Raw genomic sequence first — 54,899 nt, 5'->3', positions numbered from 1 at the left:
CTCCACGCGTCCACCCGCCCCGGCGGCTAGCGTCGGAAGCCGGACCGCCAGGTCCGGGCGGGACGGGCGCGAGGAGGCCGTGGTGACGGAGCAGCGGGAGGCGTCGGAGGACGTCTTCATGACCAGGATCGGCCAGGCGGTCATGCTGCTGCACGGAGGCGACCGGGAGGAGGCCCGCAACCGCTTCACCGCGCTCTGGTCCGAGATCGGCGACGGGGGCGACGCCCTGCACCGGTGCACCCTGGCGCACTACATCGCCGATACGCAGGACGACCCGGCCGACGAGCTGGCCTGGGACCTGCGCGCGCTGACCGCCGCCCTGGCCGGTGAAGGAGCGGCCGGGGACCGGGACGCGCACGCGATGCGGGCCTTCTACCCGTCGCTGCACCTCAACCTCGCCGCGGACTACGTGAAGCTCCAGCGGCCCGCCGCCGCCCGGGACCACCTGGAGCGGGCCCGGGCGGCCTCGGCGGTGCTGGCCGACGACGGCACGGACGACGGATACGGGGGCGGCGTCCGGGCGGCGATCGGCCGGCTGGAACGGCGGCTGCGCGAGTGGTGACCGGTGCGGTCCGGCCGCCGCCCCGTCAGCGGCCGTAGGCGCGGTCGCAGATCCGGGACTGCGGACTGCCCGCCGGCCAGTGGCCGTAGCCCCTGCCGAGGTCGCACACCCCGGACCCGCCGCCGGGCGCGGGCAGGACGGGTGCGGGAGGGGGCGGGGCGATCCGGCGCGGCAGCGGCAGGTCCGGGGCGGGCGCGAGCCGCCGCGGCACCGGCAGGCGCGGTTCACCGACGGGTGTGGCCGGGCGCCCCGGCGACGGCTTGTGCGTGGCGGACGGCGCGGCCGCGCGGGAGGGCTTCGCCTTTGGTACGGCCTCCAGCGTGTCGTGGACCGGCGGCCCGGCGGTCTGCGGTGCCAGGTCGTGGGCCGGCCGGCTGACCCCGGGGCGCGGCGGGGCGGCCGGATGCGGCTGGACGGACACGCACCCGGACAGGGCCGCGACCGCGAGTCCGGCCAGGAGTTTCACGGCGGTTCTGGTTCGTTGCACGTGATCAACTCTGCGGGGCCGGTGATCCGTCCGTGCCTCCGTCGCCCCCGATCCGCCCGCACGAGTGACGCCGGTCAGCCCGGCGCCGCCGCAACGGCGCCGTCGGCGGGCCCGCCGACGCCCGGGGGCGGCCGACGGGATCGCCGACCGGCGGCCCCCCGGGCGCCACGTATGCTGCCGGGACGACGAAGGAAGCGCCCGGCAACGGCGCTGACCAGCGAGAGGACACCCTGTGAAGGTCGGCTGCATCGGGCTCGGGGACATCGCGCGGAAGGCGTACCTGCCGGTGCTCGGCACCCTGCCGGACATCGAACTGCACCTCCAGACCCGCACCCCGGCCACCCTGGCCACGGTCGCCGCCGCTCACCGCATTCCGGCGGACCGGTGCCACCAGGACCTGGACTCGCTGCTCGCCCAGGGGCTCGACGCCGCGTTCGTGCACGCCTCGACCGCCGCCCACCCCGAGATCGTGGGCCGGCTGCTCGACGCCGGCGTCCCCACGTACGTGGACAAGCCGCTCGCCTACACGCTGGAGGAGTCCACCCGCCTGGTGGAGCTCGCCGAGGCGCGCTCCACCGGACTCGCCGTCGGCTTCAACCGGCGGCTGGCCCCGGGCTACGTCGAGTGCGCCGAGCACCCGCGCGAGCTGATCCTCCTGCAGAAGAACCGCGTCGGGCTCCCCGAGGAACCCCGGGCCATGGTCTACGACGACTTCATCCACGTCGTGGACACCCTGCGCTTCCTGGCGCCCGGACCCGTCGAGCGCACCGTGGTCACCGGGCGGCTCGTGGACGGGCTGCTGCACCACGTGGTGCTCCAGCTCTCCGGCGACGGCTTCACGGCGATCGGCGCGATGAACCGGCTCAGCGGCTCGACCGAGGAGCGGCTCGAAGTCTCCGGCCAGGACTCCAAGCGCGAGGTCCTCAACCTCGCGGAGGTCATCGACCACAAGGGCCGGCCGAGCGTGAGCCGACGCGGCGACTGGGTCCCGGTGGCCCGTCAGCGCGGCATCGAACAGGCCGTGCTGGCCTTCCTGGACGCCGTACGCGAAGGCCGCCCGCTGAGCGCCCGGGACGCCCTGGAGACCCACGAACTGTGCGAACGCGTCCTGCGGGAGCTCGACGCGGTCTAAGAAGCCTGCGTCGCGGTCTTCACCGGCCGCGTACGCCTCCGGGCGCGCACCCCTCGTACGCCCTCCGCCGCGCAGAAGACCGCCAGCACCCCCAGCGCCCCGTACAACGCCCAGTCGCCCAGGCGCACGTACAGCGTCGTGCCCCGGGCCAGCGGTACCCCGTAGACGGCGGTCCCGCTGGTTTCCGTGCCGAGCCGGGGTCCGACCGGCTCGCCGTGCGGGCCGTACACCGCGCTCACGCCCGTGAGGGTGGCGTGCACCATCGGGCGGCCGCTCTCCGCCGCCCGCAGCGCGGCGAGCGAGGCGTGCTGGCCCGGCGCCCAGCCGTGCTGGAAGGACGACGTGGAGGACTGGGCGACCAGGAGCCCCGCCCCGTCCCGGACCAGACGCCGGCTCATGTCCGGGAACGCGGACTCGAAGCAGACCAGCGGGCCGAGGCGCAGTCCGCCCGCGCCGGGCACCCGCATCGTGACCGGGCCCGTGCCGCGCAGCCGGTCCTCGCCCGCCGCCCGGCCCATCGAGGTCGCCCAGCCGAGGGCCGACCGGGCCGGGATGTACTCGCCGAACGGTACGAGCCGCATCTTGTCGTACCGGTCCCCGGTGAGCCCCTGGGGCCCGACCAGCACGGCGCTCTTGAAGATCCCGGTGCGCCCCGCCGCGTCGGTCTGCCGGGCGTCCACGTTCACCAGGACGTCCGCGCCCACCGCCCGCGACAGCGCCGCGAGCCGGGCCGCGATGTCCGGCCGCCGGACCGGGTCCGCGCCGACGCTGCTCTCGCCCCACACCACCAGGTCGACGCCCTTGCCCGCGAGCGACCGCGTCAGCTCCTCGCCGAGGGCGAACCTCCGCTGCACGCTGCCCGGCCCCTCCACGATCCCGGGCTGCACGACGGCCACCCTGGCGGTACCCGTCCGTTCCGGCTGCGGCGCCCACACCCAGGCCGCCCCGGCCACCAGCGCCCCCGCCAGGAGCGACACGGCGGCCACCGTCCGGGCGGCGGAGTGCACCAGCAGCACGGTCACCGCCGTGTTCACCGCCACCACCAGCAGGCTCACCAGCCACACCCCGCCCACCGAGGCCAGCCGGAGCGCCGGTTCCACCTGCCACTGGCTCGCCCCGAGCAGCCCCCACGGGCCGCCCAGCGCCTCCCAGGACCGCACCAGCTCGATCATCAGCCAGCCGCACGGCACCAGGACCACCGCAGCGACCGCCGCCCGCCCGCTCAGCGGGCCGCGCAGCAGCCGGTGCGCCAGCAGCCCCCACGGAGCCCACAGCAGACCCAGCAGCGCCGCGAGGAGCACGATGAACACGTGCAGGCTCGGCATCAGCCAGTGGTGCACGGCGATCATGTAACCCGTGCCGCCCAGCCACGCGTCGCGGGCCGCCCGGCGGCCCGTGCCGGCGGACCGGACCAGCAACAGCAGCGGGACCAGGCACACATGGGCGAACCACCACAGCGAGGGCGCGGGGAAGGCCAGGGCCGGCAGCGCACCGGCCACCAGCGCCGCGGCCGCGCGCCCCGGCGTCCGGTCCAGCACCCGTGCGCCCCGCTCGTGCCACCCGGCCCACGACCCCATGCCACGCCTCCTCGCCCCACCCTCAGGCGGGTCCGTCCGCATTCCGGTCCCGATCTTCTTCCCCAGTGTGGACCGGTGGACGCGGCCAGGCTGTCAGCAGGGGACGACGGCCACCGGGCCCATCGCGTGCGTGAGGGTCGTGTGCGCCACCGGCGACAGCCCGAGCCCCAGCGACTCACCGCCCCGCCGCCGTCCGAGGACGGTCAGCGAAGCCGTCGCGGACGCGGTGACGAGTGTGCGTGTCGCGGAGCCGTTGACGGGCTCCTTCATGACCTCGACCTGGGGGTACGCGGCACGCCAGCCGGCCGTCAGCTCCGCCAGCGACCGTTCTGCCGCGTCCGCCGCCGCGTCCCGGTCGAAGACCGGCCCGCCGGACAGCATGGACGAGAACATCGTCCAGCCGTGCACGATGCGCAGCCGGGCGCCCGGGTGTGCCGCCGCCGTCTCGAAGGCGAAGTCCAGCACCCCTTCGCTGCTCTCGTCGGCGGCCACCCCGGCGACGATGTCCGGGAAGACCTCGCCGGCCCCCTCGGCCGCCGTCTCCTCGTCGTCCCGCCCGCCGTGCACGACCACCACGGGGCACTTCGCCATGGAGGCCGTCGCCAGGCTGTTGGAGCCCAGCATCAGGGACCGGAACCCGCCGAGCCCTCGCGAGCCGACCACCAGCAGCGAGGCGTCCCGGCTCAGCGAGACCAGCGCCGCCGACGGGAAGTCGAGCGGTGCGAGCGTCGTGGGGCGCAGCCCCGGAGCGACCTGCGCCACCCGGCGCACGGCCGAGGCCAGCAGCTCGCCCGCCTCCCGCTCCTGCACCTCCTGGCCGGTGCGCCGGGTCAGCTGCCGGACATGCACGATGAGCAGCGGCCAGTCCCGTACGACCGCCTCACGGGCCGCCCAGTCCAGCGCGTCGAAGCTGTGCGAGGAGCCGTCGACCGCCGCGATCACGGGAAGCTCGGTGCCGCTCATGGGTTCCTCTCCGCCGTCCGTACCTGCTTCGTACGCTACGGCGGCGCGGTCACCGGTGCCGAGGCGGAGACGGCCGTCCGGGCCCCGGCACGGCGTGACCCAGCACGTCGTTTGTCCCTCTGGGCCGGTCCGGCTGCGCCTATGCTCGCGGTATGGAGCAGAGCGAAGTGGTGAAGCGTGTGGTCGGCATCCTCACCGAGGCGGGGGAGATGCGCCGGCTGCTGGAGGAGAACCCGGACCGCGACGACGCCGACACGGACTCGACCGTGGTGACCGCCCTACTCAACGAGACCATGCCCCGCATCGCCATCCCCGAGGACGCCACCGTCGAGGACGTGGTGGTGGTCGTCGGACGCGAGGTCGGGGGAGCGGTGGAACAGCTCGTCGGGGCGTTCACCCTGGCGTTCGCCATGCTGGCCCAGGTCCACGACTCCGGGCAGACGGACGTCACCTCGGCGGACGTGCTCCAGGACCTCGCCCTGCGCGCCGAGCAGTTCGGCGCCGAGGGCCCCGGCGACACGCAGATCTGACGCATGCGCGGCCCCCGGCCCGCCCGGGGGCCGCGCACCAGGCGGTCAGCCCGCGGACTCGCCCGCGTGCGGGCTCAGCACACCGGCGCCGACGAGGACGAAGAGCAGCACGCCCAGGATGATCCGGTAGATCACGAACGGCATGAAGCTCTTCGTGGTGATGAACTTCATGAACCACGCGATGACCGCGTACCCCACCCCGAACGCGATGACCGTCGCGAAGATCGTCGGACCCCAGGAGACGTGCCCCTCGCCCGCGTCCTTCAGCTCGAAGACGCCCGAGGCGAGCACCGCCGGGACCGCGAGCAGGAACGAGTAGCGCGCCGCCGCCTCCCGGGTGTAGCCCATCAGCAGACCACCGCTGATCGTGGCCCCGGACCGCGAGACGCCGGGGACGAGGGCCATCGCCTGGCAGCAGCCGTAGATGAGGCCGTCCTTGACGCCCAGCTCGCGCAGGGTCTTGCGCTGCTTGCCGGCCCGGTGCCTGCCGCCCTTCTCGTCGCGGGCGGCCATCCGGTCGGCGAAGCCGAGCACGATGCCCATCACGATCAGGGTGGTGGCGATCAGCCGCAGATCGCGGAACGGGCCCTCGATCTGGTCCTGGAACGCCAGGCCGAGCACGCCGATCGGGATGGAGCCGACGATGACCAGCCAGCCCATCTTGGCGTCGTGGTCGCCGCGCATCGAACGGTCCGTCAGCGACCTGAACCACGCCGAGACGATCCGCGCGATGTCCTTGCGGAAGTAGATGAGGACCGCGGCCTCCGTGCCGATCTGGGTGATCGCGGTGAAGGCCGCGCCCGGGTCCTGCCAGTCGGCGAACGCCGCGGTGAGCCGCAGGTGCGCGCTGGAGGAGATCGGGAGGAACTCGGTCAGTCCCTGGACGAGGCCGAGGACGAACGATTCGAACCAGCTCATGGGGCTTGGGCCATCCCGGGGTATTCGTGCGCCGGCCGCCGGCGTCGGGCGCAGGCGGCGTGCGGTGTGCGGTCGTGCGAGAACGGGACCCGGCCGGGCCCTGTCTCGTCTGTCGGTCGCGGGCAGCGTATCGCCCCCGGGTGAACGCCCGGCGACACCCCCCGCGCGCCCCGCCCCGTCGCCTCAGCCGCCCAGGCGGTGACGGCGGCGCCAGGCGACCACGACCGCTCCGGCCCCGGTCAGCACGATGAAGCCCATCGCCGCCAGGAACGCGGGCGAGGTCGGCGACGACGCCTCGCTGCCCGCCACCACGTAGGCGGCCGTGTTCGGGATCGAGCCCAGGCCCGTCGCCACGAGGAACGGCGGATAGCCCATGCGTGAGACGGCCGCGCAGTAGTTGGCGGCCGCGAACGGCACCCCGGGGAAGAGTCGCAGCGCCAGCATCGAGCGGAAGCCGTGCCGGCTCAGCTGGCCGTCCGCCGCCCGCAGCCAGCGCCCCCGCACCAGCGTGCGCAGCGCGTCCTGGCCCAGGACCCGGCCGAGCATGAAGGAGACCCCCGCCCCCAGCACCGTGCCGCCGATCGCCGCCGCGAGGCCCGCCTGAGCCCCGAACAGGGCCCCCGCCGCGAGGTTCAGCAGCGGACGCGGCACGAACGCCACCGTGCAGACGCCGTACGCGAGTCCGAAGAGCACCACCGCCGTCGAACCACCGCTCAGCTGCCCGAGTCTGCCGGAGGTCAGCAGTTGCTGAGGCTCCAGCAGCACCATGGCCGTCGCGGCGGCCACCAGCACGGCGACGAGCAGCGAGAGCCGGGACCACGGCGACAGCAGCACCCGCGCGCAGCGCACGGCGAGGCCGGGGGAGGGCCGGGTGGCGGGGACGGTGTCGAGCATTCGGGGAGAGTAACCGACAAAGGTGTGTGATCGCCGTAATGCGCACCCGCGGGAGGCGCGGCCGCCCGCAGCCAATCCCCGTACGCCCCGCCGTAATTCGCTCGACGGGCGGACGGCCCTTCGGAGATGATCGGCGCATGTCCCGGTACGCCTTCCTCGCAGCGCCGTCCGCAGTCGCGGACGCGCCGAAGGCTGCCGTGCGCACCCTCGCAGCAGTTGTCGCCGCAGCGGTCACCGCTGCCGCAGCGCCCCTCGGCGGCGCCCGAAGCTGACCCTCCCCCGGCCGTCCGGCGGACCCCGCGAGGGGAGGGTCGGCCGGCCCCGGGGTCCTCACGTCACGCTTCGCATCCCAAGGAATGAACCCATGCCCAAGACGGCATACGTGCGCACCAAGCCGCACCTCAACATCGGCACCATGGGCCACGTCGACCACGGCAAGACGACCCTCACCGCCGCCATCACCAAGGTGCTCAGCGACCGCGGCACCGGCACCTTCGTCCCCTTCGACCGCATCGACCGCGCGCCCGAGGAGGCGCAGCGCGGCATCACCATCAACATCGCGCACGTCGAGTACGAGACCGGCACCCGGCACTACGCGCACATCGACATGCCGGGCCACGCCGACTACATCAAGAACATGGTCACCGGGGCCGCCCAGCTCGACGGGGCGATCCTCGTCGTCTCCGCGGTCGACGGGATCATGCCGCAGACCGCCGAGCACGTCCTGCTCGCCCGCCAGGTGGGCGTCGACCACATCGTGGTCGCGCTCAACAAGGCGGACGCGGGCGACCCCGAGCTGACCGACCTCGTGGAGCTGGAGGTCCGCGAGCTGCTGTCCGCGCACGGCTACGGCGGCGACACCGTGCCGGTCGTCCGGGTGTCGGGGCTGCGGGCGCTGGAGGGCGACCCGCGCTGGACCGGGGCCGTGGAGGCGTTGCTCGACGCCGTCGACACCTATGTGCCGATGCCCGTGCGCTACACCGACGCGCCGTTCCTGCTGCCGGTGGAGAACGTCCTGACCATCACCGGCCGGGGCACGGTCGTCACCGGCGCCGTGGAGCGCGGCACGGTCCGCGTCGGCGACCGGGTGTCGGTGCTCGGCCCGGACATCGAGACGGTCGTCACCGGCCTGGAGACCTTCGGCAAGCCGATGGAGTCCGCCGAGGCCGGCGACAACGTGGCGCTGCTGCTGCGCGGCGTCGAGCGCGACCGCGTGCGCCGCGGCCACGTCGTCGCGGCGCCCGGCAGCGTCACCCCTAGCCGGCGCTTCACCGCGCGGGTGTACGTCCTGTCGGGGCGCGAGGGCGGCCGCACGACCCCGGTCACCACCGGCTACCGGCCGCAGTTCTACATCCGCACGGCCGACGTGGTCGGCGACGTGGACCTCGGCGAGGCGGCCGTCGCGCGCCCCGGCGACACGGTCACCATGACCGTGGAGCTGGGCCGGGACGTCCCGCTGGAGCCGGGCCTGGGCTTCGCGATCCGCGAGGGCGGCCGCACGGTCGGCGCCGGCACCGTCACGGAGCTGCTCTGAGCCGCACGGGCCCCGGGCCCGTCTTCCCCGCTCCAGGGGGAGGCGGGCCCGTCCGCCGTCGGGCCGGGGGAGGCCGGCCCGCACAATGGGGGAGTGAACGAGTCGATACCCGTCATCCGGGACGTGGACCACGGCACCGCACGCCTCCTCCCGGACGTGGACCGGGAGCGGGCCTGGCTGCTCACGGTCGACGGCGCCCCGCAGTCCTACGTCGACCTCGACGCGCCCGAGCACCTGGAGTTCGAGTACGCCCGCCGGCTCGGCCACGTCGTGGACTGCGCCGCGGCCCCGGGCGAGCCGCTGGACGTCCTGCACCTGGGCGGCGGCGGCCTCACCCTGCCCCGCTACGTCGCGGCCACCCGGCCCGGCTCCCGGCAGGAGGTGGCGGACGCGGACCGGGGTCTGCTCGGCCTCGTCGCGGAGCATCTGCCGCTGCCCGCGGACAGCGGCATCACCGTGCACGCGGCGGACGCCCGCGCCCGGCTGGAGGGCACCGCTCCCGGGTCGGTCGACCTCATGATCGCGGACGTCTTCGGCGGGTCCCGGGTCCCCGCCCACCTCACCTCGGTCCCGTACGCCCGGGCGGCGGCGCGGGCGCTGCGGCCGGACGGGATCTACGCCGCGAACCTGGCCGACGGGCCGCCGTTCGGCTTCCTGCGCTCCCAGCTGGCCACCTTCGCGGCGGTCTTCGCCGAGCTGGCGCTGATCGCGGAGCCGGGTGTGCTGCGCGGCCGCCGCTTCGGCAACGTGATCCTGGTCGCCTCCCGCGCCCCCATCGACGTACCGGGTCTGGCCCGCCGGTGCGCGGCGGACGCGTTCGCGGCGCGGGTGGAGCACGGCGCGTCGCTGGCCGCGTTCGTCAACGGGGCCCGGCCGGTCGGGGACGAGGACGCGGTGGCGTCACCCGAGCCGCCCGACGGCGCCTTCGGCATCGGCTGAGGCGGGCGGCACGAGCGGGGCGGCGGCCACCTCGACCGTCCCGGTCCGCCGGGTCAGATTGCGTACGTCCGGAACCAGCAGCACCAGCCCCGTGACGAGCACGACCAGGCCCGCGCACCCCCACAGCGCCTGGGAGCGCCCGACCAGCGACTCGACCGGCCCGGCGAGCGCGGTGGCGACCGGCACCATGGCCACCGAGCCGAACCAGTCGTAGGCCGAGACGCGCGACAGCTTCTCCTCCGGGATCTCCTGGTGCATGGCGGTCATCCAGGAGACGCCGAACACCTCGATCGCCGTACCGCTGACGAACATCACCAGGCAGAGCCAGGTCGCCGACAGCGGCACCGCGAGCCCGGCCGACGGCAGGGCAAGCGGAAAGACGCAGAGCGTCCCGGCCAGCAGCAGCCGACGCGGCTTCCACCGCATCATCAGCAGCGCCCCGGCCAGGTTGCCGACGCCGAAAGCCGCGAGCGCGAAGCCCCAGGGCCGGGCGCCGCCGAGCGAGTCGCGGGCGACCAGCGGACCGTAGACCGCCTCGGCGGCCCCGACGGCGGCGACCACCACGGAGAACTGGGCGACGATGGACCAGAGCCACGGGCGGCCGGTGAACTCCTGCCAGCCGTCCCGCAGGTCCGCGAGCAGCCCGCCGCCGGGCTCGCGGGCCGGGATGTGGCTGACGTCGAGGAAGGCGCGCAGGGCTCCGGCGACCGCGAAGGCCGCCGCGTCGACGGCGAGCACCCAGCCGGGGTCCATGGCCGCGATCATGGCGCCACCGAGGGCGGCGCCGCCGATCGCGGCGCCCTGCGTGGACATCCGGAAGAGCGCGAAGGCACGGCTCGCCTGCTCGCCGCTGACGCTGGACATGAGCATGCCCTCGGCGGCCGGGCTGAAGAACGCCTGCCCGGTGCCGCAGAGCGCGGTGAGCAGCATCATCTGCCACAGCTTCGGATCGCCGGCCAGGACCAGCAGGGCGAAGAGGCCCTGCGAGACGCAGTTGAGGGTGTTGGCCGCGACCATCACCCGGTGGCGCGGCACGCGGTCGGCTATCGCCCCGCCGATGAGCAGGAACAGCACCAGCGGCACCGTCCTGGCGGCGGCGACGAGACCGACGTCACCGCCGTCGCCACCCGTCTGGAGAACCGCGAACGCCGCCGCGATCAGCGCGCCGTGGGTGCCCAGGGCGGTGATGATCGAGGCGGCGGTCAGCAGCCGGTAATTGCGGCCCGCCGGGACGGGTCGGGTGGTGCGGGGGGCGGGGGCGGCTGCGTCGGTCACCCAGGGACTATCGCGGCCGCCGCCCGGTTGTGCAAATGAGTTCCCGGACCGGCGTCAGGAATCGCCGTCGGGGTCGACCACCGGCACCAGCCGCACGGTGCTGAGGATCTTCTCGATCGTCGCGTTCGGCAGCTCGTCGTCCACGCCCGCGGCGGCGTACAGCACCCACGAGGCGAACTCGTTCTTCTTGTTCTTGAACGTGAAGGCGTACGTCTTGCCGTCGCTGCTGCACTTGGAGCGCTTGGTGACGTTCGGCGCGGTCGCGGTGACCAGGCTGCCGGTCAGCCCCGACTTGGTGGTGTACTGCTTGGCCTTGCTGATCTTGATGGTCTTCTTCGGCATGTGCTGCGCGAACGCGGCCCAGGCCCAGGTGCCCGCCTCGTTACGGGCGTTCACGTCCGGGTCCGTGGCGCCCTGCGCACCCCGGGTGCCGGTGCCGGCCAGGCTGTACTTGTCCTTGGTGCCGTCCTTGTCGGCGTCGTCGGTGCACCACTCCTGCTTGAGGTCCGCCGGCGCGCTGAATCCGATGAGCGGCAGGCCGTCGTTCTTCTTCTCGTCCTCGAAGTAGGACTGCGTGGTGGGCGGCGACACCTCCCAGTCGCCCGGCACGTCGAACTGGGTGCCCCACTTGGGGTTCGTCACGACCTTCCAGCCCGCGATCAGCGGCTTGGCGTCCTCGCCGCCGCGCGGGTTCTCCTCGGGCGAGGCGGAGCCGGACGGCTTGGCGGGCGCGGACGACTTCTTGCCTTCGGCGACGTTCTTGCCGTCCTTGTCGTCGTCCTTGTTCAGCACGATGACACCGGTGACCGCGGCGGCCACCACGACCGCGGTCGCCGCGACGATGGCGATGACCGTCGTCTTCTTCTTGTCATTGCCCGGCTGCGGGTCGCCGGGCGGACCGGGCACCGCGTACTGCGGAACCGTCGGCTGCTGGTACGGGTTGGGCTGTCCGTACCCCCCCTGCCCGCCCTGCTGCGGGTAGCCGTAACCGGGCTGCCCCGGCTGGCCCTGCTGCTGATATCCCGGCTGCTGATAGGGATTCGGCTGCTGGTACCCCGGCTGCTGGTACGGGTTCTGGTTCTGGTCCTGCGGGTTCTGCTCGCCCCCGGGCGGCTGCTGTCCTGGCCACATGGCGAGTAACGATAGAGGTGCCCCGCCCCGCGTGCTACGTCCGCCCCCGTGTGCGAACGGTGAAGGCGAGGCGGCGGCCCGGCCGGTGCGTGGCCGCAGAGGCATGGCCAAAGCTGTCTACCCATGAGTAACATCCCGCCCATGAGCGCTGAACAGATGACCGCGGGCGAGATGCTCGCCGCCACGGTTCCCATGGTCCGGACCCTCAACCTCGAATTCCTGGAGTCCACCGCCGACCGCGCGGTGGTCCGCATGCCGGACCAGGCCGATTACCACAACCACATCGGCGGACCGCACGCCGGAGCGATGTTCACGCTGGCCGAGTCGGCGAGCGGTGCGATCGTCATCGCAGCCTTCGGCGACCAGCTCTCCCGGGCCGTGCCGCTCGCGGTCGGCGCCGAGATCGGCTACAAGAAGCTGGCCATGGGCGAGGTCACCGCGACCGCCGTCCTCGGCCGCCCCGCCGCCGACGTCGTCGCCGAACTCGACGCGGGCGAGCGCCCCGAATTCCCGGTGACCGTGGAGATCCGGCGCGGCGACGGCGCCGTCACCGGTGAGATGACCGTGGTCTGGACGCTGCGCCCGAACTCCTGAGCCGCGGGCGGTGTCCGTGACGGAAGGGCCGCCCCGCACCGGCGGCCCTTCTCGCTGTCCGCCTCCGTGAAGCTGAGGGTAGGCTTCCCGCGGTGCGCCGATGAGTGTCCGGCGGGCGACAGGACATCACTACGGAGGAACCGGCGTTGCACATCCAGGAGTGGCTGGAGACCGTACCCGCGATCAGCGTCTACATCCTGGTGGGCGCCGTGATCGGGCTGGAGAGCCTGGGCATCCCGCTGCCCGGTGAGATCGTCCTGGTCAGCGCCGCCCTGCTGGCCGCGAGCCACGACGGCATCAACCCCTGGATCCTCGGCGCCTGCGCCACCGCCGGAGCCGTGATCGGGGACTCGATCGGTTACGCGATCGGCCGCAAGGGCGGGCGGCCGCTGCTGGCCTGGCTCGGCGGGAAGTTCCCCAAGCACTTCGGTGAGAGCCAGATCGGCCTGGCCGAGCGGTCCTTCCAGAAGTGGGGCATGTGGGCCGTCTTCTTCGGCCGCTTCGTCGCCCTGCTGCGCATCTTCGCCGGTCCGCTGGCCGGTGTGCTGCACATGCCGTACTGGAAGTTCCTCATCGCCAACGTGCTCGGCGGGATCGCCTGGGCGGGCGGCACCACGGCCGTCATCTACTCGGTGGGCGTCGTCGCCGAGGCGTGGCTCAAGCGGTTCTCCTACCTCGGCCTGGCCATCGCGGTCCTGATCGGCCTCGCCTCCATGCTGGTCCTCAAGAACCGCGCCAAGAAAGCCGCCGCCGCGCACTCCGCCGCGGCCGCCGAGCCGGAGCCGGGCACCGTGCCGGTCGCGGACTGAGCCGACGGGCCCGGTGGCCCCTCAGCCCCCGCAGGCTTCGCGGTGGGCCTTGGCCAGCTCCACGTAACCCACCGCGTTGAAGCGGACGCCTTCCAGCTCCTCCTCGGTCAGCTGCCGCTTCACCTTCGCCGGGACGCCCGCGACCAGTGACCCCGGCGGCACGCGCATCCCCTGCGGTACGAGGGCCTGCGCCGCGACCAGTGAGCCCGCGCCGATGTGCGCGCCGTTGAGGACGGTGGCCCCCATGCCGATGAGGACGTCGTCCTCGATGGTGCAGCCGTGCAGGACGGCGTTGTGGCCGACCGAGACCCGCTCGCCGACCGTCACCTCGAAGCCGGGGTCGACGTGGACGCTGCAGTTGTCCTGGATGTTGGAGTCCGCGCCGATCACGATGGGCCCGCAGTCCGCGCGCAGCACCGCCTGGTACCAGAGGCTGGAGCCCGCCGCCATGGTGATGTCGCCGATCGCCACCGACGTCGGGGCGGTGAACGCCTCCGCGTCGATGACCGGCTCCTTGCCGCCGATGCCCATGATCATCGCCTGCTCCGCCATCGCCCGTTCCTCCGTGCTCCGGTGCCGTCGGTCGCCGCCGGTGAAACCGTATGCGACGAGGCGGCGCCGCCCTCTGTTGGGGTGAAGATCACAGGCCCGTCCCGCAGCCCGTCCGGTGGGCGCGGCTTACGGTGAGCGCGTGCCGAAGAACCGGAGTCCGCTCGCCCGCCTCACCGCCTGGCGGCGGCGCGCCCTGTCCGGCGTCGTCCACCGCTGCTGGCGCTGGGCGCGCGAGGCGGGCGCGGTCACCGCCGAGCACCCCGGAGGGCTGCGCTTCGCCCGGATCGGCGAGGGCACCCGGCTGGCGTTCCCGCAGGGCACGGTCTTCGGGGAGCCGTGGATCGAACTGGGCGACCACTGCATCATCGGCGAACAGGTCACGCTGACCGCGGGACTCATGCCCGACCTGGACCTCGGCCCCGACCCGATCCTCACCCTGGGCGACGGTGTCGTGCTCGGCCGGGGCAGCCATGTCGTCGCCGACACCACGGTGACCATCGGCGCGGACACGTACTGCGGTCCCTACGTCTACATCACCTCGACCAACCACAGCTACGACGACCCGCACCAGCCGGTCGGCAAGCAGTGGCCCCGGATGCGGCCCGTGTCCATCGGCCCGGGCTGCTGGATCGGCACCGGCGCGGTGATCCTGCCCGGCGCCCGCCTCGGCCGCAACGTCGTCGTGGCGGCCGGGGCCGTGGTCCGGGGCGAGGTGCCCGACCGGGCGGTGGTGGCCGGAGCGCCCGCCCGTGTCGTACGGGGCTGGGACCCGGAGAAGGGCTGGCAGCCGCCCCTGCGGACACCGGCCCCGGTCCCGATCCCCGAGGGCGTCACCCCGGAACAACTCCTCGCCGTGGCCCGGCTCGAAGAGGGCTGAGCGCGGGGCTCACCCCGTCGCGAGCAGCACCGTGCCCACCAGGGCCAGCCCAGCGCCCGCCGCCTGCACGCCCCGCAGCCGCTCCTTCAGGAACCCGCGCGCGGCCAGGGCCGTCACCACCGGGTAGAGCGACGCCAGCACGGCGGCGACGGTGACCGGGCCGTGCTGGGCGGCCGTGGAGTACGTGCCGTTGGCCGCCACGTCCGCGAGGCCGACGAACGCCAGCGCGGGCAGCGCCGCCCGGACCGCCGCGGCGCCCCCGTCCTCGGGCAGCGCCCTGCCGCCGCGCCGCACGGAGACGTACAGCGCCCCGCCGCCCACCGCCACGTTGGTGACGCGCTGCACGAAGAGGGCGAGGAACAGCCCGGTCACCGTGGTCGACGCATGGGCGATCAGCGACATCACGCCCCCGAAGCCGAAGGCCGCCACCAGCGTCAGCAGCACCGCGCGCCGCTGCACCGGCGCACCGCGCAGCTGCGGGCCGCCCGCCAGCACGATGCCCACCACGGCCACCGCGACCCCGGCGCCCTGGAGGAGGTCCGGGCGCTCCCCGGCGATCAGCCCGATGCCCACCGGAACGGCGACGCCGAGCGAGCCGAGCGGGGAGACCACGCCCATCGGGCCGAGCGCCAGCGCCTGGTAGAAGCAGAGCATCGCCACCGGTCCGACGACCCCGGCCACGACCGCGTACCAGAGCCGGGGCCCCGCCTCGCTCCAGCCGCCCGAGGCGGTCACGATCACGCCGAGCACCGCCGCCGCGATGATCTGCGAGACCACGACCACGGTCAGCGCCGGCGTACGCCGGGTCAGCAGGCCGCCCCCGAAGTCGGCCAGCCCCCACAGGAGGCTGGTGGCCAGGGCGAACAACGCGGTCATGGGGGCCTCGCAGTACAGTGCGATGAACGAATGGGTACACCGCACCGTAGTACAGAATGCTGGACCGTGTCATACAGAATATTGGACGGAACGTGACTGACCTCGATCAGCTGACCCAGTCCCTCGCGCGCAACCTCAAGCGCTGGCGCGGTGAACGCGGCTTCACCCTGGACCAGTTGGCCGCACGCGCCGGGGTCAGCCGCGGCATGATCATCCAGATCGAGCAGGCCCGCACCAATCCGAGCGTCGGCACCACCGTCAAGCTGGCCGACGCGCTCGGCGTCAGCATCACCACCCTGCTCGACTACGAACAGGGCTCACCGGTCCGCCTGGTCCCCGCCGACCAGACCGTCCGCCTCTGGTCCACCGACGCGGGCAGCGGCACCACGCTCCTGGTCGGCACGGACGCCCGGGGCCCCCTCGAACTCTGTTCCTGGCGGCTGATGCCCGGCGAGGGCAGCCGCTCCGACCCGCACCCCGAGGGCACGGTCGAACTCCTCCACGTCACCGCCGGAACGCTCACGCTCGTCGTCGCCGAAACCCCCTACGAGATGGGCGCCGGCACCTCCGCCACCTTCGAGGCGCACCACCCGCACGCCTACCGCAACGACGGCACCGAACCGGTCGAACTCACCATGGTCGTCAGCGTTCCGCCCGTCGGATGAGACGCCGCACACCCCCGTCCACGGCGCTGCTAGCGTGACGCGCATGCGCGCACCCATCGGCTCCTTCGAGAACGCCAGTCCCGCCGTCGACCGTCAGGACCTGCTCACCGCACCGGTGGCCGAGGCGGTGCGCACGGGCTGGAGCGGCATCACCCCCGATCAGGTCCTGCACGTCGACACCGACCCGGAGATCGCCGACACCGCGGCCTTCGTCGCCCACCACGGGGCCGACCTGCTCGACCACTCGGCGAACTGCGTCGTCCTCTCCGGGAAGCGCGGCGCCGACGTCACCCTCGCCGCCTGCCTCGTCCTGTCGCACTCCCGCGTCGATGTGAACGGCGTCGCCCGCAAGCACCTCGGACTGCGCAAGGCGCGCTTCGCCTCGATGGACACCGCGGTCGGCGAGACCGGCATGGAGTACGGCGGCATCACGCCCATCGGGCTCCCCGCCGCCTGGCCTCTCCTCATCGACTCCGCCGTCGTGGACGAGGAGTGGGTCCTCATCGGCAGCGGCTCGCGCCGGGGCAAGCTGATCGTGACCGGCAAGGCGCTGGGCGCCCTGCCGGGCGCGGTGATCCTCGACGGACTGGGGATGCGGGCCCCCGAAGCGCCCTAACCGAGGCGCGGGATCTCGATGGCGGGGCAGCGGTCCATGACCATGTCCAGGCCGGCCGCCCGGGTGCGCGCGTACGCCTGATCGTCGACCACGCCGAGCTGGAACCAGACGGCCCGGGCGCCCCGGGCGACCGCCTCGTCGGCCACCGCGCCCGCCAGGTCGCTGTTGACGAAGACGTCGACCACGTCCACCGGGAACGGGATGTCCGCCAGCGAGGCGTACCCCTCCTCGCCGTGCACCCGCTCCGCCTTCGGGTGCACCGGGACCACGCGCTTGCCGAAGCGCTGGAGCACCTCGGCGACCCCGTAGGCCGCGCGCGAGCGGTTGTTGGACAGCCCCACCACCGCCCAGGTGTCGCCGGTGTCTTCCAGGATCCTGCGGATCGTCTCCGTGTCTGCGTACATGCACCGGACAACCGGCGGCCCGCCCCGGCCATTCCCGCAGGTGCGCATAGGGTGGCGGGATGCAGGAGGAGTACCGGACCGTCGCCCGCGCGGGCGTGCACGAGAGCGAGATCAACCGGTCCCGCTTCATCTGCGCGCTCGCCCCCGCGGCCACCGAGGAGGAGGCGCAGGAGTTCATCGCCCGCGTCCGCAAGGAGCATCCGACCGCCACGCACAACTGCTACGCGTACGTGATCGGCGCCGACGCCTCCGTGCAGAAGGCGAGCGACGACGGCGAGCCCGGCGGCACCGCCGGAGTCCCCATGCTCCAGATGCTCACCCGCCGCGAGGTCTGCTACGCCGTCGCCGTCGTCACCCGCTACTACGGCGGGGTGAAGCTGGGCGCCGGCGGGCTGATCAGGGCGTACGGGGGAGTGGTCGGCGAAGCCCTCGACGCCCTCGGCACCCGCACCCGCCGCCGCTTCCGGCTCGCCACCGTCACCGTCGGCCACCAGCGGGCGGGCAGGCTGGAGAACGAACTCCGCGCCACCGGACGGACTGTGCGCGACGTCCGGTACGCGGCCGACGTGACCATCGAGATCGCGCTGCCGGACGCCGATGTCGAGGCATTCCGCCGCTGGCTGGCCGACGCGACGGCGGGCGAGGCGCGCGTCGAGCTGGGCGGCGAGGCGTACGACGACGCCTGACGGGGGGCGCGCAGCGGGCCCGGCTTTCCCGGCCGCGGCCCCGGGGCCCCGGCGGGATGGGAGACTGTGGGGCGTGAGGGCACAGGGGCGGAGGAAGTACATGCGGACCGGAGCCGGGTCTTGAGGATTCTGCACACATCGGACTGGCACCTCGGCCGGTCCTTCCACCGGGTCCCCCTGCTCGACGCCCAGGCCGCCTACCTCGACCACCTGGTCGCCACCGTCGCCGAGCACGAGGTCGACGTCGTCGTGGTGGCCGGGGACGTGTACGACAGGGCGGTGCCCCCGCTCAGCGCCGTCCAGCTCTTCGACGACGCCCTGCACCGGCTCGCCGCCGCCGGGGTGCCCACGGTGATGATCTCCGGCAACCACGACTCCGCCCGCCGCCTCGGCGTCGGCGCCGGGCTCATCGACCGGGCCGGCATCCACCTGCGCACCGACCCCGCGCACTGCGCCACGCCCGTCGTCATCCCCGACGCGCACGGCGACGTGGCGTTCTACGGGCTGCCCTACCTGGAACCCGCCCTGGTGAAGGACGTCTTCAAGGCCGAGCGCGCCGGGCACGAGGCCGTGCTGACCGCCGCCATGGACCGCGTCCGCGCCGACCTCGCCGCCCGCCCCGGCTCCACCCGGTCCGTCGTCCTCGCCCACGCCTTCGTCGCCGGCGGGGAGCCCAGCGACAGCGAGCGAGACATCACCGTCGGCGGCGTCGCCGCGGTCCCGGCCGGGGTCTTCGACGGCGTCGACTACGTGGCCCTCGGCCACCTCCACGGCTGCCAGGCCGTCACCGACCGGGTCCGCTACTCCGGCTCGCCGCTCGCCTACTCGTTCTCCGAGGCCACCCACCGCAAGACCATGTGGCTGATCGACCTGGACGCCTCCGGCGCCGTCACCGGCGAACGGATCGACTGCCCGGTGCCCCGCCGCCTCGCCCGGCTGCGCGGCCGGCTGGACGACCTGCTGGACGACCCCGCGCTCGACCGCCACGAGGACGCCTGGGTGGAGGCCACCCTCACCGACCCGGTCCGCCCCGCCGATCCGATGGCCCGCCTCACCGAGCGGTTCCCGCACACCCTCGCCCTCGTCTTCGAACCGGAGCGGGCACCCGAGGACCCGGACCGCTCGTACGCCCGCCGGCTGCGCGGCCGCGACGACCAGACCATCGCGGAGGACTTCGTGGCCCATGTGCGCGGCGGCGCCGGGACCGACGAGCAGGAGCGGGCGGTGCTGCGGGGCGCCTTCGACCACGTCCGGGTGGACGACGGCGTGCGCGAGGTGAACCGGTGAGGCTCCACACCCTCCGCGTCACCGCGTTCGGCCCCTTCGGCGGCACCCAGGAGATCGACTTCGACGCGCTCTCCGCCGCCGGGCTCTTCCTGCTCCACGGGCCGACCGGCGCCGGCAAGACCTCCGTCCTGGACGCCGTCTGCTACGCCCTCTACGGGGCGGTTCCCGGCGCCCGGCAGAACCCGGGCACCTCGCTCCGCAGCGACCACGCCCCGGCGGACCTGCCGACCGAGGTCCTGCTCGACCTCACCGTCGGCGGGCGCCGCCTGGAGATCACCCGGCGCCCGGCCCAGCCCCGCCCCAAGAAGCGGGGCGGGGGCCACACCACGGAGAAGGCGCAGAGCCATCTGCGCGAGTACGACCCCGAGGACGGCTGGCGGGCGCTCAGCCGGTCGCACCAGGAGATCGGGGAGGAGATCACCCAGCTCGTCGGCATGAGCCGTGAGCAGTTCTGCCAGGTGGTCCTGCTGCCCCAGGGCGACTTCGCCCGCTTCCTGCGCGCCGACGCCGAGGCGCGCGGCCGGCTCCTCGGCCGGCTCTTCGACACCCGGCGCTTCGCGGCCGTCGAGGAGCGCCTCGCCGAGCTGCGCCGGACGGCCGAGGCCCAGGTCCAGGCCGGTGACGACCAGATCCTCGCGCTCGCCCAGCGCATCGCCCAGGCCGCCGGGCCCGCCGCCCACGAGTGCCCGCTGCCGGACCTCCGGCCCGGCGACCCCGGCCTCGCGGACGCGGTCCTCGGCTGGGCCGCGAACGCCCGCAGTGGCGCCGGGGAACGCCTCGACATCGCGGCGTCCGTCCTGGCCACGGCGGAGCGCCGGCACGCCGCCGCCCGCATCGCGCTGGACGCCGAACGGGAGCTCGCCGCGCTCCAGCAGCGGTATGCCGAGACCCGGCAGCGCGCCGACGCCGTGGAGGCCGGCCGCGCCGCCCACGAGGAGGCGCGGGACCGCCTCGCTCGTGCCCGCAAGGCGGACCTCGTCGCCCCGGCCCTCGACCTGCGCGAGGCGGCGGAGCGGGCCCACCGGCGGGCGCGCGAGGAGCGGGACCACGCCCTGGGCCGGCTGCCCGAGACCCTGGCCGACGCGGGGTCCGGACAACTGGCGGCCCTGGAACACCGGCTCCGCGAGGACCTGGGCGGCCTCGAATCGGCCCGGCGCGCCGAGCAGCGGGCGGCCCGGATCGCCGAGGAGCGCGCCGCCCTGGACCGGCAGGCCCGGGCCGACGAGGAGCTGGTGCGCGAGGCGGAGGACTGGCTCGCCGACTGGGAGACCACGCGGCAGGGCCTCCAGGCCCGCCTGGACGCGGCCCTCGAAGCCGCCACCCGCACCGAACTCCTGGCCCGGCGCCTGGACCCCGCCCGCCGCCGCCTGGAAGCGGCGCGCCGCCGCGACGCGCTGGCCGCCGAGGCGAAGACCGCCGGACAGCAGCTCGCGGCCGCCCGCGAACAGGCGCTGGCCGCCCATGAACACTGGCTCGACCAGCGCGAGCGCCGCCTGCGCGACATCGCGGCCGAACTCGCCGCCCAGCTGACCGACGGCGCGCCCTGTGCGGTCTGCGGCGCCACGGACCACCCGGCCCCCGCCCTCCCCGGCGACGGGCACGTGGACCGTGCCGCGGAGGAATCCGCCGAACGCGCGCACCGCGACGCGGAACGCGCCCGCGCCACGGCGGAACAGTCCCTCGCACTGGTGAGCGAGCGCCATGCGACGGCCCGGGCGGAGGCGGCAGAGGCCGCCGGTGACGGAGGGCCGGTGTCCGCCGGGCCTGCCGCCTCCACCGCCACCGACGCCGGAGCGGACGACTTCGGACGGGCCGGGCTCACCGCGGCCGACAGCGATCCCACCGTCGCCGAACTCGCCGGCCTCGTGGCCGGTCTCGCCGCCGAGCACGCCGAGGCCTACCGCCTCGCCGCCGGGGCGCACTCCGCCCGGGAAGCGCTCGCCGGGGCCGAGCGGGAGGAGCGGCGGCGGGCCGAGGAGCTGCGGCAGGCCGGGCAGCGGGGCGCCGCGCGGACCTCACGGCGCGAATCGCTGGACCGGGAGCAGGCGGACATCGACGCGGTCCTCGACCGGGCGCGCGGGGGGTACCCGAGCGTCGCCGAGCACGCCGCCGTGCTGCAGCGCCGGGTCGCCCTGCTCACCGGGGCCGGCGGGGCGGTGCGCGAGGAGGAGAGCGCGGCGGCACGGCTGAAGGAGGCCGACGACCGGGTCGCGGACGCCGCTTTCCGGGCCGGGTTCGACACACCGGAGGCCGCCGCCGCGACCCTGCTGGACGACGCGGCGCAGCGTACGCTCCAGCACCGCGTCGACGCCTGGCAGGCCGAGGCCGCGGCGGTCGCCGACCGGCTCGCCGAGACCGACGCCCGGGACGCCGCCAACCGCCCGCCCGCCGCCCCGGACGCGGCCCGGGAGCGCTTCGACCGGGCCGAGCGCGCGCTGCGCGAGGCCGCGGCGGCTCTGGACGCGGCGCGGGAACGGCGTACCGAACTCGCCAGGCTCTCCCGCCGCGTGGCCGAGGAGGTACGGGCCCTCGGGCCGGTGCGCGAGGAGTACGAACGCGTCGCGCGGCTCGCCGGGCTCACCGCCGGCACCTCGGCGGACAACGCGCGCAAGATGCGGCTGGAGTCATACGTGCTCGCGGCCCGGCTGGAACAGGTCGCGGCGGCGGCCACCGCCCGGTTGCAGCGGATGTCCTCGGGCCGCTACCAGCTCGTCCACTCCGACGCCCGCACCGGCGGCCGCAGGGCGGGGCTCGGCCTGCACGTCATCGACGCCTGGACCGGCCGTGAGCGCGACACCGCCACGCTCTCCGGCGGCGAGACGTTCTTCGCCTCGCTCGCCCTCGCGCTCGGCCTCGCCGACGTCGTGACCGACGAGGCCGGAGGCGTACGGCTCGACACCCTGTTCATCGACGAGGGGTTCGGCAGCCTCGACGACCAGACCCTGGACGAAGTGCTCGACGTGCTCGACTCGCTGCGCGAACGGGACCGCAGCGTCGGGATCGTCAGCCACGTCGCGGACCTGCGCCGCCGCATCCCCGCCCAGCTGGAGGTGGTGAAGGAGCGGCACGGGTCGGCCGTGCGGCTCCGGTCCGGCGCGGACGGGCTCAGCGACTGATGGGCCGCCCCGGCAGCGGCGAGGAGTAGACGACGCTGGTGGTGACGGAGCCGAGCGCGCCGATCTTCCCGGAGACGGTCTCCAGATGGCTCATCGAGCGGGCCGTCACCTTGAGTACGAAGCAGTCGTCGCCGGTGACGTGATGCGCCTCCAGGACCTCCGGCGTGGTCTCCAACAGGTCGTGGAACGGCTTGTAGTTGCCGTTCGGATACCTCAGCCGTACGAAGGCGAGGATCGGCAGCCCGAGCCGTTCCGGATCGACCACCGCCGCGTAACCGCTGATGATCCCGGCCTCCTCGAGACGGCGGACCCGCTCGGTCACCGCGCTCGGGGACATGGCCACCGCCCGCGCCAGCTCCGCGAAAGAGACCCGGCCCTCCCGTTGCAGCACATCGAGAATGCGCCAGTCGGTGGCGTCAGGGGAATAGTCGCTCATCCGGACAGGGAACCGTGGAATCCCCGGCGGATCAAGCCTACTGCCGGGGATCCCGCCTTCCGGATCTAAGGCGCCGACCATAGATTTTCAGGCATGACTCCCCAGCCCGGCGCCCTCGCCGCACACCCCGTCCTCAGCGTCCCGCCCGCCGAACCGGCCGACGCGGTCGCCTACTTCGGAGCCTCGCTCGCCTTCCACGCCGATGTCTCGGACGTCGCCGCGGCCCTGGCCGCCGGGGGAGACCCCGGCTTCGTCCTGCTCGACTCCCGGTCCACCGAGTCCTGGGACCAGGGACACATCCCCGGCGCCCTGCACCTGCGGACGGCGCTCATCGCCGAGCAGGCACCCCGGCTCCTCGACCCCGCCGTGCCGGTGGTCACGTACTGCTGGGGGCCCGGCTGCAACGGCGCCACCCGCGCCGCCCTCGCCCTGGCCCGGCTCGGCTACCGGGTCAAGGAGATGCTCGGCGGCTTCGAGTACTGGGCGCGCGAGGGATTCCCGTACGAGACCTGGGAGGGCGAAGGGAAGCGCGTGGCGGACCCGCTCACCGCACCGGTCGGCACGGACGACTGCGGCTGCTGACGAGGGCCGGCTCCGGGGGCGGCGCCCCGGGGCCGGCCGCACCGGTCAGAGCTTCGACAGCTCGTCCACCAGGTCGTCCAGGCCCAGCGGGCCCTGCGACAGGGCCGCCATGTGCCACGCCTTGAGGTCGAAGGCGTCCCCGTGCGCCGCGCGGGCGTTCTCCCGGCCCAGCAGCCAGGCGCGCTCGCCCAGCTTGTAGCCGATGGCCTGGCCCGGCATCGAGAGGTAGCGGGTCAGCTCGCTCTCCACGAAGTCGGCGGGCCGGCCACTGTGGTTCCCGAAGAACTCCTGCGCCAGCTCCGGCGTCCACCGCTCGCCCGGGTGGAACGGCGAGTCGGCCGGGATCTCCAGGCCCACGTGCATGCCGATGTCCACGATCACCCGGCAGGCGCGCATCATCTGCGCGTCCAGATAGCCGAGCCGGCGCTCCGCGTCGGGCAGGAAGCCCAGCTCGTCCATCAGCCGCTCCGCGTACAGCGCCCAGCCCTCGGCGTTGGCGCTGACCATGCCGATCGACGCCTGGTAGCGCGACAGGCTCTCCGCCACGTGCGCCCACTGGGCGAGCTGGAGGTGGTGGCCGGGAACACCCTCGTGGTACCAGGTGGACACCAGGTCGTACACCGGGAACCGGGTCTCGCCCATGGTCGGCAGCCAGGTCCGGCCGGGCCGCGAGAAGTCCTCGGAGGGACCCGTGTAGTACGGGGCGGCGGCGCCGCCGGGCGGGGCGATCCGCGACTCCACCCGGCGCACCCGTTCGGCGAGCTCGAAGTGCGTACCGTCCAGCGCCTCGATCGCCTCGTCCATCAGGCCCTGGAGCCACGCCTGGACCTCGTCCACGCCCTCGATGTGCTTGCCGTGCACATCGAGATGGGCCAGCGCCTCCCAGGGGCCCGCCCCCGGCAGCACCTTCTGCGCCTCGGTCTTCATCTCGGCGAGCAGCCGGTGGTATTCGGACCAGCCGTACGCGTACGCCTCGTCCAGATCCAGGTCGGTGCCGTTGAAGTAGCGCGACCAGCGGGCGTAGCGCTCACGGCCCACCGTGTCCGGCTCGCCCTCGATCGCCGGCGCGTACACCTCGCGCATCCAGCGGCGCAGCTCGTCCAGGGCGCCGGCGGCCTGCGCGGCGGCCGCGTCCAGCTCCGCGCGCAGGGCGTCCGGGCCGCTCGCGACGAAGTCCTGGAAGAAGCCCGTCGTGCCGTCCCCGACCCACTCGTCGAGCTGGCCGATGAAGGTGGCGGTGGCGCGCGGACCGCCGTACAGCTTGCGCTCCAGACCGAGTGCCAGGGACTCCTGGTAGCCGGCGAGCGCCGCCGGGACGGCCCGCAGCCGCTCCACGACCGCCGCCCAGTCCTCGTCCGTCTCGGTCGGCGTCACCGTGAAGACCTCACGGACCGCGTGCGCGGGCGAGTGCAGATTGGAAACGGCCCGCAGCGCCTCGTCCGCCTCGTGGACGGCGAGTTCGGCCGTCAGCCGCTCCCGCAGCAGCCGGCCGCAACGGCGCTCGGCGTCATCGGCGGCCCCGGGCAGCTGCTCCGCGCGGTCCAGCCGGGCGAGCGTGTCCCGGGCCAGCGCGGCCAGCTGTTCCTGGCCGGCCGGGGAGAAGTCGGGAAGGCGGCGCGAGCTTGCCGCGACACCGAGGTAGGTGCCGGAGATCGGGTCGAGTTCGATGAAGGCGTCGACGTAGGCGTCGGCGATCTGGCGCGGCAGTGCGCTGCTGGAAGAGTCTGACATGGAGCCATCCTCGTACGGGAAGGGCCCCCGCGTCACTATCAATCGGCGGGACGGACCTGACCGGGAACCGGTCCCGCGGCCCCCGGCACGGGCGGAAGCAGCGGCCCGCACTCCCACTGCTGGAAGATCAGCCGCGTCTCCACCCGGGCCACTTCGCGCCGCGAGGTGAACTCGTCGAGGACCAGCCGCTGCAGATCCGCCGTGTCCGCCACGGCCACGTGCACCAGATAGTCGTCCGGGCCGGTCAGATGGAACAGGGCCCGGGACTCCGGCAGCGACCTGATCCGCTCCACGAACGGGCCGATGAGCTCCCGCCGGTGTGGCCGCACCTGTACGGAGAGCAGCGCCTCGAGACCCCGGCCGAGCCTGGCCGGGTCCAGTCGCAGCTGGTGCCCGAGGATGACTCCGGTGCGGCGCAGCCGGGCCACCCGGTCCAGACACGTCGAGGGAGCCACGCCGACCTCGGCCGCCAGCTCCCGGTAGGTGGTCCGGGCGTCGTTCTGCAGCAGCCGCAGAATGTGCAGATCGACCGTGTCGAGAGCGACGGATTCAGTCATTCGGCGAACGTAGCACGGGCATCGGGCTGCATCGTCCGGTGAGCGTTCAGAGTGCGCGCATGGACAACGAATCCGTGCTGCCGCCCTCGACCACCCCGTCCCGGGCGCTCGCCACCGAAGCCGTGCACGCCGGACGCGACGACCTCGCGGCCCTCGGCCTGCACGCCGCGCCGATCGATCTGTCGACCACCTACCCCTCGTACGACTCCCGTGCCGAGGCCGAGCGGATCGACGCCTTCGCCACCACCGGGGCCCGCCCGGACGGTCCGCCCGTCTACGCGCGGCTCGACAACCCGACCACCGGCCGCTTCGAAACGGCGCTGGCCCGGCTCGAATCCACCGCGAGCGCGGTGGCGTTCGCCAGCGGCATGGCCGCGCTGACCGCGGTTCTGCTGGCCCGCGCGAGCGTGGGGCTGCGCCATGTGGTGGCCGTACGGCCGCTCTACGGCTGCAGCGACCACCTGCTGGGCGCCGGGCTGCTGGGCACCGAGGTGACCTGGACGGACCCGGCGGGCATCGCCGAGGCCATCCGGCCGGACACGGGTCTGGTGATCGTGGAGACCCCGGCCAACCCGACCCTGGCCGAGGTCGACATCCGGGCCGTCGCCCACTCCTGCGGTTCGGTTCCACTCCTGGTCGACAACACCTTCGCGACGCCCGTCCTCCAGCGCCCCGTCGAGCTCGGTGCGCGGATCGTGCTGCACAGCGCGACGAAGTACCTGGGCGGGCACGGTGACGTGATGGGCGGAGTCGTCGCGTGCGACGAGGAGTTCGCCGCCGTGCTGCGCCGGGTCCGGTTCGCCACCGGCGGGGTCCTGCACCCGATGGCCGGCTATCTGCTGCTGCGCGGCCTGTCCACCCTGCCGGTGCGGGTCCGGGCCGCCTCCGCGAGCGCCGCCGAGCTCGCCCGCCGGCTCTCCGCCGACCCCCGGGTGGCCCGGGTGCACTACCCGGAGATCGGCGGCGCCATGGTCTCGTTCGAGGTGTACGGGGACCCGCACCAGGTGATCGCGGGGGTGCGGCTGATCACCCCCGCCGTCAGCCTCGGCAGCGTCGACACCCTCATCCAGCACCCGGCCTCCATCAGCCACCGCATCGTGGACGAGGGGGACCGGCACGCCTCCGGCGTCGGCGACCGGCTGCTGCGGATGTCGGTCGGCCTGGAGGACGTCGAGGACCTGTGGGCCGACCTGTGCCAGGCGCTCGGCGGCGGGGAGCCCGCACGCGCTGGGGTCAGTGCTCGGCCTGCTCGTACGGCGGCAGCTGCGGCAGGGGGCGCGCCGGCGTCGCCGCGAGGCGCGCGGTGATCACGAGGGTGCCCTCCTCGATCTGGTAGTCGAGCGGCAGCGAGAGCGCGCGCATGGCGGCCACCATGCCGGTGTTGGACGCCTGGGTCACGGCGTAGACGTTCTCGCAGCCGGCCTCGACGGCCAGCGCCACCAGGCGGGCCAGCAGCTCGGAGCCGATGCCGCGCCGCTGCCACTCGTCCTCGACCAGGAGGGCCACTTCGGTCTCGTCGCCGTCCCAGAGGAGGTGGCCGAGTGCGACCATCCGCCCGGACGCCGTCTGCACCGCGAGGGTCCGCCCGAAGCGGGGACTCAGCAGGTGCTCCAGATAGCGGTCGGCGTCCCGGACCGGGCCGTGGTAGCGCAGCCGCAGGGTCTGCTCGGAGCACCGTCCGTGCATCGCCACGGCCGCGTCGAGGTCGGCCCGGTCCGCCCGGCGCACGGTGATCTCGTTGCCCTCGGGCAGCGTCAGCACCTGCTCGCCGCGCGGGACCCGGGGGCCGAGCCGGGCATCGAGCTCCACCAGCGCACGGGCCCGTGCGAACTCCGTCGGGGTGAACGGCAGATGGGGCCGTTCGACGGTGATGACCCCGCCCGACGGGTCGCGCAGCCGCATCACGGTCTCCTCCAGCACCCCTTCGACCGGGGCCGTCTCGCCGGTGGCGCGCCCGGTGACCGAGACGGCGGGCAGCGAGTGGATGGTGCACCGGCCGAGCAACTGCCGCAGGGCGAGGGGGAGCTCGGCCGCGTCCAGGGCGGTACGGGTGGCAAGACCGAGGATCCGGGTCGGGGCGTCCACCAGGTCGTGGGTGTCGGCCCGCTCCGTCCAGGTGGAGCTGCCCCCGGCGGCGGCCACCGCACGGGACAGCTCCCTGGCCGGCAGGGAGGCGGGGACCCTCAGCAGGAACTCGTCCACCGTGCCCTGCGCCAGCGGGTGCGTCTGGAGCGTGAGGATGTCGATGCCGTGCCCGGCCAGCACCGTGCACAGCGCGGCCAGGCTCCCCGGAACGTCCCGCACGGTGGTCCGCATCCGCCACAGCACCGTCTCCCCGGGCACGGCGGAGGTGTCGGGGGCGTCGGACGCGGCGGGGGCGCCGGCCGCCGGGGCGGGGGGCGGGGCGTGGCTGTGGCGCCGGGCCCACCAGGTGTGGAACGCGGCCGTGGCGGTCAGCACCACGGCCGAGGCCACGAGCAGGTAGGGGCCGTCCGGCTGGTGCCCGATCAGGTTGGCGATCGCGTCGGCGACCGCCACCGCCGTGAACAGCGCGGCGAGTTCGATCACGTCCCGCCGCCAGTGGTGGGGGCGGCGGGCACTCTTCGCGGATGTCACATCAGTCATGAACCCACTGTGACCGTACCGTGTTGCCTGATCACGAACGCTTTGTGACCGATGGGTTAAAGGGCGATCGGCCTTCCCGCCGTCGATTTCGAAGGCGTTGGAGGTGCGTTCCAAAGGGCCTCCGGGGAGACGAGCGCCCGGGGCTCAGCCGGTGCCCGCCCGGCACGCGGTCTCCAGGCGTATCGCCTGCCGCACCAGCTGGGTCGTCCCGCCGCGCGCGGCCGTCTCGGCGAGCCCCGGGACCGGGCCGGTCCCGGGCGGGCCGCTGCGCTCCGCGCACTCCGCCGCCACGGCGAGCAGATCGCTCAGCCCCCGGGGCGCCCGCTCCCGGGCCAGCAACGCGGGCAGCACCGGCACCAGGAAGGCCAGGACCGTCCCGTACGCCCCGGTCTCCGCCACGGTCCGGGCCGCGTCCGCCAGCCGGTTCGGCTTCACCGACTCCCCCTGGATCAGCGTGGCCAGCTCGCCGCCGAGCAGCCCGGTGTCCAGCCGTCCGCGCGCCGCCAGCACCAGGAGGGCGTCCACGGCGGCGAGCCGGTCCTCCGCGTGCCGGGCGCCGAGCCCGTAGGCCAGGGCGAGATGGATCGCCCCGGCGGCCGGGCCACCGGTCTCGGCGAGCGCGGGGAGCAGCCAGGTGCCGCCCCGCTCCTCCTGCACGCACGCCGCGACGGAGGGCAGCAGCCAGGCCGCGAGCGTTTCGCCGTCCTCGGGGAGGGTGGCGATCCACTGCGGAGACTCCGCCATCCAGCAGTAGCAGTTCTGGTTCCGCGGTGAGTGCGCGCTGCCGAGCCAGTGGAAGGGGCGCGGGAACTGCTGCCGGACGAGCGGGTTGTCCCTGGTGGTCAGCAGGACGCGTCGCGCCTTGACCACCGTCTGCCGCAGCCAGTCGCGGGCCACGGGGACGTCCGTCTCCACGTGGCGGGGGACCACGGCCGCCACCGGTTCGTCGGCCAGGAGCCATGCAGCCAGGCGGTCGCCCTCCTCGGTGCCCAGTGCGGACGCCTCCCGCGCGGCATCCTCCGAGCCCGTGCGCCGGACCCTCAGGAGCGCCTGGGCGAAGTCCACCGGCCCGGCCCGCAGGCCCAGCGCGCGGTAGCCGCGCAGCCGCTCGACGAGCTCGCCCGCGTCGATGGTTCCCGTGTGCCAGGTGGGGGTGGCCAGCAGATACGGCAGCCTGCCCGACCACATCTCGGCGGCCGCCTCCCAGAGCCGGGCGTACAGGATGCCGTTGAGGGCGTCGTGGCAGCAGCTGCCCGCACCCGTCCGGCGGATCTGGCCGTCGTGCACGCTCCGCCGTGACAGGCGCCCGAGCAGGGACGCCGCGACGATGTGCAGGCCCTCGTGGTTCCGGGACAGCCGCCACTCGACCCCGCCCTTGGGGGCGGTGGCCCACCACTGGCCGGCGAGCGCGGACTCCAGGGCCGTGACCAGCTCCTCCCGGTGCGTGCCGGCGTACCGGACGAGCCCGTCCAGGGCACGTTCGAACGCGGCGACGTCCTCCTCCGGGTCGGACCGGAGCAGGACCGCTGTCACCTCCTCCGTCAGCTCGGCCACCGAGCCGGGCGGCGGGCCGAGGGGACGCAGGGCGGGCGGCGGCGGGAGGACCTCCTCGTACGCCGCCTCCGGCTCCTCCTCCCACAGGTCGCCGAACACCGTGCGCGCCGCCTCCCGGTGCACCGGCGCCAGGAGCGACGCCATCCGGGCCGCTTCCTCGCGGACCTCCGGCGGGACGGCGGGCAGGGCGCGGGCGGCCAGCTTGAGCGCCCGCTCCTGCGCGTCGGTGTCCGGATGCCCGAACGCGTCCGCGATCACCGGCAGCAGCTCCTCGGCCGCCGAAGGGTCCCGGCGCAGCACCTTCCCCAGGTGGATCAACTGGGCGCGCACCAGCTTCTTCTCCGTGCGGAAGAGCACCGCGCCGGACACCTCGGCCAGCTGCCGGACCGACAATCCGCCCTGCGCGTCCAGCCGTGCCAGCACCTCCTGGGCGTGGCCGGCCACCGGGGAGGGCCCGTCCGCCGCCATCGCCATCCAGTCCGCGACCCGCGCCGCCTCCTCCTCGGGGGTGGGAGCGAGGCCCCGTACGACCAGCAGGCAGAAGCGGAGATCGGTGGGCTTCCCGCCCCGCAGCAGCCGTGCGGTACAGCTGTCGAGCAGGGTCCCGCGGTCGAGCAGGCCCTCCGCCACCAGGGCGGTCAGCGCGGCCGGCCAGGAACCGGCGGGGGAGTTGCTGTCGACCCAGGCCACCACCGAAGGCAGCTCGGACATCGCCAGGAGATGCGGCACGAGGACGTCGAGGGCGGCCTCCGCCCGCAGCACATCGGTCAGGGGCGTCTCGGACCGGGTCTGCCACCGCGCGCTGTTGACCCGCTCCGCCCAGGCCCGGACCATGCCGTCCGAGACGGGCAGCGGACAGCCCGCCCGGCGGGCCAGCTCCTCGACCAGCCGGTATTCCGCGTCGGACTCCACAGCGCGCGCGGCCAGCCGGCGGGCGAGATCGGCGAGCCAGTCCGGCTCGCGGTCGCCCAGCACCTCCAGGACCCACGGGTACGGCGAGTGGGTCCAGTCCCGCATGTCCCTGGCACCCAGCCATGTCGCGCAGCCCGCCGCCCCGGTGTGGCAGCCCGCACCGGCCACCAGGATCGCCTTGCGGACCTTGGTGCGCTCGCCCCAGCCCCAGCCACGGGCCTCCTTGCGCAGGGCCTTCAGCTCATCGAGCGCCGCCTTGCGACCGCCCCGGTCGAGCCGGGCCAGCAGGGGCCGGAGGTCGTCCATGCGGCCGTCGCGGACCGCGTCCAGCAGTGTGGTCACCGCGCACCCCCGGCAACCACCGCGCCGCGGCGGACCATCCGGACCGCGAGGGCGTGCTTGCACGGGCCCCGGCGGCCCCCGTAGTCCGCCCACCACTGACAGGTGCAGCTCAGCGCCCCCGACCGCTCACGGACCTGGTAGCACCGGTCGCCCGAGCGCACCGCCGCCAGCTCGCCGTCCAGGACCACCGCCCCCTCCCGGACCAGCCGCCGCGCGGCGACCAGCCGGGGATTGTGACGCTCGGCCCGGTCCGCGTCGTACGGCAGCTCGCGGTGGAAGTACGCGGCGTCCGCGAGGTCGTAGCCGACCCGGCCCGCCGTGCCCAGCCGGACCAGCGCGGCCCGGACCCGCTCGACCGGGAGGCCCGCCTGCTCCGCCAGCAGGTCCGGCTCGATCCGGGGCTCCCACGCCAGCAGCACCGACACCAGCTCCGCGTCGGCCGCGGCGTCGTCCGTGGCCAGCGCCTCCAGGACGCCGCCCTCGCCGGAGAACCCGCGCGAGGCATCGGGGGACAGCGTCAGCGTCAGCCGCATCCCGGGCAGCACGACCTCCCAGGCGCTCGCCGCGGCCGTGCCGTCGGCCACCGGCCCGTACACGCGGAGCGCGGACGCGTACCGCAGGACCCGCTGCAAGGCGGACAGCCGCTGGGGACCGGGCAGGCAGACGGCTCCGGGCACCGGCCGGGTCGTGGTCCGGAGCGTCCGCCCGGCGGGCACCACCCACCGCGCGCCGCGCGCAGCCGCACCGGAGGAAGTGGGCAGCGACCTCAGGAACCGTACGGCGTCCGCCGCCGGGAGCTCCGCCCGCAAATCGAAGGCGGCGGAGGCCACCTGCGCCTCCGCGAAGCCCCGCAGCCAGCGGTCCGGCAGCGGCACCTTCTTCTCCACGACGGCACCGTCCGTCGTGGTCACCGCCATCTCCTCCGGACCCACCCGCAGATGCAGCGGCTCGTCACCGCCCATCCGGGAAAGCGCCTCCCGCAGCGGATGGTTGACGTCCACATTGGTGGTGCCGTGGCCCGTCTCCACGCCTTCCAGGCCCTCGCTGAGCACATCGAGCCGCGCGTACACCCCGCAGCAGCCGGAGAACGACTCGAAGCGCAGCCGGTCGCCGTTGCCCGTCACCACCGGGTCCAGGGAGGCCGCGAGCGTCCGCTGGTAGTAGCGCGCGGCGGCGACGTCCGCGACGGCGAGCAGCCCCCGCGCCGCTATCTGCGGCGAGGCCAGGAACCCCGAGAAGAACCGGGGGTGCGCCTCGGCGCCCAGCGGTGTGGAGCCACCGGCCGTCTCCAGGCCGAGCGACCGCCCGGACCGTGAGGAGGCCAGGACGGAGGGACGTGAGTAGGCCAGGGCCTGCAACGTTCGGGTCATGGAAAAACCGTAGAACCCGCCACTGACAATCGGTCATCACCGCAGGTCAGCAGGGCTACTGCAGAAGGCCGGCCAGCGCGCGCACACCGCGCACGATGTCGGCCGGCGCCAGATGGGCGTAACCGAGGACGAGACGCGCACAGCCGTCCTCCGGCCGCTGTGTCCCGTACTCGCGCAGCAGCCGCACGGCGACCCCGGCTTCCGCCGCGCGCTCCGCGAACTCCTCCTCCGTGCCCCGGAGTCCGGGAAGCCGCGCGATGGCGTGCAGCCCCGCCGCGACCCCGGTCACCTCCGTGCCCGGAATGTGCTCGGACAGGGCCCGCGTCAGCACGTCCCGGCGTTCCCGGTACGCGCGCTGACAGCGCCTCAGCTGGCGGTCGTAACCCCCGCCGGTCACGAAATCGGCGAGCACCGCCTGTTCGAGGGACGGATTGCCGAGGTCCATCATCCTCTTCCGCTCCACGAGCTCGGCGGTCATCGACGCGGGCGCGATCAGCCAGCCCAGACGCAGCCCGGGAGCCAGTGACTTGCTCACCGACCCGGTGTACGCGACGCGTTCCGGATCGAGGCCCTGGAGGGCGCCGACCGGGGCGCGGTCGTACCGGAAGTCACCGTCGTAGTCGTCCTCGATCAGCAGCCCGTCCGTCTCCCGCGCCCACTCCAGGAGCCGGCTGCGCCGCGCCGCGGAGTACGCCACTCCGGTCGGGAACTGGTGCGCCGGCGTCGTGACCACGGCCCGCACTCCGGAACGTTTCAGCGGCTCCAGGGCCAGGCCCTCCTCGTCCAGGGGCACCAGGGTGGTCGCCACACCGGCGGAAGCGAAGAGGGCCGTGTGCTCGGGGCTTCCCGGGTCCTCCACGCCGACCGTGCGCGCCCCGCGCCCGTGCAGGACGAACCCGAGCAGCGTCGTCGCCTGCGCGACCCCGGAACACACCAGCAGGCGCTCCGGATCGGCGACCACCCCGCGCCGCCGCGTCAGCAGCGCGGCCAGGGCGACGCGCAGCTCCGGCAGACCGCGCGGATCCGGATAGCCCAGTGCCCCGTGCGGCAGCCGCGCGAGCACCGAGCGGTGGGCGGCCGCCCAGGCGCTGCGCGGGAAGAGGGAGAGATCGGGCGTCCCGGGCCGGAAGTCGACCCGCACCCCGCCGGCGCGCGGCGCCAGGTCGCGCGCACCGGCCGCCGCCGCCCGCGCCGACCCGCTCACCCACGTCCCCGCACCGCGCCCGCTGCGCAGATAGCTCTCCGCCGTCAGCTGTTCGTACGCCTCGGTCACCAGCCCGCGCGAAACCCCCAGGTCGGCGGCCAGCTCACGGCTGGACGGCAGCCGCGTCCCCGGCGCGAGGCGGCCGGATCGGACCGCGTCGCGCAGCGCCGACTGGAGCGCCCGGCCCCGGCCGCGCGTCGGAGCCGACGCCACCGGAAGCAGCAACTCCCAGGCCGCCGATACGGATTCACGGCCCTCGCCGCTGCCACCCGCGGGCGGACCGGTCTGCGAATTGGTCCCCGAAGCTCTCATGAAAGTGGACCTTAAACCGGTCCACCGAGCTGCCTAGCTTCGGTTCCATGAACGCGACCTCACTGCGCGGGGCCCTGCTGGCCACCGTCGCCTGCGTCCTCGTCGGCGCCTCCTTCACCGCCAACAGCGTCCTCGGCGACTACCCCTACGCGGGTGGCCAGGCGCTCCGCTACGGCCTCGCGGCGCTCCTGCTGCTGCCCCTGATCAACCGACCCGGCGAACCCCGCCCCGCCGCCACGCTCCGTCGGCTCACCGGACGGCAATGGGGCAGGCTCGCACTGCTCGCCGCCGTCGGCATGGTCGGCTTCAACCTCGCCGTCCTCGCCGCCGAACGCTCTGCCGAACCCGCGGTTCCGGGCGTCTTCGTCGGCTGCGCCCCGATCCTCGTCGCCGTCCTCGTACCCCTGTTGGAAGGGCGCAGGCCCACACGGCCCGTGCTGTACGCGGCGGCGCTGGTCGCCGCCGGGGCGTTCACGGTCCAGGGCTGGGGGCGCACCGACCTGAGCGGCATCCTGTGCTCCGTCGGCGCGCTGGCGGGCGAGGTCGGCTTCGCCGTGATCGCGGTTCCGGTGCTGCGTCCGCTGGGCCCGAAGCTGCTCTCCGCCACCGTCTGCGCGATCGCGGCGGCGGAGTCGACGGTCCTGGGGCTGGTGCTGGACGGCGGGGGCTTCCTGCGCGTGCCGACCGGGGCCGAGGCGCTGGCGCTGGTCTGGCAGGCGGCCGTCGTGACGGTCATCGGCTTCGTCTGCTGGTACATGGGCATGCAGCGCATCGGCGCCGAGCGGGCCACCCTCTTCTCCGGCCTCATCCCCGTCTCCGCCGCCCTCACCGCCCCGCTCGTGGGCACCGGCTCGTACGGCCTCGCGCAGGCCGCCGGGTCCTGCCTCGTCGGCCTCGGTGTGGCGATCGGCTCGGGAGTGCTCGGACGGCGCGGCACGGGCGCGCCGCAGGTGGAAGCCCCTGCTCCGAAGGCGGCCGCCGGGCCGCGCGCGGTGCGCCGGTCCGCGAACGTCCTGTGAACGCTGTGCGGCGCACCGTCCATTCACAGGGTCTCCGGCGCAGGATTGGTCTTGACCAAGGGGGTGCGCCGTCCTATGGTCTCAACGTTAAGACAGGAACCTTTAATAAATAACGTCGCGGAATAAGCCGCTGGGCGATTGCGGAGGACAGGGTGGGGACCACGCAGCTGGAAACGGTGCAGGAGCCGAAGTACTGGCACCTCAAGACCGTGCTCAGTGAGGCACTCGACTCGGACTTCGCGGTGGGGGAGATCCTTCCCAACGAGCGTGAGCTCGCCGCCCGGTTCGGCGTCGCCCGGGCCACGCTCCGGCAGGCCCTGGAGCAGCTCGAACTCGAAGGCAGGCTGCACCGCCGCCGGGGCGTCGGGACCACGGTCGCCCCGCCCCGCGTCGGCGTGGCCGTCTCCACCGCCCGCAACGACTGGACCGACGGCGGGGCCGACACGGCCTGGCAGCCGGTGGACTGCGACAGCGCGCCCGCCCCGGCCGCCGTCGCCGCGACGCTGAACGCCGGGGCCGAGGAGCCCGTGCACATCGTGCGCCGCACCCGCACGAGCCACGGCCAGGTGGTCGCCGCCGAGCTGCTCTACGTGCCGTCCTCCTCCGTGCCCGAGCTCTCCGGCATAGACGCCCCGTCCGGCGCGGCCCGCGCCCGCAACGTCGTCCGCGAACTGCACCGGCTCGGCCTCGACGGCCAGGACCGCTCCGTGGAGCTGGGCTCGGCCCGCGCGGACGACGCCAAGGAGCTGGACCGGCTCCCCGGCGCCCCCGTCCTCGTGGTCACCACCCGCTACCTCGCCGCGGGCGGCACCGTGGCGGTCTCGGTCGCCACGTACCGGGCCGACACCTGCCGACTGACCTTCGGCGACTCGGGCGACCTGGAGATCAGCCACCCGGCCGAGGAACGCCGGGCCTCCTGACCCGAGGCGCATCGAGCAGCACCCCATGGCCCGTCGCGTTCAGCGGCGGGCCGTCACCGTTCCCTCGACGGCGAACAGCTGCTCCTCCACGTGGTCGAGCGCGAGCCGCAGCGCGCCGGTCGCCACCGCCGCCTCGCCGAGGAGCGACAGGGACACCCGCGGCGGCCGCAGGCAGTAGCGGGCCAGCTCGCTCCGCAGCGGATTCAGCACCCCGTCGAGACCGGCGGCCCAGCCGCCGACCACCACCAGCTCGGGATCGAGCGCCAGCACCAGGGCCGCCACGTCGTGCACCAGGCGCTGGATGAACCGTTCCACGGCGGCCTGCGCCTGCTCGTCGCCGTGCCGCGCCTTCGCGAAGACCGCCGCCACCGCGTGCTCGTCCAGCGGGTCCAGCGGGGTGTCCGTCGTGGACAGCAGGTGCTCCGGCGTCACGTCCCGGCCGAGCAGATGCAGCGCGCCGATCTCCCCGGCCGCGCCGCCGAACCCCCGGTGCAGCCGCCCGCCGATCAGTGAACCGGCGCCCGGGCTCAGCCCCGCGAGCACGAACACGATGTCGTCGGACTCCGTGGCCGCGCCCTTCCAGTGCTCGGCCACGGCTGCGGCGTTGGCGTCGTTCTCCACGAGGACCGGGCAGCGGAAGGAGCGCCTCAGCCGTTCGCCCAGGGGCAGGCCCGTCCAGTCCGGCAGCGCGGTGCCCAGCCGCACGGTCCCGTCGGCCTCCACGATGCCCGGGCTGCCCACGCCGACGGCGCGCAGACTGCTGCGGGCCACGCCGGTGCGGCGCAGGACGTCGGCGACCACGGCCCGTACCCGGTCGAGGCGGTCGTCGGCACCGGCGGTCTCCGACACCTCGCGGGAGCCGGCGCCGATGATCCGGCCGTCCAGCCCCGACAGCAGGGCGGAGACGCGGTGCGGGCCGATCTCGATGCCCAGCAGGTGCCCGGCCTCGGCGCGGAAGCGGAAGCGGCGGGCCGGACGGCCCTGCCGGCGGGTTTCGGCCCCCTCCGGAGCGCACTCCACGACCAGACCCGCCTCGAAGAGCCCTTCCACGACGCCCTCGACCGTCGGGCGGGACAGGCCCGTGATCCGGGTCAGGTCCGTGAGGGTCGAGGAGGAGGCGCCCCTGAGGGCATGGAGCACCACCGCGGAATTGATCCGCCGCAGCAGCGAGGGGTCCCCGCCGGTCAGCCGGCCCACGGTGTGTCCTCCCAGCTAGTGCGCATGTCAGGCGGATCGTACTCGCTGCTCAGGGGGTAGGCGACCAAGGGATGCGAAGCCGTTAGGAAGGGGTTCGGCACGCCGGGGGCGACTGCCGCGGACCTGGATGCGTCGGCCGGTGCCATCTCCGGCGGGATGCTTCCCAGTTGGTGCCCGAAGGGTGCCAACTGGTGGCGCGGTGGCCGGAACGAGCTGGCTGAAATTATCTTAAAGTGCGGAGCGGAGCCCCGATTGTCAGTGGGGGAAGGTTTACTGACGGCATGACCACCGCACATCACCTCCGCCTCATCGACGGGATGCGTGCCCGGGAGTTCCCCGTGGAGCGCGTCCGGTCGGGTTCGGGAGTCAGCGGTCCCGGTTACCACACGGAGTTCCTGTACGCGGAGGACGCCTGGGAGGCGGACGAGGCCGTCCGGCTGGAGCGCCGCGCCCAGTGCCTCGCGGACCACGAGGCACTGGTCACCCTGCTCGGCAGCCGCTGGGGCGAGCCGCAGCTGGTCAGTCTGTTCAGCGCCCAGGAGCGGCTGCTCGCCGGTGAGGAGATACCGCAGCCGTGGGCGGACACCGTCGCGGGATGCGCATACGTGCGCCTCTGGTACGTCGAGGAGCGCTGGATAGCGCTGGCCCTCTCTCTGGAGGAAGGCGGCTCCGGCTGCGAGCTGAGCGTGGTCGTGACGGAGACGGACCCGCCCTGACCCGGCCCGCAGGGGGCGTTCTAGGTGTCGTCCTCCTGCTCCACCTCCGCGCGCAGCCTGGCGTACTCCTCGGCCATCGTGGCGGCCGTCCAGTGCGCGTTCAGGCCGCTGGGGTTGGGCAGGGCCCAGACGCGGGCCCCGCCGACCGTTCGTTCCTGCGGCCCGATCCGGGCCCGGCGCTCGCCGAACGCCGTGCGGTAGGCCGTGATGCCCACGACGGCCAGCCAGCGCGGCCGCAGCAGCTCGACCTTGGCGGTCAGGAGCCGCCCGCCCTCGCGGTACTCCTCGGCGGACAGCTCGTCGGCCCGGGCGGTGGCCCTGGCGACGACGTTGGTGATGCCGAGCCCGTGGTCGAGCAGTTCGGCCTGCTCGGCGGGGGCCAGCCGGCGCGGGGTGAAGCCCGACAGATGGAGCACCGGCCAGAAGCGGTTGCCGGGAAAGGCGAAGTGGTGCCCCGTCGCGGCCGTCGTCAGGCTCGGATTGATCCCGCAGAACAGGACGCGCAGGCCGCCCGCGACCACGTCGGGAACGACGCGGTCGCGGGCGGCCTGGAGCTCTTCGGGCGTCATCCGCGGGGACGATGCGACCGGGTCGCCGTCAGAGGATGGAGCCGGGCGCGTAGCCGGCGGCCTCGGGGTGTTGCTTGGTGATCTCCTCGATCCGCGCGACGAGAGCGCTGACCTGGTCGCCGGCCGCCCCGGTGAAGGACAGCTTGTCCGCCATCAGCTCGTCCAGCTGGGCGCGGTCCAGCGGGATGCGCTCGTCGGCCGCGAGCTTGTCCAGGAGCTCGTTGCGCTCGGTGCCCTGCTCGCGCATGGCGAGGGCCGAGGCGACGGCGTTCTCCTTGATGGCCTCGTGGGCCACCTCGCGGCCGACGCCCGCGCGCACCGCGCCCATCAGGACCTTGGTCGTGGCGAGGAACGGCAGGTAGCGGTCCAGCTCGCGGGCGACGACGGCCGGGAACGCGCCGAACTCGTCCAGCACCGTCAGGAACGTCTCGACGAGCCCGTCGAACGCGAAGAACGCGTCCGGCAGGGCCACCCGGCGCACCACCGAGCAGGAGACGTCGCCCTCGTTCCACTGGTCGCCCGCCAGCTCGCCGGTCATCGACGCGTAGCCGCGCAGGATGACCATCAGGCCGTTGACGCGCTCGCAGGAGCGGGTGTTCATCTTGTGGGGCATCGCGGACGAGCCGACCTGGCCGGGCTTGAAGCCCTCGGTGACCAGCTCGTGGCCCGCCATCAGCCGGATGGTCTTCGCCACCGAGGAGGGCGCCGCCGCGAGCTGCACGAGTGCGGTCACCACGTCGTAGTCGAGCGACCGCGGGTAGACCTGGCCGACCGAGGTGAAGGCGTGCGCGAAGCCGAGGTGCGCGGCGATGCGCTCTTCGAGCTCCGCGAGCTTCCCGGCGTCGCCGCCGAGCAGGTCCAGCATGTCCTGCGCGGTGCCGACGGGGCCCTTGATGCCACGCAGCGGGTAGCGGCCGAGCAGGTCTTCGAGGCGGCCGTACGCCACCAGCAGCTCGTCGGCGGCGGTGGCGAAGCGCTTGCCGAGGGTGGTGGCCTGCGCGGCCACGTTGTGGGAGCGCCCGGCGACGACCAGCTCGCGGTACTCGGCGGCCAGCTTGCCCAGGCGGGCCAGGACGGCCACGGTGCGGTCGCGCATCAGCTCCAGGGAGAGCCGGATCTGCAGCTGTTCGACGTTCTCGGTGAGGTCGCGCGAGGTCATGCCCTTGTGGACGTGCTCGTGGCCGGCGAGGGCGTTGAACTCCTCGATGCGGGCCTTCACGTCGTGCCGGGTGACCTTCTCGCGCTCGGCGATCGAGGCCAGGTCGACCTGGTCGAGTACGCGCTCGTAATCGGCGAGGGCGGCGTCGGGCACCTCGATCCCGAGGTCCTTCTGGGCGCGCAGCACCGCCAGCCACAGCCGGCGTTCCAGCTTCACCTTCTGCTCGGGGGACCAGAGGACGGCCAGCTCCGTGGAGGCGTAGCGGCCGGCCAGGACATTGGGGATGCGAGGCTTCGCAGACACAGCAGTCACGTGTACGGATTCTACTGGCGGTTTGTGCAGCTCAGCGCCGCGGTCCGGTTTGTGCGTTGCTACGAACCGGACGCGTCCCGCGCCCCCCGCTCACCGGACTCCACCTGCCGCCACGTGGCCACCGGAGCCGCCCAGCCGTCCTCCTCCGGCGTCACCCAGAAGGCCCGCCCCAGCTCCGCGTCGAACTGCGCCCCGGCCCGGCCGTCACCCGACGAGCGCCCCGTCAGCCGCCGGCCGATCCAGGGCAGCAGGTGCTGCCGGGCGAACCGGACGTCCTCCACCCGCCGGGCGCCCCAGCGTGCCGGGGCCGACGCGGGCAGCGGGGTCCGCCAGTCGCTCTCCGCCGGCAGCCCCAGGGCCTGCCAGACGGCCTCGGCCACCCTGCGGTGTCCCTCGGCGGTGAGATGCAGCCGGTCGACGTCCCAGAGGCGCGGGTCGCCCAGCGCCGGGGCGCCGTACAGGTCGACCACCACCGCGCCGTGCCGGGCGGCCAGCTCGTCCACCAGTGCGAACAGCTCCTCCATGCGCGGCCGGAACCGGTCCAGGACGGGTCCGTTGCGGCCGGGGCTGCGCATCAGCACCAGCTGCCCGCAGGAAGGCGCCAGGCGTTCGACCGCCTCCTCGAGGCGTCCGCGCACCATGCCCATGTCGCACTTCGGGCGCAGGGTGTCGTTGAGGCCACCGACCAGTGTCACCACGTCCGCCCGCATGGCCGCCGCCACATCCACCTGCTCGTCCACGATCTGGGCGATGAGCTTCCCGCGTACCGCGAGATTGGCGTACCGGAAGCCCGGCGTGCGGGCGGCGAGCCGGGAGGCGAGCACATCGGCCCAGCCCCGGTACGAACCGTCGGGCAGCAGGTCCGACATGCCCTCGGTGAACGAGTCGCCGACCGCGACCAGACTGGTGTAAGAGGCATTCGTTTCCATGGCGATGCCGATCGTATCGCGGTGCCGTACGGCCCCGGCGGGCGAAGGGCGGCTCCGGACGGGAGCCCGGAACCGCCCCGGCTCAGCGGCTCTGCGGCCGGCCCACCAGCTCCCGGAGCACGTCCTCCATCGTCACCATGCCCGCGAGCCGGCCGTCCTCGTCCAGGACCGCCGCCAGGTGCGTACGGCTGCGCCGCAGCGCCGTCAGCGCGTCGTCCAGCGGTGTCGCCGCCCGGACCCGGGCGATCGGCCGCATCGAGGACACCGGGAACGGCATGTCGCGCGGGGTGACGTCCAGGGCGTCCTTCACATGGAGGTAACCGAGGATGCGCTGCTCCGCGTCCATCACCGGGAAGCGCGAGAAGCCCGTCTCGTACGACAGCCGCTCCAGCTCCTCCGGCGTCGCCCCGACCCGGATGTACATCACCCGGTCGACCGGCAGCACCACGTCCCGTACCGGCCGGCGGCCCAGCTCCAGCGCGTGGTGCAGGCGCTCGGCCGCCCGGTCGTCGACCAGCCCGGCGTCACCGGCGTCCTTCACCAGGCGCGCCAGCTCGTCGTCCGAGAACGTCGCCTCCACCTCGTCCTTCGTCTCCACCCGCAACAGCTTCAGCAGGGCGTTGGCGAAGGCGTTGATCGCGAAGATCACCGGGCGCAGCGCGCGCGCCAGGGTCACCAGCGGCGGACCGAGCAGCAGCGCGGAGCGCACCGGCTCGGCCAGCGCGATGTTCTTCGGGACCATCTCGCCCAGCAGCATGTGCAGATAGGTCGCCACCGTCAGCGCGATCACGAACGAGGCCGGGTGGACCAGACCGTGCGGCACGCCGACCGCGTCGAAGAGCGGCTCGAGCAGATGCGCGATCGCGGGCTCGGCGACGATACCGAGCACCAGGGTGCACAGGGTGATGCCCAGCTGCGCGGCCGCGAGCAGCGCCGAGACGTGCTCGAGGCCCCAGATGACGCTGCGCGCCCGCCGGTTCCCCTGCTCGGCCTGCGGCTCGATCTGGCTGCGGCGCACCGAGATCAGCGCGAACTCGGCGCCGACGAAGAAGGCGTTCACGACCAGCGTCAGCAGACCGATGAAGAGCTGTACGGCGGTCATCGCTCGTCCTCCGACGGCAGGTGGGCACCGGACAGCGGTGCGTGCAGCAGGGCCCGGGCGGCCCGGCGCCCGGAGGCGTCCACCACGTCGAGCCGCCAGCCGGCCAGCTCGACCGAGTCGCCCACGGCCGGGATGCGGCCGATCTCCGTGGCGATCAGGCCCGCCAGGGTCTCGTACGGGCCGTCCGGCACCCGCAGCCCGATCGTCTCCAGCTGGTCCGTGCGGGCGGCGCCGTCCGCCGACCACAGCACGCGCCCGTCGGCGTCCTCACCGGCGGGGGCCAGGTCCGGCGTCTCGTGCGGGTCGTGCTCGTCGCGCACCTCGCCGACGACCTCCTCCACGATGTCCTCCAGCGTCACCACGCCCGCCGTGCCGCCGTACTCATCGATCACGACCGCCATGGCGAGCTTCCCGGACAGCCGGTCGAGCAGCCGGTCCACGCTCAGCGTCTCGGGGACGAGCACCGGCTCGCGCAGCATCTCGGAGACCCGCTTGCGGGGGCGCTCCTCGGCCGGGACCGCCAGCACGTCCTTGATGTGGGCGACGCCCACGACGGTGTCGAGGCTGCCCCGGTAGACGGGGAAGCGGGAGAGGCCCGTGGCCCGGGTCGCGTTGGCGACGTCCTCGGCGGTCGCGCTGACCTCGAGGGCTGTCACCTGCACGCGCGGGGTCATCACGTTCTCCGCGGTGAGCTCCGGGAGGTTGAGGGTGCGGACGAACAGCTCGGCGGTGTCCGCCTCCAGGGCGCCCTCCTTGGCGGAGTGCCTGGCCAGCGCCACCAGTTCCTGCGGGCTGCGCGCGGTGGCCAGCTCCTCGGCCGGTTCGAGCCCGAAGCGGCGCACGATCCGGTTGGCGGTGTTGTTGAGGTGGCTGATGAAGGGGCGGAAGACGGCCGTGAAGGCCCGCTGCGGGGTGGCGACGGTCTTCGCCACCGCGAGCGGCGAGGAGATGGCCCAGTTCTTCGGGACCAGCTCGCCCACGACCATCAGAAACACCGTGGACAGGGCCGTGCCGATGACGAGCGCCACGGACGAGGCCACGCCGGGCGACAGGCCGACGGCCTCCACCGGACCCCGGATCAGCTTGGCGATGGACGGCTCGGAGAGCATGCCGACCACCAGGTTGGTGACCGTGATGCCGAGCTGCGCCCCGGACAGCTGGAAGGTGAGGCTGCGGACCGCCTTCATGGCACTCGCGGCCCCGCGCTCGCCCCGCTCGACGGCCCGTTCCAGCTGGCCGCGCTCCACCGTGGTCAGGGAGAACTCCGCGGCGACGAAGGCGCCGCAGGCGAGCGAGAGCAGTACCGCAACGAGCAGCAGAAGCACTTCGGTCATCGGTTCACCTCCGTCCCATGATCGGACAGGGACCGGCGGACCGCGCGATGTCGGTGGCTTCTGGGACTGGGAGGCTCGCCCATGGGCGGACGCTCACACCTTTCGTCGGGAGGGGCAGGACTGCCTCCCCATAGTAAAGGATCGGCAAAGTGACGGGTGCGGCCCGTCACCTTCCCCCTGTGCCCGGCCCGAGCGGCTTCACCCACCGCCGCCAGTGGTTCTCGCGCTGGAAGCCGGCCGCCCGCCAGGCGTGGTGCGCCCGCTCGTTCGCCTCCAGGACCATGGCGTCCACCCGCCGCCCGCCCAACTCGACGAAGCGCCGCTCCGCCGCGTCGAGCAGTGCGGTCGCGATGCCCTGGCGGCGGTGGTCCGGGTGGACGGCCAGCCGGTAGGCCGAGCACCGCCAGCCGTCGAAGCCCGCGATGACGCTCCCCACGAGCAGGCCCTCCCGTTCCGCGAGGAGCAGCGCCCCCGGGTCGCGGTCGATGAGCCGGGCCACCCCGTCGTGGTCGTCGCTGATGCTGGTGCCCTCCGCCGCCGTCCGCCAGAAGCCCAGCACGGCCTCGATGTCGGAAGGGGCGGCGGGGCGTATCGAGAGATCACTCATGCGCCGATCCCATCAGAGGACCGCTCACCGGGGCGAACGCTTTCCCGCCGGGACGGGAACGGCTCAGCGCAGCCGTGCGGGCAGCGACTCGACGCCGTACACGATGGACAGCTTGCGGAAGGACAGGGCCTGCGGCGGTACGGCGAGCCGCATCGCGGGAAAGCGCCGGACCAGGGCCGGGAAGGCGGAGCGAAGTTCCATCCGCGCGAGCTCCGCGCCGATGCAGCGGTGGATGCCGTACCCGAAGGCGAGGTGACCGGACGGAGTGACCCGGTCCACGTCGAACCGCCCGTCGTCCGTGACGTACGCCGGGTCGCGGTTGGCTCCGCTCAGCGAGCACAGCACCATGTCGCCGCGCGGGATCACCACCCCCGCGATCTCGATGTCCTCGCGGGCGAACCGGGGGAAGGCCATCTGCACGGCCGACAGATAGCGCAGCACCTCCTCCACGAAGGGCGCCGTCACCCCGTCGTCCGCGCGCAGCCGGTCCGCCACCTCCGGGTTGCGCAGCAGGACGAGGGCGCCGAGCGCGATGGTGCTGGCGGTCGTCTCGAAGCCCCCGGTGAGCACCCCGTCGGCCAGGCCCGCCAGTTCCTCGTCGTCCACGCTGTCCCCGTGCTCCCGCACGATCATCCCGAGCAGGCCGTCACCCGGCGCGCGCCGCTGGTCCCGGACGACGCCCCGGAAGTAGTCGAGCGACTCGGACATGGCACCGAACGGCGCCGTCGCCCCCTGGAACAGGTCGAAGCGGTCCATGGCCAGCTTCTGGAAGTCGGCGCGGTCCTCGTAGGGCACCCCGAGCAGCTCGCATATGGTCAGCGACGGCACCGGCAGCGCGAACGCGTGCACCAGATCGACCGGCCCCGGCGCGGCCGCCATCGCGTCCAGCCGCTCCGCGACGATGGCGTCGATCCTGGGCGTCAGCCTGCGCAGCCGGCGCATCGTGAACTCCGGCGTCAGGATGCGGCGCAGCCGCGTGTGCACCGGCGGATCGCTGAACCCCAGACCGCCCGGGCTCTGTTCGGCGGCTATGCCCGCGTTGCCCGCCAGGTGGGCGAAGTCCGTGCTGAAGCCGTCGGCGGAGCCGAGCACCGCCTTCGACTCCTCGTAACCGGTCACCACCCAGGCATCCATCCCGAACGGCAGCGCCACCCTGGACACCGGTGCGGCCGACCGGGTCTCGGCGAGCCGCCGGACCGGGTCGAGCCCGTCCCTGCGTAGCGGCATCAGCAGCTGTTCCGGGAGCAGTTTCATCGTGGTCGACCCGAATCCGTGCTTCTGGATCCTGGCCAGGTAGCCGCGCCCGAGCCGGGCCGTGATGCGGGAACGGAACGTCGTCGTACTCAATGTCACTCCATGAGTCGTCGCGAGAGCTGGTCGGACGGCGCGCCTGCGGCGCCAGGACGCGGCCGACCGCGGTGACCTCGGCTACCTGAGTCCTGAGCAGGAATTATGACCAGGTGTTCGACCAATGGGTGGCCCGGGTACGGAATCCGTCCGGGACAACACGCCGAACGGTCGCGCGGACGACCCCGCAAGGCTCCGGCCCGGCGGGGCGCCGCCCGCTCCGCTCAGCCCGGCGGCCGGTGGCCGCCCAGGGGTGCGGCCAGCCAACTCGCCGCCCGTGCACGGAAGTCGGCCGGGGCGAGCGAACCGGCGCCCTCCGGGACGACGCCCAGCAGCGGGGCGCCGGCGGCCACCGGGAGGTCCGCCACATTGCAGCGCTCCGCGAGCCCGGGAGCGGCCGGCATGCTGCCGATCACGACCCCCAGGCAGTCGAGCTCCCGCGCCCGCAGCGCCTCCGCCGTCAGGGCCGTGGAGTTCAGCGTGCCCAGACCGGCCGGGGCGACCACCAGGACCGGGGCGGCGAGCAGCCGGGCCGCGTCCGCCAGGGTCGCGCCCTCGTCGTCGAACCGTACGAGCAGCCCGCCGGCGCCCTCGACCAGGACCAGGTCGTGGTCGGCGGCCAGCTTCTCGGCGGCCTCGGCGACCTCGTACGGGCGCACCGGGTCCATTCCGGCACGGCGGGCGGCCGTCGCGGGTGCCAACGGCTCCGGGAAGCGGACGAGTTCGACCGCCGTGACGTGGGCGCCCGCCAGTCGCGCCACCTCGGCCACGTCACCGGGCTCGCCCGGCTCAAGACCGGTCTGGGCCGGCTTGAGGACGGCGACGCGGCGGTGCGCGGCGGCCGCCGCCACGGCCGCGGTCACGATCGTCTTGCCGATCTCCGTACCGGTACCGGTCACCACCAGAACGCTCATGTCTCAGCCCTCCCGCGCCGCAGCGCACACCGCGCGGCAGATGCGTGCCACATCGTCGTCACCCGTCACATACGGCGGCATGGTGTAGACGAGGTCCCGGAACGGCCGCAGCCACACCCCTTCGCGCACCGCGGCCGCGGTCGCCGCCGCCATGTCCACCTCGTGGTCCAGCTGGACGACCCCGATGGCACCGAGCACCCGCACATCACGGACCCCGGGCAGCTCCCGTGCCGCCGCCAGCCCTTCGTGCAGCCCGGACTCGATCCGCTTCACCTCCTGCTGCCAGTCCTGGCCCAGCAGCAGGTCGATGGAGGCGCAGGCCACCGCGGCGGCCAGCGGGTTGCCCATGAACGTCGGTCCGTGGGCGAGCACCGGCACCTCGCCGCGCGAGATGCCGTCGGCCACCTCGCTCGTGCACAGCGTCGCCGCCATCGTGAGATAGCCGCCGGTCAGCGCCTTGCCCACGCACATCACATCGGGGGAGACCCCCGCGTGCTCGGCGGCGAACAGCTTTCCCGTACGCCCGAAGCCCGTCGCGATCTCGTCGAACACGAGCAGCACGCCGTGCGCGTCGCACGCCTCGCGCAGCACGCGCAGACAGCCGGGGGAGTGGAAGCGCATGCCGCCCGCCCCCTGGACCACCGGCTCCACGATCACGGCCGCCAGTTCGTCCGCGTGGTGCGCGATCAGCTCGCGCAGGTGCGCCGCGTACGCGGGGTCGGGCCCGGAGTCGTAACCGGCGGGAGGCTCGTCCGCGAAGACCTGGCGGGGCAGGGCGCCGGACCACAGCTCGTGCATCCCGCCCTCGGGGTCGCACACCGACATCGGCTGCCAGGTGTCCCCGTGGTAGCCGCCGCGCCAGGTCAGCAGGCGCTGCTTGGCCGGCCGCCCGGCCGAGCGCCAGTACTGCAGGCACATCTTCACGGCGACCTCGACCGACACGGAGCCCGAGTCGGCGAGGAACACGTGGCGCAGCGGCTCCGGGGTGATCTCCACCAGCCGGGCCGCCAGCCGGACGGCCGGTTCATGCGTGAGCCCGCCGAACATCACATGGCTCATCCGGTCCAGCTGGCCGCGCGCCGCCTCGTTCAGCACGGGGTGGTTGTAGCCGTGCACGGCCGACCACCACGAGGACATCCCGTCGACCAACTCGTGCTGTCCGTGAGCGGGTTCGGCGAGCCGCAGCCGGACCCCGGACGCGGACTCCACGACCAGCGGCTCCTGCCGGCCCGGCATGGGGCCGTACGGATGCCAGACGTGCGCCCGGTCCAGGTCCCGGAGTGCGGCGGGGGAGAGCGGCTCAGGCATTGGGAGCGAGGTCCGTGCCCGCGCCGCGGCGGCGGACCGCCACCAGGTCCGTGCGGGCACCCGGCACCTGTGTCTCCGGCGCCTCCGCAGCGGGTGCGGGCTCCGCCTCCGCGGCCTCCCCGCACGGACCGCAGCCGCCGCCCGCGTGCGCACCGCAGCCCTCGGCCGCGTGCGCACCGCAGCCCGCCGCCGCGTCCGCGCGGTGCCGGGGGAGCGTCGTCGTGCCCGCCCCCTCCACCTCGAAACCGGCGTCCGCGATCATGTCCAGATCCGCCTGCCCGGCCTGGCCCTCACTGGTCAGGTAGTCGCCCAGGAAGATGGAGTTGACCAGGTGCAGGGCGAGCGGCTGCATCGAGCGCAGATGGACCTCGCGCCCGCCCGCGAGCCGCACCTCCACGTCCGGGCAGACGAACCGCACCATCGCCAGGATGCGCAGACAGCGCTGCGGCGTCAGGTTCCACTCCTTGGCGAGCGGGGTCCCCTCGAACGGGATCAGGAAGTTGACCGGGACGGAGTCCGGGTCCAGTTCGCGCAGCGAGAAGACCACGTCGACCAGATCGGCGTCGCTCTCGCCCATGCCCGCGATCAGCCCCGAGCACGCGGAGAGCCCGGCGGCCTGCGCCTGCTGCACGGTCTCGACGCGGTCGGCGTAGGTGTGGGTGGTCGTGATCTCCCCGTACGTGCCCTCGGACGTGTTGAGGTTGTGGTTGTACGCGTCGGCGCCCGCCGAACGCAGCCGGTCGGCCTGGCCCTCGGAGAGCAGACCGAGGCAGGCACAGACCTCGACGCCCTCGTTCTCCTCCTTGATGGCCTCGATGGTCTTCGAGACCCGGTCGACGTCCCGGTCCGTCGGGCCCCGGCCACTGGCCACCAGGCACACGCGCTTGGCGCCGCCGGCCACCCCTGCCGCCGCCGCCTTCGACGCCTCCTCGGGCTTCAGCCAGGTGTACTTGAGGATCTCGGCCTTGGAACCGAGCCGCTGCGAACAGTACGAGCAGTCCTCGGGGCAGAGCCCGGACTTCAGATTGACCAGATAGTTCAGCTTCACCCGCCGCCCGAACCACTGACGGCGCACCTTGCCCGCCGCGGCCACCACGTCGAGCAGTTCGTCGTCCGGGGTCGCCAGTACGGCGAGCGCTTCTTCACGGGTCGGCAGCTCGCGCCGCAGCCCCTTGTCCACCAGCGTGTTCAGGAGGTCCATGGCGATGATCCTGACGCACCGCACCGCCCGGAGCCAAGGAGGAACCGGACAACAGAGCTCACGTGGGGTGTGTGCATCGCCACACCGTGTCTCGGCATGAGCCCGGTTAGGGTCTGTGAGCTGCCTACAAAAGGGACCGCCCATGCCCGCCACCCCGTTCGACTGGATCGAAGACGAGGCGCGCCGGCGCGCGGACGCGGGTCTCGTCCGCCGGCTGCGGCCCCGCGAGGCCGGAGCGGGGCTCCTGGACCTCGCGAGCAACGACTACCTCGGCCTCACCCGGCACCCGGAGGTGACCTCCGCCGCCGCGGACGCGGCGCGCCGCTGGGGCGGAGGGGCGACCGGCTCCCGGCTGGTCACCGGTTCGACCGCGCTGCACGGCGAGCTCGAACGCGAACTCGCCGCGTTCTGCGGCTTCGAGGCCGCGCTCGTCCTCTCCTCCGGTTACGCCGCCAACCTCGCGGCCCTCACCGCGCTCACCGGACGCGGCGCCCTCATCGCGTCGGACGCGGGCAACCACGCCTCCATCGTGGACGGCTGCCGCCTCTCCCGGGCCGAGACCGCCGTCGTCCCGCACGCCGACCCGGAGGCCGTCCGCAAGACGCTGCGCGGGCACGAGGGCCGGAAGCTCGCCGTCACCGACTCGGTGTTCTCCGTGGACGGCGACGCCGCGCCGCTGGCCGCGCTGGCCGCCGTCTGCCGGGCGGAGGGCGCCGCGCTCCTGGTGGACGACGCGCACGGACTCGGCGTGCTCGGCGAGGGCGGACGGGGCGCGCTCGACGCGGCGGGGCTCGCGGGAGACGCGGACGTCGTGGCCACGCTCACCCTGTCCAAGTCCCTGGGCAGCCAGGGCGGCGCGGTCCTCGGACCGGCCCGGGTCATCGAGCACCTGGTCAACACCGCCCGGACGTTCATCTTCGACACCGGACTCGCACCGGCCGCCGCCGGCGCCGCCCTGGGCGCGCTGAGGCTGCTGCGCCGCGAACCGGCGCGCGCGCTCAGGGCGCGTACGGTCGCCACCGCGCTGTACGAGGGGCTGACGGCGGCCGGTCTGACCGCGGCGCGGCCCGACGCGGCGGTCGTCTCGGTCCGGGCGCCCTCGGCCGACGCCGCCGTGCGCTGGGCCGCCGACTGCCGCACGGCCGGGATGGCGGTGGGCTGCTTCCGGCCGCCGTCCGTGCCCGACGGCATCTCGCGGCTCCGGCTGACCGCCCGCGCCGACCTGACCGGTGATCAGGTAGCGCGGGCGGTGGAGACGGTGCGGAGGACCGCACCGCGGAGCTGAGACGGTGGTCCGGCTCAGCGTTTCAAGCCGGAGACGAAGGACGTCCAGGCCGCCGTGGAGAACTCCAGGGGCGTCCTGGCCACGTCCTTCGAGTCGCGGACGGCCAGCAGCCGCCCGCCTCCGGACGGCGCGGTCTCCACGCAGTTGTTCATTCCCGTGCTGTAGCTGCTGCTGCGCCAGCGCAAGGCGTGCCGGGCGAGGTGATCGGACATGACGCTTCCTCCGGGCGGTGGGGGGTCACCGGTCGCCGCGGTCGATCGCGGCGATCCGGTCCAGCGTGTGCTCCGGCGACAGCGCGTGCGCCTGAAGGGTCTCGAAGGCCGAGCTGTACGCCGCAAGGTCTTCTTTCCGTTCCAGGTAGAGGCTACTCGTCAAGTGGTCGAGAACGACCACGTCAAGGTCGGAAGCAGTCGGAAAAGAGAAGATAACGAAAGGGCTGGTGAGGCTGACATAGCCGCCGACCGAGAACGGAAGCAACTGGAGTCGCACATGGGGAAGTTGTGCCACCCGGGCGAGATGGCGCAGCTGCTCCCTCATCACCCGCCTGCCGCCGACCTCCCGGTGCAGCACCGCCTCGTCCAGGACCGCGCTCAGCCGCAGCGGCGGATCGCTCCGCAGCACCCCCTGCCGGGTCAGCCGTACCTCCACCAGCGAGTCCAGCTGACCGGACGGCAGCCCGTCCAGGGAGGCCCGGGTCACCGCGCGGGCGTAGTCGGCCGTCTGCAACAGGCCCGGTACCACCGTGGTCTCCAGCGTCCGGGCGGTGCGCGCCTGCGATTCCAGGCTGATGAAGTCGCGGTACTGGGGCGGGATGAGCCCCCGGTAGGCGTGCCACCAGCCCGCACCGCCCCCGCCCGCCGAACCGGCGAGCGCGCCCAGGACCTCGCGGAGCTTCGGATCGTCCATGCCGTACGCGTCGAGGAGCCGGTCCACGTCGTCCGGCCGCACCCCGCTGACACCTGTCTCGATCCTGCTCACCTTCGACTGGTGCCAGCCGAGGAGCGCCGCCGCCTCCCGGCTCGTGAGACCTGACGCGTGGCGCAGGCTCCGCAGCTCCTCTCCCAGCTTGCGGCGCCGCACCGCAGGGCCGTGCTGCATCCGAATGGCTCCCTCCACTGCCCGACGAGCAGACAGTGTGGCGCCGGAGCGGGTCCGCGTGGGCGGAGTTCACCGGTTTGAGGGACAGATATATGCATATCTTGGTGGATCGCCGCCGCGGAGGGCAGCATCAGTGGCACGCTGGCGCGAAGCACAACCGGACCGCTCGGCGGGCCGGTACCGGGTGGGAAAGGGACGGCTCGCCATGGCAGACCATCAGGAAGCACGTGTCACCCTGCCGAGCGAGCGGGTCTCGGTCTCCGCGGCCCGCGGGTTCGTCGCCCGGGTGCTGACGGAGTGGGGCCTGCCCGAGGACGCGGAGGCCGCCGACGCCGTCCGCCTCATCATCTCGGAGCTGGCCACCAACGCCGTCCTGCACACCTTCGGGCAGTCGCCCACCTTCACCGTGGACCTGCGTCTCGAACGGGACGAGGAGCTGCGCCTCGGAGTGACGGACAGCCATCCCCGCCGGCCCCGGCGACTGCCCGCCGCCGTCCAGCAGGACAACGGACGCGGCATGGTCATCATCCGCTCCCTGGCCAAGGAGTACGGCGGCCGGCTGGCCGTCACACCCACCGCCGACGGCGGCAAGACCGTCTGGGTGGCGCTCCCGTGGCAGGCCCCCGTCCAGCCCTGAGACGGGCGGGTCAGCCGACGCGGCCGTAGGAGACGCTCCTGGTCCAGATCTTCTCCAGCCGGACCACGGCGCCGGTCTTCGGCGAGTGCCAGATCTTCCCGCTGCCGGCGTAGATGCCCACGTGGTAGACGCTGCGCCCCGCATGGAAGAAGACCAGGTCACCTCGTTGGCGCTGGGACGCCGAGATGTGCCTGGTCCTGTTGTACTGCTGCTGGGCCGTGCGGGGGAGTTGCTTGCCCGCCTTCTTGAACGAGTAGAGCGTCAGCCCCGAACAGTCGAAGCTGCCGGGCCCGGTGGCGCCCCAGCGGTAGGGTGCCCCCTTCTTCGACGCGGCGATCTTCAGGGCCTTCATCGCGTGGCCGGCCGCCTGCGCCTCGGGCGCGGCTCCTGGGACGCACAGCGTGCCGCCGACGGCGGCGAGAGTCATGGCCGAGGCCGTGGTGGCCCGGACGAGCAGAGACGGGACATGAACCTGCGCACTCATGCGCAACCCTTCGTCAGCCGCCTGTGAAGGATGACCTGTCGGGTTCGGGCTGGCGAAGTCGCCCGGCCGCGCGATGCGGCTTCACCCCGAGGGACAACCGGAGATCCGGCGGTCCCGTAGTGCTCGGGTCCTCCACTCCTGCCGATCCACTCCTGTCGACCAGTCATCCGGGCGGCGGCAGGACTCGGCGTCCGCCCGGACCGCCCCGCCGCGGTGGCGGGGGCTTGTCGTCCCAGGGATCTTGACTCACCTCGTGCCGGATTTCCGAGCCGGAACGGCCATCGGTGAAGACCGTCCCGGATGGCCCGTTCAGGTGGACGGAAACCCGGACGGCCGTCCGCCGGCCGCCCGGGGCCACGGCCGTACCAGCGGTGTCGCGAAGGAAACCGCCCCCCGCGCATCAGGAAAAGGCAAATCGGACCGTCGCTCGTGAGAGGGAACGCCTACGCCGAACGAGCGAGGAAATCTCGCGCACCTCCCGGGCGTGTCGGCGACCTGCGGCGGCCTCAGTCCGGCGCGGCGGGCGGCAGCGCGACCCGGGCCGCCCTCCGCTCGCCGTCCAGCTCCCGCAGAGCGCGGGTCAACGTGCCGCTGTGGATACGGGTTTCGCCGCGTCGGTGCATCAGCGCGAGCGCGTCCCGCAGGGCCGCCGCGTGCGAGGCGAGCGCCTGCGCGGCGCGCAGGGCCGTGTAGGTGTCGTCGCCGTGCGCCGGATTGATCCGGCCCACCTGGTCGACCACCCGCAGATAGTGGTCGATGAACTCGGACTCGGCCCGGGTCAGGGCGGGCAGCGGCGAGAACTCCGATGGCTGCATCGCCGGTTCACCACCCGGAGCGCGGCGGCACCGGGAGCCGGTTCCGCACGATGTGGTCGACCAGCCCGTACGCCAGGGCGCCCTCCGCGTCGAGGGTGAGGTCGCGCTCGGTGTCCTCCGTGACCTGCTCGACGGAGCGCCCCGTGTGCCGGGCCAGCATGCCGGTCATCGTGGCGCGCATCCGGGCCATTTCGCGCGCCTCGATCTCCAGGTCGGAGGGCTGCCCCTGGACCGGCTCGTCCAGTGCGGGCTGGCTGACGACCACCTTGGCGCCGGGCAGCATGTGCCGCCGGCCCGGGGCGCCCGCGGCGAGCAGGACGGCCGCCCCGGCCCCCGCCCGGCCCAGGCAGTAGGTCTCCACCTCGCAGCTGAGGAAGTTCATCGTGTCGTACAGGACCGTCATCGCGCCGAACGAGCCGCCCGGCGAGTTGATGTACAGCGAGACGGGCCGGTCCGGCGCGTCGTGCTCCAGGTACATCAGCTGGGCGACCAGGTCGTTGGCGGCCGTCTCGTCCAGGGCCGTGCCCAGGAAGACGACGCGCTCGGCGAGCAGCTTGGAGTACGGGTCGAGGGTCCGGGTCCCCTGGGAGGTGCGCTCGGTGAACTCGGGCAGGACGTGACGGGCGACGGGACGGTACACGGCTGTGCCTCTCCTCCGGCCGCGCGGGCACAGCGGGCGCCCGCGCACGCTTCCGTAAAAAATGTACAGGACGTACAGAAGGTTATGATGGGAGCATGGCTTACGAGATTCCGGTGACGCAAGCCCGGGCTGAACTCGCCGAACTGATCAACCGAGTCGTCTACGGCGGCGAGCGCGTGGTCGTCACGCGGCACGGCAAACCGCTCGTCGCCCTCGTATCGGCCGCTGACCTCGAACGACTCGAGAAGGATGAGGCGGCGGAGCAGGAGCACGTGATCAGCTCGGTCTCCTCGATCGGCGCCGCCCCGTCCGCTCCGGGCGAACGTCAGCGCTTCGGGATCGCGGCGGAGCACCGGGGCCACCCCGGCCGGGACGACTGACCTCCCTGCACGGCAGTGCGCCCCCGTCCGTGGGGACGGGGGCGCACTCCTGCGCGGCGAGCGCCGTCAGCCGCCGTACTCACATCTCCGCGCCGAAGTCCTGGGTCCAGACGATGCCTCCGGGGCTGTTCCGGATGCCCACGCCCAGCTCCTTGAACGAGCAGTTCAGGATGTTGGCCCGGTGGCCGGGGCTGTTCATCCAGGAGTTCATCACGTCGGCCGGCGTCCGCTGTCCCTTCGCTATGTTCTCCCCGTACGTGCTCCACCGGTAGCCGGCGGCCGTGATCCGCTCGCCGGGGCCCGAGCCGTCCTGCGAGGTGTGCGAGAAGTAGTCGTGCGCGGCCATGTCCTCGGAGTGCCGTTGCGCGGCGGCCGTCAGCTCGTCGTTGCCGGTCACCGGCCCGCAGCCCTCCTTCGCGCGCTCGGCGTTGACCAGCGCCAGGACCTGTTCCGCGTCCGAGGGCGGGCTCGGCGTGGTACGGGCCGGGGCCGGCCGGGTCGCGGACTTCGTCGCCGGGGGACGCCTGGTGGCGGAGGCCGTCCTCTTCGGCTCCGCCCGGTCCTTCTTCCTCGTGGCGCTCGGGCTCGGGCTCGGGCTCCCGGCGGAGTGCGAGGGAGAGGCGGACGGCGTCGCGGACGCCCCGGCCGAAGCGGCCGAGGTGACGGCGCCGTCGGCCTCCGGCGCGTTCGCGACGGACACCTCGTCGCCCCCGTCGTCACCCGTCGACAGATGGACGGCGGCGCCCCCCGCCCCCAGCACGCCCACCGCGAGGACGGAGGCCACCACGGCGTTGCGCCGGCGGCGGCGCGCCTGGTCCCGCCGCAGCGCCGCCCGGCCCGGCCGTGCGGGCGCGCCGAGGGGCGTGCCGGCCGCGCC

55 protein-coding genes and 1 riboswitch are annotated in these 54,899 nt (G+C 73.8%); of the genes, 21 read left to right on the top strand and 34 right to left on the bottom strand.

Annotation, left to right across the window (positions count from 1 at the left end):
• Positions 1–82 precede the first annotated feature (82 nt).
• Entirely contained in the window at positions 83–562 is a 480-nt protein-coding gene (locus tag AB0L33_RS31985; protein WP_365686988.1) for a hypothetical protein, read from the top strand.
• Between the two features lie 25 nt (positions 563–587).
• Here AB0L33_RS31985 and AB0L33_RS31980 read toward each other — a convergent pair whose 3' ends face one another.
• A complete protein-coding gene (locus tag AB0L33_RS31980) occupies positions 588–1,028 on the bottom strand; it encodes a hypothetical protein (RefSeq protein WP_365687020.1) in 441 nt (146 codons plus the stop codon).
• Positions 1,029–1,281: 253 nt separating this feature from the next.
• Between AB0L33_RS31980 and AB0L33_RS31975 the strand changes: the two genes are divergently transcribed.
• Complete coding sequence (locus AB0L33_RS31975) at positions 1,282–2,181, top strand: Gfo/Idh/MocA family oxidoreductase (RefSeq protein ID WP_365686986.1); 900 nt, start codon at positions 1,282–1,284, stop codon at positions 2,179–2,181.
• Here AB0L33_RS31975 and lnt read toward each other — a convergent pair.
• Positions 2,178–3,758: an apolipoprotein N-acyltransferase gene (gene lnt / locus AB0L33_RS31970; protein ID WP_365686985.1), complete on the bottom strand. Its 1,581-nt coding sequence runs from the start codon at positions 3,756–3,758 to the stop codon at positions 2,178–2,180. The genes AB0L33_RS31975 and lnt overlap by 4 nt on opposite strands.
• Positions 3,759–3,851: 93 nt before the next feature.
• Complete coding sequence (locus tag AB0L33_RS31965) at positions 3,852–4,721, bottom strand: universal stress protein (protein WP_365686983.1); 870 nt, start codon at positions 4,719–4,721, stop codon at positions 3,852–3,854.
• Between the two features lie 152 nt (positions 4,722–4,873).
• Between AB0L33_RS31965 and AB0L33_RS31960 the strand changes: the two genes are divergently transcribed.
• A complete protein-coding gene (locus AB0L33_RS31960) occupies positions 4,874–5,251 on the top strand; it encodes a hypothetical protein (protein ID WP_365686982.1) in 378 nt (125 codons plus the stop codon).
• Between the two features lie 45 nt (positions 5,252–5,296).
• On the opposite strand, the gene AB0L33_RS31955 is transcribed toward AB0L33_RS31960, so the two are convergent.
• On the bottom strand, positions 5,297–6,169 hold the full coding sequence (locus tag AB0L33_RS31955; protein ID WP_365686981.1) for an undecaprenyl-diphosphate phosphatase: 873 nt from the start codon (positions 6,167–6,169) through the stop codon (positions 5,297–5,299).
• A gap of 183 nt (positions 6,170–6,352) precedes the next feature.
• Complete coding sequence (locus AB0L33_RS31950; protein ID WP_365686980.1) at positions 6,353–7,063, bottom strand: TVP38/TMEM64 family protein; 711 nt, start codon at positions 7,061–7,063, stop codon at positions 6,353–6,355.
• A gap of 364 nt (positions 7,064–7,427) precedes the next feature.
• On the opposite strand from AB0L33_RS31950, the gene tuf reads away from it, so the two are divergent.
• Both tuf and AB0L33_RS31940 read left to right on the top strand, forming a co-directional pair.
• Positions 7,428–8,597, top strand: coding sequence for an elongation factor Tu (gene tuf, locus AB0L33_RS31945; RefSeq protein ID WP_365686979.1), 1,170 nt, complete (start codon positions 7,428–7,430; stop codon positions 8,595–8,597).
• Positions 8,598–8,690: 93 nt separating this feature from the next.
• Positions 8,691–9,536: a fused MFS/spermidine synthase gene (locus AB0L33_RS31940; RefSeq protein WP_365686977.1), complete on the top strand. Its 846-nt coding sequence runs from the start codon at positions 8,691–8,693 to the stop codon at positions 9,534–9,536.
• On the opposite strand, the gene AB0L33_RS31935 is transcribed toward AB0L33_RS31940, so the two are convergent.
• On the bottom strand, positions 9,498–10,811 hold the full coding sequence (locus AB0L33_RS31935; protein ID WP_365686975.1) for an MFS transporter: 1,314 nt from the start codon (positions 10,809–10,811) through the stop codon (positions 9,498–9,500). The two genes, AB0L33_RS31940 and AB0L33_RS31935, sit on opposite strands and share 39 nt — an antisense overlap.
• 54 nt (positions 10,812–10,865) lie before the next feature.
• On the bottom strand, positions 10,866–11,942 hold the full coding sequence (locus AB0L33_RS31930) for a hypothetical protein (protein ID WP_365686974.1): 1,077 nt from the start codon (positions 11,940–11,942) through the stop codon (positions 10,866–10,868).
• Positions 11,943–12,098: 156 nt separating this feature from the next.
• Here AB0L33_RS31930 and AB0L33_RS31925 point away from each other — a divergent pair, with 156 nt between their 5' ends.
• Both AB0L33_RS31925 and AB0L33_RS31920 read left to right on the top strand, forming a co-directional pair.
• Entirely contained in the window at positions 12,099–12,536 is a 438-nt protein-coding gene (locus tag AB0L33_RS31925) for a DUF4442 domain-containing protein (RefSeq protein WP_365687019.1), read from the top strand.
• A gap of 146 nt (positions 12,537–12,682) precedes the next feature.
• Complete coding sequence (locus tag AB0L33_RS31920) at positions 12,683–13,345, top strand: DedA family protein (protein ID WP_365686973.1); 663 nt, start codon at positions 12,683–12,685, stop codon at positions 13,343–13,345.
• A gap of 21 nt (positions 13,346–13,366) precedes the next feature.
• Here the strand turns inward: AB0L33_RS31920 and AB0L33_RS31915 are convergent, their stop codons facing one another.
• A complete protein-coding gene (locus AB0L33_RS31915; RefSeq protein ID WP_365686972.1) occupies positions 13,367–13,897 on the bottom strand; it encodes a gamma carbonic anhydrase family protein in 531 nt (176 codons plus the stop codon).
• Between the two features lie 139 nt (positions 13,898–14,036).
• Here AB0L33_RS31915 and AB0L33_RS31910 point away from each other — a divergent pair, with 139 nt between their 5' ends.
• Entirely contained in the window at positions 14,037–14,774 is a 738-nt protein-coding gene (locus AB0L33_RS31910; RefSeq protein ID WP_365686971.1) for an acyltransferase, read from the top strand.
• Between the two features lie 9 nt (positions 14,775–14,783).
• Here the strand turns inward: AB0L33_RS31910 and AB0L33_RS31905 are convergent, their stop codons facing one another.
• Positions 14,784–15,650: a DMT family transporter gene (locus tag AB0L33_RS31905; RefSeq protein WP_365686969.1), complete on the bottom strand. Its 867-nt coding sequence runs from the start codon at positions 15,648–15,650 to the stop codon at positions 14,784–14,786.
• Between the two features lie 92 nt (positions 15,651–15,742).
• Between AB0L33_RS31905 and AB0L33_RS31900 the strand changes: the two genes are divergently transcribed.
• Both AB0L33_RS31900 and AB0L33_RS31895 read left to right on the top strand, forming a co-directional pair.
• Positions 15,743–16,315, top strand: coding sequence for an XRE family transcriptional regulator (locus AB0L33_RS31900; RefSeq protein ID WP_365686967.1), 573 nt, complete (start codon positions 15,743–15,745; stop codon positions 16,313–16,315).
• Positions 16,316–16,358: 43 nt separating this feature from the next.
• On the top strand, positions 16,359–16,931 hold the full coding sequence (locus tag AB0L33_RS31895; RefSeq protein WP_365686965.1) for a YbaK/EbsC family protein: 573 nt from the start codon (positions 16,359–16,361) through the stop codon (positions 16,929–16,931).
• Here AB0L33_RS31895 and AB0L33_RS31890 read toward each other — a convergent pair.
• Complete coding sequence (locus AB0L33_RS31890) at positions 16,928–17,335, bottom strand: CoA-binding protein (protein ID WP_365686963.1); 408 nt, start codon at positions 17,333–17,335, stop codon at positions 16,928–16,930. The two genes, AB0L33_RS31895 and AB0L33_RS31890, sit on opposite strands and share 4 nt — an antisense overlap.
• Before the next feature lie 59 nt (positions 17,336–17,394).
• On the opposite strand from AB0L33_RS31890, the gene AB0L33_RS31885 reads away from it, so the two are divergent.
• From AB0L33_RS31885 to AB0L33_RS31875, 3 genes are all read left to right on the top strand, one after another.
• Positions 17,395–18,021 (top strand): YigZ family protein, encoded by a 627-nt coding sequence (locus AB0L33_RS31885; protein ID WP_365686961.1) that lies wholly within the window; start codon positions 17,395–17,397, stop codon positions 18,019–18,021.
• Between the two features lie 120 nt (positions 18,022–18,141).
• Positions 18,142–19,308, top strand: a complete 1,167-nt coding sequence (locus AB0L33_RS31880) for an exonuclease SbcCD subunit D (protein WP_365686959.1) — start codon at positions 18,142–18,144, stop codon at positions 19,306–19,308.
• On the top strand, positions 19,305–22,424 hold the full coding sequence (locus AB0L33_RS31875; RefSeq protein ID WP_365686957.1) for an SMC family ATPase: 3,120 nt from the start codon (positions 19,305–19,307) through the stop codon (positions 22,422–22,424). Before AB0L33_RS31880 ends, AB0L33_RS31875 begins: the two co-directional genes overlap by 4 nt.
• Here the strand turns inward: AB0L33_RS31875 and AB0L33_RS31870 are convergent.
• Positions 22,414–22,860 carry an Lrp/AsnC family transcriptional regulator gene (locus AB0L33_RS31870; protein ID WP_365686955.1) on the bottom strand — a complete coding sequence of 149 codons (447 nt, stop codon included), beginning with the start codon at positions 22,858–22,860 and terminating at the stop codon, positions 22,414–22,416. The genes AB0L33_RS31875 and AB0L33_RS31870 overlap by 11 nt on opposite strands.
• A gap of 93 nt (positions 22,861–22,953) precedes the next feature.
• Between AB0L33_RS31870 and AB0L33_RS31865 the strand changes: the two genes are divergently transcribed.
• Positions 22,954–23,442 (top strand): rhodanese-like domain-containing protein, encoded by a 489-nt coding sequence (locus tag AB0L33_RS31865; protein WP_365686954.1) that lies wholly within the window; start codon positions 22,954–22,956, stop codon positions 23,440–23,442.
• A gap of 45 nt (positions 23,443–23,487) precedes the next feature.
• Here the strand turns inward: AB0L33_RS31865 and AB0L33_RS31860 are convergent, their stop codons facing one another.
• Both AB0L33_RS31860 and AB0L33_RS31855 read right to left on the bottom strand, forming a co-directional pair.
• Positions 23,488–25,173 carry a DUF885 domain-containing protein gene (locus AB0L33_RS31860; RefSeq protein WP_365686953.1) on the bottom strand — a complete coding sequence of 562 codons (1,686 nt, stop codon included), beginning with the start codon at positions 25,171–25,173 and terminating at the stop codon, positions 23,488–23,490.
• A 38-nt stretch (positions 25,174–25,211) separates the two neighbouring features.
• A complete protein-coding gene (locus AB0L33_RS31855) occupies positions 25,212–25,730 on the bottom strand; it encodes an Lrp/AsnC family transcriptional regulator (protein WP_365686952.1) in 519 nt (172 codons plus the stop codon).
• A 59-nt stretch (positions 25,731–25,789) separates the two neighbouring features.
• Between AB0L33_RS31855 and AB0L33_RS31850 the strand changes: the two genes are divergently transcribed.
• Positions 25,790–27,037, top strand: coding sequence for a PLP-dependent transferase (locus tag AB0L33_RS31850; RefSeq protein WP_365686951.1), 1,248 nt, complete (start codon positions 25,790–25,792; stop codon positions 27,035–27,037).
• On the opposite strand, the gene AB0L33_RS31845 is transcribed toward AB0L33_RS31850, so the two are convergent.
• From AB0L33_RS31845 to AB0L33_RS31830, 4 genes are all read right to left on the bottom strand, one after another.
• Positions 26,964–28,355: a GNAT family N-acetyltransferase gene (locus AB0L33_RS31845; protein ID WP_365686950.1), complete on the bottom strand. Its 1,392-nt coding sequence runs from the start codon at positions 28,353–28,355 to the stop codon at positions 26,964–26,966. The genes AB0L33_RS31850 and AB0L33_RS31845 overlap by 74 nt on opposite strands.
• Positions 28,356–28,499: 144 nt before the next feature.
• A complete protein-coding gene (locus AB0L33_RS31840) occupies positions 28,500–31,163 on the bottom strand; it encodes a DUF6493 family protein (RefSeq protein WP_365686948.1) in 2,664 nt (887 codons plus the stop codon).
• A complete protein-coding gene (locus tag AB0L33_RS31835; protein ID WP_365686946.1) occupies positions 31,160–32,533 on the bottom strand; it encodes an SWIM zinc finger family protein in 1,374 nt (457 codons plus the stop codon). The genes AB0L33_RS31840 and AB0L33_RS31835 overlap by 4 nt, the downstream gene beginning before the upstream one ends.
• 55 nt (positions 32,534–32,588) lie before the next feature.
• Positions 32,589–34,049, bottom strand: coding sequence for a PLP-dependent aminotransferase family protein (locus AB0L33_RS31830; protein ID WP_365686945.1), 1,461 nt, complete (start codon positions 34,047–34,049; stop codon positions 32,589–32,591).
• A gap of 47 nt (positions 34,050–34,096) precedes the next feature.
• Here AB0L33_RS31830 and AB0L33_RS31825 point away from each other — a divergent pair, with 47 nt between their 5' ends.
• Positions 34,097–35,068: a DMT family transporter gene (locus AB0L33_RS31825; protein WP_365686943.1), complete on the top strand. Its 972-nt coding sequence runs from the start codon at positions 34,097–34,099 to the stop codon at positions 35,066–35,068.
• Between the two features lie 152 nt (positions 35,069–35,220).
• Positions 35,221–35,988, top strand: a complete 768-nt coding sequence (locus AB0L33_RS31820) for a GntR family transcriptional regulator (RefSeq protein ID WP_365686941.1) — start codon at positions 35,221–35,223, stop codon at positions 35,986–35,988.
• Positions 35,989–36,027: 39 nt separating this feature from the next.
• Here the strand turns inward: AB0L33_RS31820 and AB0L33_RS31815 are convergent, their stop codons facing one another.
• Complete coding sequence (locus AB0L33_RS31815) at positions 36,028–37,185, bottom strand: ROK family protein (RefSeq protein ID WP_365686939.1); 1,158 nt, start codon at positions 37,183–37,185, stop codon at positions 36,028–36,030.
• 281 nt (positions 37,186–37,466) lie between these two features.
• On the opposite strand from AB0L33_RS31815, the gene AB0L33_RS31810 reads away from it, so the two are divergent.
• Entirely contained in the window at positions 37,467–37,901 is a 435-nt protein-coding gene (locus AB0L33_RS31810; RefSeq protein ID WP_365686938.1) for a hypothetical protein, read from the top strand.
• A gap of 20 nt (positions 37,902–37,921) precedes the next feature.
• On the opposite strand, the gene mug is transcribed toward AB0L33_RS31810, so the two are convergent.
• The 10 genes from mug to bioB form a co-directional block, all read right to left on the bottom strand.
• Positions 37,922–38,470 carry a G/U mismatch-specific DNA glycosylase gene (mug, locus tag AB0L33_RS31805; protein ID WP_365686936.1) on the bottom strand — a complete coding sequence of 183 codons (549 nt, stop codon included), beginning with the start codon at positions 38,468–38,470 and terminating at the stop codon, positions 37,922–37,924.
• 28 nt (positions 38,471–38,498) lie between these two features.
• Positions 38,499–39,941: an adenylosuccinate lyase gene (gene purB / locus AB0L33_RS31800; protein WP_365686934.1), complete on the bottom strand. Its 1,443-nt coding sequence runs from the start codon at positions 39,939–39,941 to the stop codon at positions 38,499–38,501.
• Positions 39,942–40,000: 59 nt separating this feature from the next.
• The gene (locus AB0L33_RS31795) at positions 40,001–40,870 is read right to left on the bottom strand and encodes an SGNH/GDSL hydrolase family protein (protein WP_365686932.1); all 870 of its coding nucleotides are present in this window, start codon (positions 40,868–40,870) and stop codon (positions 40,001–40,003) included.
• Between the two features lie 82 nt (positions 40,871–40,952).
• Positions 40,953–41,972, bottom strand: a complete 1,020-nt coding sequence (locus AB0L33_RS31790) for a hemolysin family protein (protein WP_365686931.1) — start codon at positions 41,970–41,972, stop codon at positions 40,953–40,955.
• Complete coding sequence (locus tag AB0L33_RS31785; RefSeq protein WP_365686929.1) at positions 41,969–43,306, bottom strand: hemolysin family protein; 1,338 nt, start codon at positions 43,304–43,306, stop codon at positions 41,969–41,971. Before AB0L33_RS31785 ends, AB0L33_RS31790 begins: the two co-directional genes overlap by 4 nt.
• Positions 43,307–43,472: 166 nt before the next feature.
• Positions 43,473–43,913 (bottom strand): GNAT family N-acetyltransferase, encoded by a 441-nt coding sequence (locus AB0L33_RS31780; protein WP_365686927.1) that lies wholly within the window; start codon positions 43,911–43,913, stop codon positions 43,473–43,475.
• A 63-nt stretch (positions 43,914–43,976) separates the two neighbouring features.
• A complete protein-coding gene (locus tag AB0L33_RS31775) occupies positions 43,977–45,260 on the bottom strand; it encodes a cytochrome P450 (protein ID WP_365686925.1) in 1,284 nt (427 codons plus the stop codon).
• A gap of 224 nt (positions 45,261–45,484) precedes the next feature.
• On the bottom strand, positions 45,485–46,174 hold the full coding sequence (bioD, locus tag AB0L33_RS31770; protein ID WP_365686923.1) for a dethiobiotin synthase: 690 nt from the start codon (positions 46,172–46,174) through the stop codon (positions 45,485–45,487).
• Between the two features lie 3 nt (positions 46,175–46,177).
• Positions 46,178–47,482, bottom strand: coding sequence for an adenosylmethionine--8-amino-7-oxononanoate transaminase (locus AB0L33_RS31765; RefSeq protein WP_365686921.1), 1,305 nt, complete (start codon positions 47,480–47,482; stop codon positions 46,178–46,180).
• Positions 47,475–48,683: a biotin synthase BioB gene (gene bioB / locus AB0L33_RS31760; protein ID WP_365686919.1), complete on the bottom strand. Its 1,209-nt coding sequence runs from the start codon at positions 48,681–48,683 to the stop codon at positions 47,475–47,477. The genes AB0L33_RS31765 and bioB overlap by 8 nt, the downstream gene beginning before the upstream one ends.
• Positions 48,684–48,825: 142 nt before the next feature.
• On the opposite strand from bioB, the gene AB0L33_RS31755 reads away from it, so the two are divergent.
• Positions 48,826–49,968, top strand: coding sequence for an 8-amino-7-oxononanoate synthase (locus AB0L33_RS31755; protein ID WP_365686917.1), 1,143 nt, complete (start codon positions 48,826–48,828; stop codon positions 49,966–49,968).
• A 14-nt stretch (positions 49,969–49,982) separates the two neighbouring features.
• Here the strand turns inward: AB0L33_RS31755 and AB0L33_RS31750 are convergent, their stop codons facing one another.
• Both AB0L33_RS31750 and AB0L33_RS31745 read right to left on the bottom strand, forming a co-directional pair.
• On the bottom strand, positions 49,983–50,180 hold the full coding sequence (locus AB0L33_RS31750; protein WP_365686915.1) for a DUF397 domain-containing protein: 198 nt from the start codon (positions 50,178–50,180) through the stop codon (positions 49,983–49,985).
• A gap of 25 nt (positions 50,181–50,205) precedes the next feature.
• Entirely contained in the window at positions 50,206–51,066 is an 861-nt protein-coding gene (locus tag AB0L33_RS31745) for a helix-turn-helix transcriptional regulator (RefSeq protein WP_365686914.1), read from the bottom strand.
• Positions 51,067–51,271: 205 nt separating this feature from the next.
• On the opposite strand from AB0L33_RS31745, the gene AB0L33_RS31740 reads away from it, so the two are divergent.
• Positions 51,272–51,703 (top strand): ATP-binding protein, encoded by a 432-nt coding sequence (locus AB0L33_RS31740; protein WP_365686912.1) that lies wholly within the window; start codon positions 51,272–51,274, stop codon positions 51,701–51,703.
• Positions 51,704–51,713: 10 nt separating this feature from the next.
• On the opposite strand, the gene AB0L33_RS31735 is transcribed toward AB0L33_RS31740, so the two are convergent.
• From AB0L33_RS31735 to AB0L33_RS31725, 3 genes are all read right to left on the bottom strand, one after another.
• The gene (locus AB0L33_RS31735) at positions 51,714–52,187 is read right to left on the bottom strand and encodes a C40 family peptidase (protein WP_365686910.1); all 474 of its coding nucleotides are present in this window, start codon (positions 52,185–52,187) and stop codon (positions 51,714–51,716) included.
• Positions 52,188–52,190: 3 nt separating this feature from the next.
• Positions 52,191–52,387: riboswitch (cyclic di-AMP (ydaO/yuaA leader) on the bottom strand.
• A 306-nt stretch (positions 52,388–52,693) separates the two neighbouring features.
• Positions 52,694–53,002 (bottom strand): hypothetical protein, encoded by a 309-nt coding sequence (locus tag AB0L33_RS31730; RefSeq protein WP_365686908.1) that lies wholly within the window; start codon positions 53,000–53,002, stop codon positions 52,694–52,696.
• A 7-nt stretch (positions 53,003–53,009) separates the two neighbouring features.
• On the bottom strand, positions 53,010–53,642 hold the full coding sequence (locus AB0L33_RS31725) for an ATP-dependent Clp protease proteolytic subunit (RefSeq protein ID WP_365686907.1): 633 nt from the start codon (positions 53,640–53,642) through the stop codon (positions 53,010–53,012).
• A 95-nt stretch (positions 53,643–53,737) separates the two neighbouring features.
• On the opposite strand from AB0L33_RS31725, the gene AB0L33_RS31720 reads away from it, so the two are divergent.
• On the top strand, positions 53,738–54,022 hold the full coding sequence (locus AB0L33_RS31720) for a type II toxin-antitoxin system Phd/YefM family antitoxin (protein WP_365686906.1): 285 nt from the start codon (positions 53,738–53,740) through the stop codon (positions 54,020–54,022).
• A gap of 79 nt (positions 54,023–54,101) precedes the next feature.
• On the opposite strand, the gene AB0L33_RS31715 is transcribed toward AB0L33_RS31720, so the two are convergent.
• A partial coding sequence (locus tag AB0L33_RS31715) for a CAP domain-containing protein (protein ID WP_365686905.1) occupies positions 54,102–54,899 on the bottom strand: 798 nt, incomplete at its 5' end.

Source organism: Streptomyces sp. NPDC052299 (assembly GCF_040679335.1).
In the GTDB taxonomy this organism is placed as follows: domain Bacteria; phylum Actinomycetota; class Actinomycetes; order Streptomycetales; family Streptomycetaceae; genus Streptomyces.
Note: the sequence above shows the minus strand (reverse complement) of the source record. Positions and strands in the feature narration are given on the sequence as shown.

Coding starts and splice junctions, on each gene's coding strand:
- lnt (WP_365686985.1), bottom strand. CDS start 3,758: ATGGGGTCGTGGGCCGGGTGGCACGAGCGGGGCGCACGGGTGCTGGAC.
- AB0L33_RS31965 (WP_365686983.1), bottom strand. CDS start 4,721: ATGAGCGGCACCGAGCTTCCCGTGATCGCGGCGGTCGACGGCTCCTCG.
- AB0L33_RS31960 (WP_365686982.1), top strand. CDS start 4,874: ATGGAGCAGAGCGAAGTGGTGAAGCGTGTGGTCGGCATCCTCACCGAG.
- AB0L33_RS31955 (WP_365686981.1), bottom strand. CDS start 6,169: ATGAGCTGGTTCGAATCGTTCGTCCTCGGCCTCGTCCAGGGACTGACC.
- AB0L33_RS31950 (WP_365686980.1), bottom strand. CDS start 7,063: ATGCTCGACACCGTCCCCGCCACCCGGCCCTCCCCCGGCCTCGCCGTG.
- tuf (WP_365686979.1), top strand. CDS start 7,428: ATGCCCAAGACGGCATACGTGCGCACCAAGCCGCACCTCAACATCGGC.
- AB0L33_RS31930 (WP_365686974.1), bottom strand. CDS start 11,942: ATGTGGCCAGGACAGCAGCCGCCCGGGGGCGAGCAGAACCCGCAGGAC.
- AB0L33_RS31925 (WP_365687019.1), top strand. CDS start 12,099: ATGACCGCGGGCGAGATGCTCGCCGCCACGGTTCCCATGGTCCGGACC.
- AB0L33_RS31915 (WP_365686972.1), bottom strand. CDS start 13,897: ATGGCGGAGCAGGCGATGATCATGGGCATCGGCGGCAAGGAGCCGGTC.
- AB0L33_RS31905 (WP_365686969.1), bottom strand. CDS start 15,650: ATGACCGCGTTGTTCGCCCTGGCCACCAGCCTCCTGTGGGGGCTGGCC.
- AB0L33_RS31895 (WP_365686965.1), top strand. CDS start 16,359: ATGCGCGCACCCATCGGCTCCTTCGAGAACGCCAGTCCCGCCGTCGAC.
- AB0L33_RS31890 (WP_365686963.1), bottom strand. CDS start 17,335: ATGTACGCAGACACGGAGACGATCCGCAGGATCCTGGAAGACACCGGC.
- AB0L33_RS31885 (WP_365686961.1), top strand. CDS start 17,395: ATGCAGGAGGAGTACCGGACCGTCGCCCGCGCGGGCGTGCACGAGAGC.
- AB0L33_RS31870 (WP_365686955.1), bottom strand. CDS start 22,860: ATGAGCGACTATTCCCCTGACGCCACCGACTGGCGCATTCTCGATGTG.
- AB0L33_RS31865 (WP_365686954.1), top strand. CDS start 22,954: ATGACTCCCCAGCCCGGCGCCCTCGCCGCACACCCCGTCCTCAGCGTC.
- AB0L33_RS31860 (WP_365686953.1), bottom strand. CDS start 25,173: ATGTCAGACTCTTCCAGCAGCGCACTGCCGCGCCAGATCGCCGACGCC.
- AB0L33_RS31855 (WP_365686952.1), bottom strand. CDS start 25,730: ATGACTGAATCCGTCGCTCTCGACACGGTCGATCTGCACATTCTGCGG.
- AB0L33_RS31850 (WP_365686951.1), top strand. CDS start 25,790: ATGGACAACGAATCCGTGCTGCCGCCCTCGACCACCCCGTCCCGGGCG.
- AB0L33_RS31845 (WP_365686950.1), bottom strand. CDS start 28,355: ATGACTGATGTGACATCCGCGAAGAGTGCCCGCCGCCCCCACCACTGG.
- AB0L33_RS31835 (WP_365686946.1), bottom strand. CDS start 32,533: ATGACCCGAACGTTGCAGGCCCTGGCCTACTCACGTCCCTCCGTCCTG.
- AB0L33_RS31830 (WP_365686945.1), bottom strand. CDS start 34,049: ATGAGAGCTTCGGGGACCAATTCGCAGACCGGTCCGCCCGCGGGTGGC.
- AB0L33_RS31825 (WP_365686943.1), top strand. CDS start 34,097: ATGAACGCGACCTCACTGCGCGGGGCCCTGCTGGCCACCGTCGCCTGC.
- AB0L33_RS31810 (WP_365686938.1), top strand. CDS start 37,467: ATGACCACCGCACATCACCTCCGCCTCATCGACGGGATGCGTGCCCGG.
- mug (WP_365686936.1), bottom strand. CDS start 38,470: ATGACGCCCGAAGAGCTCCAGGCCGCCCGCGACCGCGTCGTTCCCGAC.
- AB0L33_RS31795 (WP_365686932.1), bottom strand. CDS start 40,870: ATGGAAACGAATGCCTCTTACACCAGTCTGGTCGCGGTCGGCGACTCG.
- AB0L33_RS31790 (WP_365686931.1), bottom strand. CDS start 41,972: ATGACCGCCGTACAGCTCTTCATCGGTCTGCTGACGCTGGTCGTGAAC.
- AB0L33_RS31785 (WP_365686929.1), bottom strand. CDS start 43,306: ATGACCGAAGTGCTTCTGCTGCTCGTTGCGGTACTGCTCTCGCTCGCC.
- AB0L33_RS31780 (WP_365686927.1), bottom strand. CDS start 43,913: ATGAGTGATCTCTCGATACGCCCCGCCGCCCCTTCCGACATCGAGGCC.
- bioD (WP_365686923.1), bottom strand. CDS start 46,174: ATGAGCGTTCTGGTGGTGACCGGTACCGGTACGGAGATCGGCAAGACG.
- AB0L33_RS31765 (WP_365686921.1), bottom strand. CDS start 47,482: ATGCCTGAGCCGCTCTCCCCCGCCGCACTCCGGGACCTGGACCGGGCG.
- bioB (WP_365686919.1), bottom strand. CDS start 48,683: ATGGACCTCCTGAACACGCTGGTGGACAAGGGGCTGCGGCGCGAGCTG.
- AB0L33_RS31755 (WP_365686917.1), top strand. CDS start 48,826: ATGCCCGCCACCCCGTTCGACTGGATCGAAGACGAGGCGCGCCGGCGC.
- AB0L33_RS31750 (WP_365686915.1), bottom strand. CDS start 50,180: ATGTCCGATCACCTCGCCCGGCACGCCTTGCGCTGGCGCAGCAGCAGC.
- AB0L33_RS31745 (WP_365686914.1), bottom strand. CDS start 51,066: ATGCAGCACGGCCCTGCGGTGCGGCGCCGCAAGCTGGGAGAGGAGCTG.
- AB0L33_RS31740 (WP_365686912.1), top strand. CDS start 51,272: ATGGCAGACCATCAGGAAGCACGTGTCACCCTGCCGAGCGAGCGGGTC.
- AB0L33_RS31735 (WP_365686910.1), bottom strand. CDS start 52,187: ATGAGTGCGCAGGTTCATGTCCCGTCTCTGCTCGTCCGGGCCACCACG.
- AB0L33_RS31730 (WP_365686908.1), bottom strand. CDS start 53,002: ATGCAGCCATCGGAGTTCTCGCCGCTGCCCGCCCTGACCCGGGCCGAG.
- AB0L33_RS31720 (WP_365686906.1), top strand. CDS start 53,738: ATGGCTTACGAGATTCCGGTGACGCAAGCCCGGGCTGAACTCGCCGAA.